This is a genomic window from Saccharopolyspora sp. NPDC045839 (assembly GCF_056431645.1).
Map to the genome: position 1 here is coordinate 1 of NZ_JBWKKH010000044.1, position 55,823 is coordinate 55,823.

Sequence of the window (55,823 nt, forward strand, 5' to 3'; positions counted from 1 at the left end):
GGACGGCCCCTCCGCCGTGTATTGGACATACATCAGGAGGGGCACCCACAGTCCAGGGAGCCTCTGAGGTTCCGCTACCCGCACCGCCACGCAAATTGAGGTTGGAAAAACCTCAATGGAAATTGCGGCCGTCCCGTGGTTGGTCGGCCAGGCCGGACTCGTAGCCGGCGATCACCAGCTGGGCCCGGTCCCGCGCGGCCAGCTTGGTCATCAGCCGTCCGATGTGGGTCTTGACCGTGCTGCGGCTGAGGTGCAGGTGCTGCTCGATCTCGGTGTTGGACAGCCCGCGCGTGATCAGCGCCAGCACCTCCATCTCCCGCTGCGTGATCCCGCTGAGCTCGCGGCGGGGCCGGGCCTGCGGTGCCGGACCGCTGGCGAACTCGGCGATCAGCCGCCGGGTGACGCTCGGGGCGAGCAGCGCTTCGCCGGCGGCGATCACCCGGATCGCGTCGAGCAGCTGGTTGGGCCGGATGTCCTTGAGCAGGAAGCCGCCGGCGCCGGCGTGCAGCGCCCGGTACACGTAGTCGTCGAGGTCGAACGTGGTGAGGACCAGCACTTTCGGTACCTGCGGCAGCGCGGTGATCCGAGTGGTGGCGTCGATCCCGTCCAGCTCGGGCATCCGGACGTCCATCACGACGACGTCGGCCGCCCGCTCCGCCGCCAGTTCCACGGCGGCGGCTCCGGTGGCCGCCTCGCCCACCACGGCCATCCCCGGGGTGGCGTCGATCAGCAGGCGGAGGGTGCTCCGGAAGAGCGCTTCGTCGTCCGCCAGGAGCACGCGCAGTTGCTCACCCATCGGCCACCTCGAACGGAAGTCGGGCGCGCACCGCGAACCCGCCGCCGGGCTCGGGGCCGATGTCGATCGTCCCGCCGTGCAAGGCGACTCGTTCGCGCATCCCCAGCAGGCCCTGGCCGGGCGGCCCCGGCGGCTCGGGCGGCTTCCCGTCGTCGACGACGGACACGGTCAGGACACCGGCTTCGGTGCTGAGGCCGAGCCGGCAGCTGGCCGCCCCGGCGTGGCGAAGCACGTTCGTGAGCGCTTCCTGTGCGATGCGGTACGCCGACGCCCGCACCGCCATCGGCACGTCCGCCAGGCCGGACTCGCCGAACTCGACCGCGACACCGGCGGCCCGGACGTTGGCGACCAGGCCGTCGAATCCGGAATCCGGCGATGCCTCGGCCGGATCGCGCAGCGCGCCGAGGACGGCGCGGACGTCGGCCAGCGCACCGCGGCTGACCCGCTCGATGGTCGCGAGCGCGGCCCGGCCCTCTTCGGGATGGCTGTCCACCAGGTGGTTGGCGACCGCCGCTTTCATCGCGATCAGGCTGAGGTTGTGCCCGACGACGTCGTGCACGTCCCTGGCGATTCGCAGCCTTTCCTCGACCGCCGCCTGCCGGGCGCGGAGCTCGGCGAGCTGGGCGGCTTGGCGGCGACGCGCTCGAACGGTCCGCGAGAGCACCCAGGTGCCGGTCAGAACGACCGCGCTGTAACCGGACACGCTCACCGGAGTGGTCGCGAAGGACTCCGCGTTCTCCGGCACCGCGACGAGCGGCAGGCCCGGAACCAGGACCACCGCCAGCCCGGCGACCGAGACCCCGGCCAGCGCAACCGCCAGGGACAGCGACGAGGAGAGTGCCGGGCTGGACAGCCCGACCAGGTAGAGAGCGAAGGCGATCGCCAAGAGCACGACGTCGTTCGCGGCCTCGGTGGCGATCGCGGTCATGCCCGCCACGAGCACGACGCCGAGAACCGCTCGCGGCCAGCGCCTGCGCACCACCAGTGGCGCGCACAACACGACCGCCAGTGCCCATTCGAAGGGCGCGGCACCGGGCGCGCGCAGCACCGCCACGAGCAGGAGCGCGGCCGCCACCACGGCGTCGAGTGCGACCAGTCGTCGCGATGCGGCGGTCCCAGGAGCGATCACGAGACGACCATATCCGCAGGAGAACGCCCCCACATCGGACCACGGTCCGATCCCGCAATTCGGCCCCTGGTCCGATGTGGACACGACGATCCGCGGCCGACACTGCTCGGCGTGATCATCAAAGCACTCATCGCATCCGGCGCCTTCGCCGTCGCCGCCGCGTTCGCCCCGCCGGTCGGCGCCGCCGACATCGACTCCGTCGTCGAGGAATACCTCCGGGACAGCGGCCTGCCGGGCGCGGCGGTCGCCGTCACCCGAGGCGACGAAGTGGTGCGGGCCGCCGGGTACGGCCGCACCCCGGTGGGCGAGCCGATCACGGAGCACACGGCGATGGCCGTGGCCTCGGTGAGCAAGTCGATCACCGCGCTGGCCGTGGTGCAGCTGGCGGAGGCGGGCCGGGTGGACCTCGATGAGCCGGTGCGCAAGTACCTGCCGGAGTTCACCACGGCCGACCCGCGCGCGGGCCGCATCACCGTGCGCCAACTGCTGGACCAGACCTCGGGGCTCTCCGACTCGACCTATCCGCCCTTCAGCCGGCCGCAACCGGATTCGCTGCGCGCGGCGGTGGCCGGGATGAACACGGCGGAGCTGGCCGCCGAGCCCGGAACCCGGTGGGAGTACCACAACCCCAACTTCCAGGTCGCCGCCCGGCTGGTCGAGGTGGTCGCCGGGCAGCCCTTCGACGGCTACCTCCAGGAGCACGTCTTCGCGCCGCTGGGCATGACCGACAGTCGCACGATCGACACGGCCGACGAGCTGCCGCCGAGCGCGCACGGTCATCTGAAGGTGCTCGGTTCGCCCGTCGCGGCGCCGGAACCGCCCGCTTTCGGCAACGGTTCCGGCGGCGTGCTCAGCTCCGCGCACGACATGTCCGCATGGCTGATCGCGCAGAACAACGGGGGCCGCGGGCCTGGCGGGGCGACCATCGCCACGGCCTCGGCCATCGCCGCCACGCACACCCCGTCGTCGGAGGTCTCCGGCGACTACGCCCTCGGCTGGTCGGTGGGCACGACCGACTCGGGAGCGCCGGTCATCGCGCACAGCGGCGACCTGTTCACCGCCACCGCCTACCAGGCGTTGCTGCCGGCTTCCGGGTACGGGATCGCGGTCATGGCCAACACCGGCCTCGCCCACGGCGACGCCAAGGCGATCGCGGATCGGCTCATCGCCCTGGTGGAGGGCACCGCCGCGCCGGTGACCAGCGATCCGCTCGTGGCGGCCGACATCGTGTTCCTGGTGCTGACCGCGGGTGCCGCGTTGCTCGCGACCTGCGGCGTGCTGCGTGCGCGGCGGTGGGCGGCGAAGCGGGCGAACGCGGTTCGTGCCGCGCTCCGCCTGCTGCCGCTGGCGATTCCGCTGCTGGTCTTCGCGTTCGTCGACCGGGTCGTCAGCGCGCTCTACCGCGGCCGGGACGTCGCCTGGATCCAGGTGCCGTACCTGTACCCGACGTTCATGCTGCTGCTCGCGACCGCGGCCGCCGGAAGCCTCGTGGTGCTCTCGGTGCGGATCACGCGCTTCGCGCAGGTCGCTCGCGGCAGGTGAGTTCGGACGTCCCTTGTGGACACTTGTAGGGACGGCCCGACCCGCCGTCCAGAGCGGATGCCCACCTGGATCGTCGGTTCGCAGTTTCAATTGAGGTTTTTCCAACCTCGTTTTGCGTGGCGGTGCGGGTAGCGGAACCTCAGAGGCTCCCTGGTCTGTGGGTGCCCTGACTGATGTATGTTCAATACACGGCGTCAGGGCCGTCCTCGCCGGGAGAACCCCGGAGGGGTGGGCACGGTGAACCCGCGGCGGTGCGAGTGTCGTAGGTGGGCTATGCGCCTGCGGCGCATGCGACATCCCATCGACGTGCGGCTTTGCGGCCCGCGGCTGCGGGTCGACCAGGATGAAAAAGGCTCATTGAAACTGCCGTCCCGCGAGGCGGGGTCGGATCCTATTGGTCGGGAGATTTCCGGTCGCCTGTTGACTTTCCCTTTTTCTTCTCCTTAGCATTCCTCGTTCCCCCGGTCCCGAGGATGTGGTGATGCGGTCGAATCCGGCCGAAAAGCGCGTGGTCGGGGGCTTTTCGGGGAACTTTGTTTCTGTTGCGGGAGATTGTTTCCGGCGCGGGAGTTCCTTTTGTCTCGTCCCGCTTTTCGTGGAGGAAGAATGCGGAAGTATCCGGCGATCGCTGCCGCGGTCGCGGTGTTCGCCTTCGGTTCAGGAGCGGTCGCGGACGCCGTGCCGCGCCCGGCCGACCCGGTCGAACTCGACGTGCTGTTCATCGGCGCGCACCCCGACGACGAGGCAGGCACGCTGTCCTCGCTCGGCCAGTGGAGCGAGCAGCACGGGGTCGAGGCCGGCGTCATCACGACGACCCGGGGAGAGGGCGGGGGCAATGCCGTCGGCTTCGAAGAAGGCCCGCCGCTGGGCCTGATCCGGGAGGGCGAAGAGCGGCGCGCGGTCGGCAAGGCCGGCGTCGGACACGTCTACAACCTGGACAAGCTCGACTTCTTCTACACGGTCAGCGCGCCGCTGACCGAGCAGGTCTGGGGTCACGAGGACACCCTCTCCCGGATCGTTCGGGTCGTTCGCGCGACCAAGCCCAAGGTGATCGTCACCATGGACCCGTCGCCGACGCCGGGGAACCACGGCAACCACCAGCAGGCGGCGCGGCTGGCCGTCGAGGCGTACCTGAAAGCCGGTGACCCGGCGGCGTTCCCGGAGCAGATCTCGGGCGAGGACCTGAACCCCTGGCGGGTGGGGCGGATCTTCCAGGCGGGAGCGCGGGGCACCGCGGACCCCGGGCCGGACTGCGAGGCGACCGGCTACCGCCCGGCCGAGCCCACCGACCGGGTGCTCGGCGTGTGGGCGGGGCATCCTTCCGCCGCCAACGGCGGAAAACCCTGGTCCACAGTGGAGCGCGAAGCGGAGTGGGAGTACCGCACCCAGGGCTGGGCGAGCAACCCGCCCGCGCCGACGGATCCCGCGAAGATCGGCTGCGACTGGTTCACCGAGATCGACAGCCGCGCCCCCTACGGCCCGGACGCCGCCGGGGTCACCGCCGCGCTGGACGGCGCCGCGCTGGACGGCTCGGGTGGGCTGCCGGCGGGCACGGAGCTCGCGGTCGAGACCGACCGCTTCGACGTCGTGCCGGGGGCGCCGTTCGAGGTGACGGTCCGCGTCAAGGCCGCAGGCCGCGCCATCCCGCAGGGCCGGGTGCGGCTGGACGTGCCGGACGGATGGCAGGTCACCGGCTCGGGCGAGCTCGGCACGGTGCCGCCGGGTCGCGAGAGGGCGGTCCGCTTCACCGTGACGCCGCCGGTGGACGCCGCGCCGAACACCCGTTCCAGGCTGGCGGCGAGGCTGGACACCGCCGACCACACCAGCGGGGTTTCCTCGCGCGTGGTGCGGGTCGTGCCCGCCGTTCGCGGCACCATCGAGCCGCTGGCGCAGGTCGGCCAGTTCCGGGACTGGGCCGGAAACATCGGCGCGCCGCAGCTGGACAGCCTGAACAAGCCGGTGCTGACGCTGGGCAGCGGGCAGTCCCGCTCGGTGCGGGTCGACCTCGTCAACCGCGGCGAGACCCCGGAAAGCGGCACGGTGCGGCTGAACCTGCCCGACGGTTTCCGCGCGGACGCCGCGGCGAAGGAGTACTCGGCCCTGGCGCCCGCCGCCGCCGGTTCGGTGACCTTCGAGGTGACCAACACCGACCCGAGCCTGCCCACGTCCAACCGCGCGCCCAACGACGGCGACTACCCGATCACCATCGACACCACCTCGACGCATGGGGCCGGAACCGAGGCGGCGGCGCTGGAGCTGGTCCCGGTGACCACGATCCCGAAGGCGCAGTCCGCCCCGGCCGTCGACGGCGTGGCGGGCGATGACGAGTACACCGGCCCGGAGCTGGACCTGTCCTCGCTGTGGGAAGGAACCCCGGCCCCGGCGGACGACATCTCCGGGACCGCGAAGGTGACCTTCACCGACGACGCGCTGTACGTGCTGGTGCACGTGACCGACGACGTCCTCGGCACCGTCATCGAGCCGAACGACTGCAAGCGGCACCGCCGCACGGATTCGGTGGAGATCACCATCGACCCGGCGGGCAGGTCGGAGAACACCGCCACCGCGTTCAAGTCCGGGATCTTCCCGATCACCAACGATCCCGAGCACGGCAACCCGCCGTGCTTCGAGCGGGACGCGGACAACCACCAGGGCCCGGGGCAGGAGACCGCGCCCGGCATGCAGGTGGCGTCGAAGCTCACCGAGCCCTACGGCGGCTACTCGGTCGAGGCGAAGATCCCGTTCTCGGTGCTGCCGGACGCCGTCGACCCGGCGCGCATGGGCCTGAACGTGCTGATCTACGACTCGGACACCCAGGACAAGACCACGCAGACCCGGGTCGGCTGGTCGACCTGGAAGGGCGTGCGCGGCGACCCGTACCGATGGGGCCTGGCCGAGCTGCCCGGCTACCAGCCGCCGGCCGCCCGGCCGAAGGAGCCGGTGCTGCCGGACACCGCGGCCCGGAGCGTGGATTCGCCGCTGAGCATCCTGCAGTCCAGTGTGGACGGAATTCCGCTGTCCGGGGCGCCGGGTCTGGCAGCGGACGCGGCGCAGATCCGCTCGGTGCGCCGGGTGGACGCGACGACAGTGGACGTCGAGCTCACCGCGAACGTCGCGGGCATGGTCCGGCTGTTCGGCTGGGACGGCGAGCAGGTCACCGGGCAGGTGAGCCGCGAGCTGCCGAAGGGCGCGACCACGGTGCGGCTGCCCGTCGGTGCGGCTGATCGCGTGCTGCTGTCCTACGAGTCGGGTGGCGCCACGCTCGCCCGCACCGCGCCCGTCGAGGGCTGATGCGGCGGCCCTGCCGGTCCGTCCGGCAGGGCCGCTCGCCAGGTCCGTGTGCACTTTGTGTCGCCATGGCAACTGTCATGGCAACAGAAAGTGCACACGGGCGCCCTGTCGGCCTGTGTGGCCTTGGATCCGGCGGTGTCGCGGGCTAGACTTTCATTTCGACAGAAAGAAAGTCGAGGCGGCCCGTGACCAGAACGCTCGCCGAGGATCGGCGGACCTCACCAGGCAAGACCCCGCGCGGGCGGCGGGACGGCCGCGCGGCGGTGCTCCGGCAGCTGCGCGAGCGCCCGCTGTCCCGCACCGACCTGGCCGAGCTGACCGGGATCAGTCAGCCGGTGATCACCAGGCTGGTCCGGGACCTGCTGGCGGACGAAGCGGTGCACGAGATCGGCGCGGCCGGCTCCACCGGCGGCCGCCGCCCGGTGCTGCTGGCGATCCGGCCGCGAAGCCGCTGGGTGCTGCTGGCCCGGCTCGCCCGCGGCCGGGCGGAGCTGGCGCTGGCCGACCTCACCGGCACCGTGGTGGCGCACCGGCACGCCGGCTACGAGGGCGACCGGATGGAGCCGGAATGGCTGGTCGACGAGCTGGTCGCGCTGTGCCGCGCGAACGGTTTGGCCGCCTCCGACGTGTGCGGCGTGGCGGTCGCGGTGCCGGGCGTGGTGGCGCCGGGCACCGGGGTCGTCGGCACCGCGCCGGACCTGGGCTGGACCGGCCCGGAGGCGCTGGGCGAAGTGCTCGAGGGCGGGTTCGGCGACTGCGTGCTGGTGGACAACGACGTCAACCTGATGCTCACCGGCGAACGGGTGCACGGCGCGGCCCGCGGCGCCGACGATGTGGTGTTGCTCTACATCGGACGGTTCATCGGGGCGAGCATCATGCTCGGCGGGCGAGTGCTGCCGGGCGCGCACGGCGCCAGCGGCGAGATCGGCCTCCTGCCTCTGCGCGAGCGGGCCGGGGACTCCACAGTGGAGCAGCGCTACGGGCTGGGCGGGCTGGCCGACGAGATCGGCACCGCGGAACCGGTGCGGGCGCTCGCCGACCGGGGCAGGCTGACCGAGGTGGTCGCGGCGTGGACCCACCTGGCGGTGGTGCTGTCGCTGACCGTGGACCCGGCGCTGGTGCTGGTCGGCGGCGCGGCCACCGAACTCGGCGAGCCCGGCCTGGTCGGCATCCGGTCCGAGCTGGCCCGGCGCGTGCCGGCCTGCCCGGACGTCCGCTTCGCGGAACTCGGCGACCGCGCGGTCACCCAAGGAGCGCTGGAACGAATCCGGGACCTGGTGATCGACACCGGAGCCCTCCGCGACTGACCGCCCGCGAGCCGAAACCCGCGGAACCCTTCGCCGGGCCTCACATCCGCAGAGCACAGCGATGGGTGAACGGCCCGTTCGCATCGTCTATTGACGTGAACGGTCCGTTCACCTCGTGTTGGTGGTGTGCGTTGGTGCGGGGCAGGTGAGGGTGAACGGCCCGTTCGTGTCGTCTATTGACGTGAACGGTCCGTTCACCTCACCCTGGGCTGCTGTCGCGCCTCGGAGTGGCGGCTCAGGACTTCGCGGGGCCGTAGGTCAGGTGGACCACGCCGTTCTCGAAGACCTCCTGGCCGGTCAGGCTCAGCGGGAGGCGCGCGGTGCCTTCCGGGAACAGCTTCTGCCCGGAACCGAGGACGAGCGGGTAGACCAGCAGGTGCAGACCGTCGACCAGGCCGTCGGCCAGCAGGGCGCGCACCAGTCGGCCGCTTCCGCTGATGTAGATGTTGCCGTCGACGTCGTCCTTCAGCTTCTGGATCGCCTGCGCGTCGTAGGCCCCGAACACCGTCGAGTTGTTCCAGATGTCGGCCGTGGTCAGGGTGGACGACACCACGTGCTTCGGGGTGTCGTTGAAGAACGGCGCACCCGGGTCGTCTTCGGCGGTCCGCCCGGACCAGGCCGGGGCGAACATCTCGAAAGTGTTGCGACCCAACAGGATCGCGCCGCTGGCCTCCGTCAGGCCGCCGATCGCGCGGGCCATGCCCTCGGTGAAGCCGTATTCGGCGGTCCAGCTCGGGCTCTCGAACACGCCGTCCAGGCTGACGAACTCGTGCACGTGGATCTCGCCCATGTCGGTCTCTTTCCATCTCGGTGGTGGCATGCGGTCCGGACCCGCGACCTGCCGGTGGCCCAACCGTACAGACTCCACCCGCCCGAGAAACTCATCTCCGGGCCGGCGACGTCATGTATTCGCCGAGCACCTATTCGTAGGTCGGAGCCTGGCCGAGCGGTTCGTCGGCCTCCTGGTCGGTTACCCCGTGGACCGGGGTGATCTGGTGGATGTGCACGACGGCGTCGAAGGCTTGCTCGGGGTCGAGGTCGATCAGCTGGGCTTGTCCGGACATCGCTGTGGCTCCGGCAAGGAGTTCCGGTGGCGCGTGACGCAGATCCACGAGGTGGTGCGGGAGGCCGACGGCGTCCAGCAGTGCATCGAGGGAGTGGGCGGGGGCGCTGAATTCACCAGCCGGGGTGGCGTAGCGCCGGGCGGGGGTGGCGTCGAGGTCGAGGCCGGGCACGATCCCGGCGCCGCGGGTGGTCCCGATTACGACGAGCTCTTGGCCCAGAACGGGGGCTAACAGGCTTCCGATGGGTTCGGTGCCGTCGAAGGAGGGGGTGCGTTGCAGGTGCACGTTGTGGGCGCCGACGATCACCCGCTCCTCGCGGCCGAGGATCCAGTGGAGATTGTCGGACATGACCTCGTTGCGCAGGTTGCGCCCTGGCTCCGGGTAGAGCCCGTGCTGGAGGAACTCGACCACGCGCTGGGCTCCGTGGGCGCACCGGAGTGCGATCTCGTCGTCTGCTGCGGCCGCTCGTGCCACGAGCTCGGTGATGCCGCGAGAGAGCTCTGCAGGAACGTCGGGCGTGTCCGACCCGTCTGCGGAGGCCGCGCGTGTGGGGTCACCGAGATCGGCGGCGGCCAGCAGCTCCCGGTCCCCGGGCTGTGGGGCCAGCCGGTCCAGGCACGCGGCCACCCCGGATGCTGGATTGGCGCACCAGCCGGGCACGTCCATGCCATAGAACCTCACTTGATGGCTGTGCGTGGCGTTCCAGTCGCGCATCCACTGCAGCTGGGCATGCATTTCCTCGCACCGGCCGAAGGCATAGGTGATCCCACGGCGGGCGATCGTCGCGAGACTGCGTGACCCGCCGCGCACCCACTCGTCGACCGCCAGGCCTTCCGGCAGGCCGGACTCCAGCACGAACGCGGAGAACCCGAGTTCGCGAACCAGGTAACGCGCGATTCGGTCGCGTAGCCGGACGAACTCGGAGGCGAAGTGCGCACTTTCCCCGAGGCAGACCACACGGGCCTCGCCGACGAGATCGCGCAAGATCTCGAGGTCGGAGTTGTCGCTCGTGTCGGGATCGAGGGTGAGCAGGGGGTTCACGATGTCGCGGATGGACTGTGCGGGCACGGTCGGTGACCTCCGGATGATCCGTGAGTTCTTCGACAACGAATTGACAGTGACCTCAGCGAGGATGACAGGGAATGCGGCGCCGGCAATCCCGTTTCTTGATGTGGTCGCCGGGTGCAGCGCCTTCATGCCGCTCCGGCGGCTGCGCGATCCGGATCGGACGGTCGCGCGACCGATGAGTTCCGGCTGCTCCGGTCGTCTACCTACTCAGACCTCACGAGCAGAAGGTGGACGATGCCAGACCTGCACGACATCCTGCGGAAGCACGTCGACGACGGATCGGTGCCGGGGGCGGTGGGCCTCGTGGCTCACGGCGACCGGGTCGAGGTGGCCGCCGTCGGCTCCCTCGCCGTCGGCGGCGCACCGATGGCGCGGGACTCGATCTTCCGCATCGCCTCGGTCACCAAGACCGTCGTCGCCGCGGCTGTGCTGATGCTGGTCGAGGAGGGGCGGATCGGGTTGCACGACCCGGTCCGGGAGTGGCTGCCGGAACTGGCGGAGCCGTCCGTCGTCCGGACGCCCGGCAGCGAGGTGGACGACGTGGTGCCGGCGGCCCGGCCGATCACGGTGTCCGACCTGCTCAGCTCCACGGCGGGCTATGGCTTCGCGTCCGACTTCGAGCTGCCTGCGGTCCAGCGCCTGTTCTCGGTGCAGCGGGACGGTCGCGAGCCGCAGAGCTTCCCGGCGACGGACGAGTGGATGGCCGAGCTGTCCCGGGTTCCGCTGCTGCACCAGCCGGGCGAGGCATGGCTGTACGACACCTGCTCGGCCCTGCAGGGCGTGCTGATCGCCCGCGTCTCCGGCCGCTCGCTGCCGGACTTCCTGGCGGAGCGGGTGTTCGCGCCGCTGGGCATGGCCGACTCCGGGTTCGTGGTGCCTGCCGAGAAGCGGGCGCGGTTCACCAGCTACTACCGAAGCGACCCCGCCGGGCTGGAGCTCGCCGACGGCCCCGACGGGCAGTGGAGCACCCCGCCCGCTTTCCCGCTGGGTTCCGGCGGGCTGGTCGGGACCGTCGACGACTGGCTCGCCTTCGGCCGGATGCTGCTGGCCGGCGGCACCACCGCCGACGGTCGCAGACTGCTGTCGGCCGATTCGGTGCGCATGATGACCACCGACCACACCACCGCGGCCCAGCGCGAGACCGGCGAGGTGTTCCTGGAAGGCCAGGGCTGGGGCTTCGGCGGCGCGGTCGACATCGCGGCCATCGACCCGTGGAACGTGCCGGGGCGCTACGGCTGGGTCGGCGGGACCGGGACCTCGGCGCACATCGTCCCGTCCACCGGCGCGGTGGCCGTCCTGTACGCCCAGGTCGCGATGGACGGCCCGGTCCCGCCCGAGTGGATGCGGGACTTCTGGCGGTACGCGTGCTGATGCCGCCGGACGGTCAGGGTTTGCGACCGATGCCGCCGAGCGTGGACAGGTCGGCCGGGGAATCGGCCGGTGGCTCGTCGGGGCGCCAGCGGGTGCAGGGCACCAGCCCCGGTTCGAGGAGCTCCAGGCCGTCGAAGTACGCGGCGATCTGCTCGGGGCTCCGGCTGTGGTAGGGGATCGCTCCGGCATCGGCCTGCTTGCGCCGGGCGGCCAGCAGCGCCGGATCGGTGTCCGGGCTGTCGAACAGCGCGAGGTAGCTGCCCGGCGGCAGCGCCCCCAGCAGCCGGTGGACCAGGGACCATGGATCGTCCTCGTCCGGGACCAGGCCCAGGATGCCGAACAGCACCAGCGCGACCGGGCGGTCCAGGTCCAGCGTGTCGGCGGCGCACGCCAGGATGATCTCCGGGTCGCGGATGTCGGCGTGGACGTAGTCGGTGGCGCCCTCGCGGGTGCCGGTCAGCAGCGCCCGGGCGTGGGCCAGCACCAGCGGATCGTTGTCGACGTAGACGATCCGGCACTCGGGGGCGTGCCGCTGCGCGACCTCGTGGGTGTTGTCGGCGGTGGGCAGGCCGGTGCCGATGTCGAGGAACTGGCGCACCCCGGCCTCGACGACCAGGTGCCGCACGGCGCGCGCCAGGAACGCCCGCCCGGCGCGCGCCGCGAAGTCGATTCCGGGGAACAGGGCCCGGAAATCGTCGCCGGCCGCGCGGTCGACGGCGTAGTTGTCCTTGCCGCCGAGCCAGTAGTTCCACATCCGCGCCGAGTGCGGCACGGATGTGTCGATCTCGACGGACTCGTGTGCCATTCCGCAGTACTCCCTGTTGCAGATCGCGGGGAAAATACCACGGTCCACTCGCCGGGAGGGCCCGTTTGGGCTTCCCGCTGCCTGGGAAACCGCAAGGAGCAGACATGACCGAGAAGACATCGCGAGTAGTGGCGGTCAACCGGGGTGAGGAGCACGCCGACGGGCCGGGGCGAACGCGCGGCCCGCAGCACGACGCGCTCGGCGCCTGGGTGGGCAGGTGGATCAACGAAGGCCACGTGATCAACGACGACGGAACCCCCGGGCCGGCGATCACGACCTCCGACGTGTACGAGTGGGCTCCCGGCGGCTTCTTCCTCCTCCACACGGCGTACGGGCGCATCGGCGAGACCGGCGTCGGCGGCACCGAGATCATCGGCTACGACGAAACGAGCGGGACCTACACCTCGCACTTCTTCGACAGCCAGGGGAACGTGGTCGTCAGCGGCCTGGTCGCGCGCGGCGACACGTGGACCTACCAGGGCGAAACCACCCGTGCCACGGTGGAGTTCAGCGTCGGCCACCGCGTCCAGACCGTCCTGCACGAACGCACCGACGACGGAACGACCTACCGGCCGTCCATGAAGGTCACCCTCATCAAGGTCGACTGAGGTTGCGGCCGTACGGCTCTTCGGGGACGGCGTGCGCGAGGACGAGCTTCAGCAGCAGCATCGCCGGGAGCCAGGCGAATCCGTCCGGGCTGGGCAACGTCGGGGCGACCATCACGCCGATGAGCACGACGAACAGCCCGAGCGGACGCGCCAGGTAGATCTGCGCGCGGGCGACCAGCACGACTCCCGCCAGGGCCCAGACGTACCAAAGCGGTCCCCACCACCACGGGCCGCCGAACAGCACGCCGATCAGGATCGGCTGGTCCAGCGGCCCATGCCCTCGGCCGTCATCCCGCAATTTCAATGGAAATCGGACCTTCGATTTCCATTGAAATTGCGGGACTACCGGCGGACGGCTGCCGGAACGTGGGTTGGCCAGGGGGTTCAGCCGACCGCGTCGCGGATCGTGTTGTAGAGGTCCAGGACCGCTGCCGCCGTGGGGATCAGCGCGATCAGCACCAGGTATTCGAGGATGTCCAGCCAGCGGGCGCGGAGCGGGGACGGCGGGCTCGCCGGGTTGCGCGCGGCGTAGTGCAGGCAGCCCGCTCCCGCCACGACGGCGAACGCGGCGACCGCGAGCGTCCAGTAGTAGTCCAGTGTGGACAGCAGTCGCGCGCTCAGGCCGATCAGCAGGAACAGGCCGATGACGATCACTGCCGCTCGCTCAGCGGTGCCCGCGTAGGAGCGCGAGCGCAGCAGCCACGCGGTGGCCGCGAGCCCCACCAGCACCGCCGCCCACGGCGACGGGTCGCCGAGCAGCACGAGGCAGCCTCCGGCCGTCACCAGGCCGAGCGCCGTGACCAGGCCGGTGAGGACGTCGGTCGCGGTCGTCGTCGGGCCGAGCACGGACGAGTCGAGCGTGGGTTGTTCGTCGGCGCGGAACGAGTCCATGTCAGCGGGCACCCGGGGCATCGGCAGCTTGGCCAGGCGCAGTGCGATCATCGGTGCGGCGGCGGTGAGCGCCGCCGTCAGCGCAACCGAGACCGCCGCGACCGAGGTGCCCGGCAGGTCGAACAGCGGCACGCTCGCGGTGATCAGCGCGCCGAGCGCCGAGGCCGCGACGATCGGCGCGAACACGGTGAACCGGTGGACCAGCATCGCCGCCGCCGTCGCGTACAGCGCCACCGCGCCCAGACCCGCGGCGAACGACCCCACCTCGACCGGCCAGGGCAGGTGCGGCGGAAGGGCCGTGATCCCCGCCAGCAGCGCCGCGACCACGCCCGCACCCGCGGTCGCGCTGCCGGAATCCAGGTCGCCCCGGGCCCGGGACAGGGCGCCGCCCGCGACCGCCAGCGCCACGGCGATCACCGCGCACCCGATCGGCGCCGCCGGGCCGCCGGCCAGCGCCGCGGCCGCGAAAACGGTGGCACCGACGAACAACGCCGCGGCGGCGAAGAGGCTCAGGTTCCGCCCGGCCCTCGGCCGCCACGGCCCGGAGCGGGTCTGCGCGGCACCGGCGATCGCGTCGATGGTGTCGTCGAAGACCAGCGGGATCTCCTGCCTCGGGCGGGGATTCAGGCAGAGGATCTCGCCGTCCTGCACCAGGGTCGCCGACACCGTGAGGCCGGGTGCCAGCGCCGAGCCGCCGATGCGGGCGAGCACCCAGCCGGGGTGCTGCTCCGGGCGGCTCGGCACCCCGGTGAGCCGGACGAGCTGCGGGATCAGCTCCGCCACCGTGCACTCCAACGGCAGCGCGACATCGATCCTGGAGCCCGGGGCCACCACGGTCACCCGGCGCGGAGTGGACATCACGTCCACTCGTCGGCGGCGTCGAGCGCCGGCGCGAGCCGCCGCGCCGCGTGCTGCGCCAGCCGGTCCAGCGCGTCGTTGGCGGCTTCCACCACGATCGCGCCGATATCGCGGACGTCGTACCGGCGCAGTGCCTCGGGGTCGATCGAGACCTCGGTGAACCTGCCGGTGCCCCGCACGGTGACGGTCACCTCGTTGTCCCGGGAGCAGCCGGAGACGAGGGTGGCGTCGACGTCCTGCCGGGCCCGGTCGATCTCCGCCTGCTGGTCCTGCAACCGCCGCATCAGCTCGGCGAGCTCCGGCGGGCCGTCCTGGTCCTGGTGGGCGTGCAGCGCGTTCATCGGCGATGTCCCGTTCGGTTCAGGCGGCCACCGCGGCGGGTGCGCCGCTGTCGGCGAACAAGGTGGACAGTGTCTGGCTGAGCTCGTTCCTGGTCTGCTCGGCATCCGCCTCGGCCTGGGACTTCGCCTGGAGCGCCTGCACGACCGCGTTCATGATGGCCAGCGCGATGGCCGCCTCGCGCCACGGCGAGGACATCGAATGCGCCGCCCTGATGGCGTCCATCATCCGCTGCACGATGTCCATCGCCGTCTCGAAGAAGCCCTTCTTCTGCGCCTGCGCGGTGTTGCGCGCCTTCACCAGCGCGTCCGAGGCGGCGGTGAGCCGCTGGCTTTCCCTCTCCAGCGCCACTTTCAGGGCGTTGTTGAGCTGGTCGACGAAGTTGTCGGACGTCTGCCGGCAGGCGTCGTAGCCCCGGCCGTTCCAGGTCTCGCCCAGCTGGGTCACGATCCGCCCGGTCGCCGACGCGGCGGCCCCCACCTGCTCGGCGCACACCGCGCAGTCCCGCGCCTTGGACCGCAGCTCTCCCGGGTCGCCGGTGACGTCGCTGATCGTCTGGGCCAGCAACGACAGCCCCGCCCTGATGATCGCGGTGACCTGACTGGTGTCCATCCCGCACCTCCATTCCCCGCGAGCGTAGGTCCGCCGGGATCTCAGGTGGACGGCAAAAGTACCCACCTGCGCAGCGGCGGAGATGACCACACTCGGGACCGGCACGCGTTCCGAGCCCGGGGAGTAGAACCGATGCGGACCCAACCAGCGCTGCGCCCCGGGCGCGCGCCGGAGCAGCACGGCGGCGAGATCGTGCTGCAGGCGCCGCCCAGCCTGGTCAAGGGCGGCCAGTCCTGGATGCAGCTGCTGTTCATGGTGCCGATGATGCTGGGCATGGGCGCCATGTCGTTCGTCTACATCGGACGATCCGGCGGCCCGATGACCTACCTCTTCGGCGGCCTGTTCCTGGTCGTGATGATCGGCATGATCACGATGTCGCTGGCCGGCGGGCGGCAGTCCACCAAGGCGAAGATCAACGAGGAGCGCCGCGACTACCAGCGCTACCTCGCCGGGCTGCGCAAGCAGGTGCGCGAGACCGCCGAGGCGCAGCGCGCCGCGCTGCTGTTCGCCCAGCCCGAACCGGAAGACCTGTGGACCCTCGTGCCGACCCCGCGGCGCTGGGAGCGGCGCAGGCGCGACCCGCACTTCGGGCAGGTGCGCATCGGCCGCGGGCCCCAGCAGCTGGCCACCCCGCTGCGCGCCCCGCAGACCGCGCCGCTGGAGGACCTCGACCCGGTTTCCTCCACCGCGCTGCGGCATTTCATCCGCACCTACTCGACGGTGGCCGACCTGCCGGTGGCCATCGCGCTGCGCGGCTACGCCCGGATCGGCGTCAGCGGGCAGCGCGACGAGGTCATCGAGCTGGTGCGCGCGGTGCTCGCCCAGGCCGTCACCTTCCAGTCCCCGAACGACCTGCGGATCGCGCTGTGCCTGGGGCCGCGGCGGTGGGCCGACTGGGACTGGGTGAAGTGGCTGCCGCACGCCCAGGACGACACCGATCCCGACGCGGCGGGGCCGGCCCGGCTGGCGGCCGGTGACATGGGCGCGCTCGCGGAGCTGCTCGGCGACGACTTCGGCGAGCGCGCGGCCTTCGGCAGGCAGGCGGACGCCGACCGGCCGCACGTCGTGGTGATCGCCGACGGCGGCCGGGTGCCGCCGGATGCCGAGCGGCAGGGCGTCACCGTGATCGAGCTGTCCGGGCTGCCGCCCGCCGAATCGCGGGCGAACGCCCTGTTCCTGCACGTCTCCGGCGGTTTCATGGGCATGCTGGTCGGCCGCGACGACGAGGTCGGCTTCCGATACATCGGCGAGCCGGACCGGTTGAGCACCACCGCCGCCGAGACGCTGGCCAGGACGATGGCCCCGTGGCACTCCCCGGGCACCGCCGGCGCCGAGACGCCGCTGTCCACCACCTTCGGGCTGGCCGACCTGCTCGGCATCGGCGATCCGCGGGACACCGACCCGGCGGTCACCTGGCGTCCTCGTGCCGCCCGCGAGCGGCTGCGCGTCCCGCTCGGGCTCGATCCCGACGGGCTGCCGGTGGAACTGGACATCAAGGAGTCCGCCGAGGGCGGGATGGGACCGCACGGGCTGGTGATCGGCGCGACCGGCTCCGGCAAGAGCGAGCTGCTGCGCACCCTGGTCACCGGGCTCGCCGTGACGCACTCGTCGGAGGCGGTGAACCTGGCGCTGATCGACTTCAAGGGCGGGGCGACGTTCGCCGGGATGAGCGAGCTGCCGCACACCTGCGCGGTGATCACCAACCTCTCCGACGACCTCGCCCTCGTCGACCGGATGGCCGACGCGATCAACGGGGAACTGGTGCGCCGCCAGGAGTTGCTGCGCGCCGCGGGGAACTACGCGTCGGTGCGGGATTACGAGCAGGCCCGCGAATCGGGCGCCGACCTCGCGCCGCTGCCCGCGCTGCTGGTGATCATCGACGAGTTCAGCGAGCTGCTGTCCAGCAGGCCGGAGTTCATCGACCTGTTCGTGATGATCGGCAGGCTTGGCCGGAGCCTGTCGGTGCACCTGCTGCTGGCGTCACAGCGGCTGGAGGAGGGCCGCCTGCGCGGGCTGGACGCGCACCTGTCCTACCGGATCGGGCTGCGCACGTTCTCGGCGTCGGAGAGCCGGACCGTGCTCGGCGTGCCCGACGCCTACCACCTGCCCGCCGTGCCGGGCTCGGGCTACCTGAAGAGCGACACCGACACGCTGCGGCGGCTCAAGGCCGCCTACGTCTCCGGGGAACTCGCGCCCCGGGCCGCCGGTTCGGCCCCGGCGCCGGCCCCGGGACGACGGGTGATCCCGTTCGGGCTGAACAAGATCGTGGACCCGGAACCGGTGCCCGAGCGGCCCGCGGCGCCGGAGCAGGGGGAGAGCACCGGCGAGACGATCATGGGCGCGATGGTGTCCAGGCTCATCGGCAAGGGCCCGGCCGCGCACCCGATCTGGCTCCCGCCGCTGGACGAGCCGCCGACCCTCGACCAGCTCCTGCCGCCGCTGGAGCCCGACCCGGAGCACGGCCTGCGCCCGCAGGGCTGGAACGCGAACCTGGCCTTCCCGGTGGCCACAGTGGACAAACCCTTCGAGCAGCGCCGAGACCAGCTGTGGGTGGACTTCTCCGGCGCGGCGGGCAACCTCCTGCTCATCGGCGCGCCGCAGAGCGGCAAGAGCACCTTCCTGCGCGGCGTCATCTCCTCGCTAGCCCTCACCCACACACCGGCGGAGGTGCAGTTCTTCCTGCTGGACATGGGCGGCGGCGCGCTCGGCTCGATCGCCGGGCTGCCGCACGTCAGCGGCCACGCCCTGCGGCGGGACGAGGAGCGCTGCCGGCGCATCGTCGCGGAGGCCACGACCCTGCTGGAGCAGCGAGAGGCGTTCTTCGCCGAGAACGGCATCGATTCCATCCAGACCTTCCGGCAGCGCCGTGCGGAGTTCACCGAAAGCACCGGGGGACAACGCGAATTCGGCGACGTCTTCGTCGTCGTCGACGACTGGGCGACGGTGCGCCAGGAGTTCTCCTCCTTGGAGGACTCGCTGGTCAAGCTCGCCACCCGCGGGCTCGGCTTCGGCATCCACGTGATCATCTCCACCACCTGGTGGCTGAGCATGCCGACGCCGCTGCGCGACAGCATGGGCACCCGCGTCGAACTGCGGCTCGGCGACCCGAGCGACTCGATGATCGATCGCCGCGCCGCGCAGAACGTGCCCGCCGGAGCGCCCGGCCGGGGCATCACGCCGGAACGCCTCCACATGCTGGGCGCACTGCCCAGAGTGGACGGTGACCAGCGCGCCGAAACGCTGGGCACGGGCACCGCCGATCTCGTCGCCCGAGTCTCCCGGGCCTGGCCGGGCCCGCCCGCACCGCGCGTGCGGCTGCTGCCGCGCGAGATCACCGTCGACCGGCTCGGCGCGCCGCCCGGCCGCGCGATCCCGCTGGGCGTGGCGGAATCCGACCTCGGGCCGGTGTTCCTCGACTTCGGCAAGGAACCGCACTTCATCGCGTTCGCCGACGTGGAGAGCGGGAAAACCGCGTTGCTGCGCACCATCGCGCACGGAATCGCCGACCGCTACACGCGGGCCGAGGCGCGGATCATCGCGGTGGACTACCGGCGCGGTCTCCTCGGCGCGGTCGCCGAGGAACACCTGCTCAGCTACGCCGGTTCCGAGCCGGTGCTCGACGACGTCGTCGCCCAGGTCGCCCAGGCCATGCGAGAACGCCTGCCGGGACCGGACATCACGCCCGAACAGCTCCGCCGCCGCGACTGGTGGCAGGGCCGCGAACTGTTCCTGCTCATCGACGACTACGAGCTCGTCGCCTCGCCGGGCAAGGTCTCGCACCCGCTGCTGCCGCTGCTGGATCTCCTGCCGCACGCCCGCGACATCGGCCTGCACCTAGTACTCGCGCGCGGCAGCGGCGGCGCGGCGCGCGCCATGTTCGACCCGGTGATCCAGCGCATCAGGGAGCTCGGCTCGCCAGGCCTGGTGATGTCGGGCAGCCGGGACGAAGGCGCCCTGCTCGGCGACGTCCGGCCGCGCAAGCAGCCGCCCGGGCGCGGGGTCCTGGTGCGCCGCCGCGCCGGGCACGAACTGGTCCAGGTGGCCTGGACTCCGTTCGATGCGGGCAAAAGTGCCGTCGGTGACGACGTGAGTTCTGCCGTGGGCGACCGCGCCGAACGCAATTAATGTCTGGTGGCGAAAGGAGGCGATGCACATGAGCACACCCCAGGGTGTCGTCGTCGATCGGGCGATCATGACCAAGGCGGCCGGCGACTTCGACGACACGGCTACGCGGATCCGCGAGATGATGGCCAAGCTCAACGCGGAGGTGGAGGGTCTGGTCGGCGCGACGCAGAACTTCAACGGCGCGGCCCGGCTGGCCTTCGACCAGAACAAGATGCTGCTCAACGACAAGATCCAGCTGGCGCAGAACGCGTTGACGGTCATCGCGACGAAGTTCAACGAGGTCATGAACCAGCACGCGGGCTTCTCCGAGCAGCAGAGCGCGCAGATCAACCAGACGACCGCGGCCGTGCACTCGGGCGGCATCATCGCCGGCCTCAACGGCTGACGCGCACGGACCAGTCCGGGAAGGAGCAGACATGATCTACGCGGGTGGACCGTCGAGTGACACCGTCGCGATGAACTTCGGCGCGGTGGACAACGCGGGCGGCGCGCTGGTCCGGTACTCCGGCGCGATCGGCAACGCGCTCGGGGAGCTGGACACGGCGCTGGGCCCGGTGCGGGAAACGTGGTACCAGTCCGGCAGCCAGTCGGGTTCCGACGCGCGGACCGCCGAGGCCAACCTCCGCGGTGCGCTGGGCGAGATGACGCAGATCATCAACAACCTCGGCTCGCTGCTGAGCCGTTCGGCGATGGACGGCGCGGCCCTGGACTCGGCCCTGGCCGGCAAGTTCCAGCAGGGCGGGTAGCAGCGTTTCTGAAATGGTGCGCAGGCACGCGTGGGACGTCGCTGTCCGGGACGGAGGGTGGCGATTTCGCGCGAAATCGCCCGGTGGCAGGCACCGGGCGCCTTCGGCTGAGCCTGACGGAGCCGTTCTGGAACGACCTCTTGAGCAGCGGTTGCAGAGTCGGTTTGCGCGGCGGTGCGAGCTAGTCCCGCACCGCAGGCGGCTACGCCGCTTGTAGAACAGCTTTCGGGCGGGCAGGGCCCCGCTCCGGGGTCGTGGGAGAGGCGAGTGCGCGATCCCGGAGCGGGGCGACGTCGGCAGTGCGCGGTCGCATCGACGTGCGGAAAGGGATGTCCATGTCCAGCAACGAGTCGTTCGCGGTCCACCTGCGGTCGCTGGTGGAGTTCGCCGGTGAACTCGCCACCCAGCTGTCCGGGATGGACCGGCCGGCCGGGCAGCTCGACTCGCTCACCGAGCGCGAGCTGCGGCTCGGCGAGTTCGGCGAGGCCCATTCGTTGTGGGAGAACCACTTCCTGGCGATGGCGGAGATGCGCAGCCTGGTGAGCCGGGCCCGGGAGGCGATCGACTTCGCCGAGAAGATCACCGGCACGGTGCTCTCCGCGTACGAGCAGCACGACGACCAGGTCACCGCATCGCTGTCCGGGCTCGGTGCGGCCGTGCAGTCGGTCGGCCTGCCCGGCGTGGGGAAGGCGTGAGCGGGATGCGGGAACCGACGGACTTCTCCGCCTACAGCCATGCGCAGCTCTACGCGATGCTGCAACGCGGCGACGACTCATCGGTGCGTCCGGCCGCGGACTCCTGGGACAGCGTCGGCGCCGCGCTGCACGAGCAGGCCGGCAACCTGGATGCCAAGCTCGCGAAGTTCCAGGACCAGTGGCGGGGCGGCGCCTCCGAGCAGTACCGGGTGATGATCAACGACCTCTCCGGCGGGCTCCGCCGGATCGGCGACGCGGCGTTCGCCATCCGCGACCGGGTGCACGACTCGGCCGACGCGCTGGCGAAGGCCCGCACCGAGATGCCGCCCGCTGTCGAGGTCGCGGAGCTGCCCGCGGAGACCGCGCAGCTGGCCACCACTCCGCTGGAGGTCGACCGGTCGGCCTCGCCGGCGGCCGTGGCCCAGCTGCGCCGGCGGCAGGCCGATGCGGCGAAGGCGGTGCAGGAGCACCAGCAGGCGACGGCGGCCGCGGATGCCGCGCACGCCAAGGCGATCGCCGTGATGACCGAGCTCGGCGGCCAGTACCGCGCGGCGGACCAGGGGATGCCGCTGGCGGACCAGACCGAGGTGCCGGACGCGCCGGCGCCCGGCGAAGGGGACGGCGGCGGGGCGGACGGCGGCACCGGCGGCCACGACGGATCCGGCGACGGGGCAGGGGAACCCGAGCCCGGGCAGCAGCCGGAGCCCGGCGCGGAACCGCGCACGCCGCTGTTCGGCAACATGTTCACCGCCGGGCTGGCCGCGGCGTCGGCCGCCGGCATGGGACGGCTCGGCGGCTTCCGGCCGCCGAAGGTCCCGGAGTGGGGGAAGCCGAAAGACCCCGCGGACGAGGAGAAGGACGAAGCCAAGCCGGTCGGCATGCCGCGCGGCGCGATGCCCGGACTCGGCGGCGGGGCATCGCTCGGCGGCGGAGCGGCCGTGCCCGCCCCGACGGCGGCGGCCGGGCTCAGCGGCGTCGCTGCGGTGCCGAACGCGATGGGAGCCGCGGGGGTGCTGGGTGCCGCGGCGGGAGCGGTCAACGCGGCGGGCAGCGGCGCCGGCGGCATGCCGATGATGCCGATGATGCCGTTCGCGCCGGGAGGACAGGACATGTCCGGAGCGCGCCGCATCCCGCCGTGGCTGGTGGAGACCGAGGAGGTCTGGGGCGAGTCCTCGGTCATCACCCCCTCCGTACTCGGCGCCGAACCACCCGGCCAACGCTCCTCGTAGGGGCGTTCCAGACGGGCTCCGGCCAAGCCCGTCCCGAAGGTGTCCGGCGCCTGGCGGGCTGGCGTTTTCGCGCGAAAACGTCACCCGCCCCTCATGCGGAGCGCCGGTTTCGCGCGAAAACGGCGCCCAGCGCACCAGGCGGACACCTCTCGCACGTGCCCGCACCCCATTGTGAAACGACTCCGGCGAGGAGACCGATGCCAACGCTCACCGACCAGCAGATCGCGGAGCACGCCGCGAACGCCGGCTTCAGCGGCGAGGACCTGCGGATCGCGGTCGCCGTCGCGCTCGCGGAGTCGCGCGGGAACCCCGGGGCGATCGGCGACGTGTCCCTGCAGAACGAGGTGTACGGCCCGTCGGTCGGGCTGTGGCAGATCCGGTCGGTGAATCCCGGTCACGGCAACGCATTCGACCAGCGGCACCGCAACGAGGCGGCGAACGCCGACCCGGCGACGAACGCGCGCAACGCCCACGCGATCTTCGAGGCGCACGGGTGGGGCCAGTGGTCGACCTACACCGGCGGCCAGTACCGGGAGTTCCTCGGCCGGGCGCGGGATGCGGTCCGGCAACGCGGCGCGCAGAACTCGGCCAGCACCGGCGCATCCGCCAGCAACCCGGACGGTTTCCGCGCCGAGGTCCCGAAGTTCTTCGACGCGGTGGCGAAACTCGTCGAGGGGACCAGGAATCCGCTGCTGAACACCTCGCAGGCGCTGCGGCACGGCGCCGCGTCGCAGAACGCCTTCGGCCGGGTGCAGGCGTCGGCCGCGGCGGCGGGCGCGCACCGGTCGAACATCACCAGCAGCTGCGAGGCCACCAGCAAGGCCCTGGACCGCGACCAGAAGTTCCGCGACGACCTCGATTGGGCGGCGCGGATGATCCGGCAGCACGACGAGCGCGCCACCCGCGCCCAGCAGGCGCAGCACGCCCTGCTCGACGACATCACCCCGCCGGCCCTCAGGATCTGAGCGGTCGTCCGGATTTCCCGTGAGGAGCCAGGAGAATGGACCGTTCCGAGCAGACCTCGGTGGCGCGGTTCGCGGTGAACCACGCCGCGCTCGACACCGCTGCGCAGGCGTTGCCCGACCAGGTGGCGGTGCTCGGTGAAGCCCGCCGCAACCTCACCGCGCGCACGCTGGTGACGTCCGCGTTCGCGAACGTGTCCGGCTCGCAGGCGGCCCAGACCGGCCATTCCGGCAACATCCAGCTGAACGAGCGCGGCCTGCAAGCCGCCTCCAGCAGGCTGACCGGGATCATCGACGGGATCACGGCGTCGAACGTCGCGGTGCGCCGCTGGGACGCCGAGCAGGCCGCCAAGATCCGGCGGCTGAACCCGGACCTGGTCGTCCCGGAGCTGGCGGACGGCCCGTCCGGTGGCTCGGTCGCCGACCTGAACGCCGCCAACCGGGCCCAGATCGAGGCCGCGCGGACGGTGGCCGGCGCGGAGCTGAAGGAGTTGGAGGCCAGGCCGGGCCCGGGGGACCGCGAGGCGGAGATCCGGCACCTCCGGGAGAAGATCGCGGCGTACGACGAGATCCTCAACAGCAACACGCAGATCATCGAGTTCGACCCGGCGGGGGACGGGCGGATCGTGGGCCTGATCGGCCGGCTCGACTCCGACACCCGGTCGGTGGCCGTCCTGGTTCCCGGCATGAACACCGGGCTGGAGGACTTCCCGCGCTACGCGGACCGGGTGGGCAGCTACGCCGGCGCCGACCCGACCGGCCGGACGGCTTCGGTGCTGTGGATGAACGGCGACTTCCCGCAGGGCCTGCCCGAGGCGAGCTCCGCGGGCCCGTCGCGGGAGATGGCGCCGCGGCTGGCGGAGTTCGTCAACAACGACCTGCGCCCCAGGCTGGGGGAGGACGCCCAGGTCACCGTGATCGGGCACAGCTACGGCGGGGCGATCGTCGGCCTGGCCGACGCGGCGGGCATGCGCGCGGACAACGTGATCCACGTGGCCTCGGCGGGGATGGGCGAGGGCGTGACGGAGCTGACCAACCCGTACCCGACGGCCCGGTACTCGGTCACGCTGGAGCACGACCCGATCCAGTGGGCGCAGAGCCGTGCCCACGGGCCCGACCCGGACGACTTCCCCGGCGTCACGCCGCTGCCGTCCAGCCACGACTCGGACGGCTGGTTCGTCCCGGACGTGTCCTCGCACAGCAGCGTCCTGGACCCGGGCTCGCCGTCCTGGCGGGACATCAACGACGTCGTCCACGGCGCGATCGGGGAAAGGCGGTCCGCGCTGTGACCGTCTGACCACTGTGGACCGACCCGCGAACCCGGCCGCTGAGCGCAAATCCCCCGTCGCTCAGCGGCCGTTCCACTCCCCATCGGGGTCGTGAGCGGCAGTGGTCGTTCGGGCGACCACTGCCACTCACGACTCCGCTACGCCTCCGCCCAGACGCCGAGTTCGTTCCCACTCGGGTCGGTGAAGTGGAACCGGCGCCCGCCGGGGAACTCGTACGGCCCGTTCACCACCCGGCCGCCGGCGTTCCGGACCGCCTCCGCGGACCGGTCCAGGTCGGTCGAGTAGAGCAGCACCAGCGGCCCACCCGCTCGCGCCTCCTGGTCGGTGCGCAGGCCGCCGACCTCGGGTGCGGATTCGTCCTGCGAGGCCCGGATGCCGGCGTAAGCCGGGCCGTAGTCGTTGAACCGCCAGCCGAACGCTTCGGAGTAGAAGCGCTTGGCGGCTTCGAGATCGGTGACCGTGAGCTCCACGTAGTCGATGGCGTGGTGCCGGTGCGGAGATGACTGGGACATGCCCCGCATTCTGCCCCGGGGCAACGACATCGCGCCTGAAGTGCTCGGCAGCTGTGCACGACGGGGGCGAGTTGGGGGTGCATCACTCCGGCCCTGGGGGCGTTCGCCGCGGGCTCGGTCAAGCGGCCCCGGCGCTCCCCAGGCGAAGGACTCTACTGCGCGACCGTCGCGACGCATAGCGTGAAGCCGTACGAGCAGGGGAGCGGCACGCCGTGAACGGGACAGTCATCCGCTGGGGGGCGGGGCACGAACTTCTGATGCAGATCGAACGGACCCCCACCGGCACCTGGCGAGTCACCTTCCGCGTGCCTGGGCGTCCCGAGGTGAGCGTCGCGTACGACACCGAGAAGGAACTGCGCCGCGACCTCGCCGCCTTGCTCGATGGGACTGCGGAACCGCCATTCCGCGGGTGGCCCTTACCCCGCGAAGAGGCGGGCCAAGATCAAGACGAGTGAGCACCCACTCGATCACGAACGTTCGCGGCGCTCGCCGTCGCCAGGTCGTAGGGCGACAAATAGGTCTTCGCCATGGCAGCCCAAAAGACTCACGGCCCCGTGACCAGCGGAAACAGCGAGCCGGTCGGCTCCTTGGAGGCCGAGTCGGCGCAACTCGGCTCAGGGGGAGCGTCGGGATCCCGGGCGCCAGCCGCGGGCCTTGCCGAGCCGGATGGTCGTTCGCGCGACGACGGCGAGAGCGGCGGCGGCAACGCCCAGCAGCGCGAGCCAACCCGGTAGTGGCTCGTGGTCGGGCAGCGGCGCCGGGCCCGTGGCCGGACGCACGGTCGCCACCGGCGGCGGCGGGGCGTTCGGGAGCTGAAGTGCGGAAGGATCGTCGGGCAGCTCCGCGACCACGGCGGCCCCGACGTTCAGCACGCCCCATCCCAGCCGGGGGTCGTGCCCGTTCGGCGGGTGGCTGGCGGTGCGGGCGAGCCGCTCGGCGACCTGCTCGGCGCTCAGCCCCGGCCGGTAGGAGCGCACCAGCACCGCCGCGCCCGCGACGTACGCCGCCGAGAACGCCGGGCCGTCCACGCCCCAGCGGTGCCCGAGCCCGCCGCGGGCCCCGGCAGAGAGGCCGGTCAGGTCCGCGCCCGGGGCGGCGATCGAGAGGTGCGGGCCCGATTCGCCCTGCACCGCCGCGCCGGACGGGTCGAGCGCACCGACCGCCACGACGCCGGGCAGGCCGGTCGGATAGGACAGCGTCCCGGGCTCGTCGCCCACCGCAGGCGACACGACCAGCGCGTTGCCGGCCAGGGCATCCCGCACCGCGTCCGCCAGCGCCGGGCTCGTGCGCGGCGCCGGCACGGCGACCAGGATCACCGTGGCGCCCGCGTCCGCGGCCCGCCGGATCGCGCCGGCCAGCGCGTCCGGGTCGGGATCGCCGCCACCGGAGCGGGTTTCGGTGTACCGGATCCCGAGCAGGCGGGCGCCCGGCGCCATGCCCACGAAGGCCGTCGCCGGATCGGGCCGCGCCCCGACGATGCCCGCGGCGAAGGTGCCGCGCCCGTCGCAGTCCCCGAGATCGGAGCCCGGCACCACCTGTCCCGGCCCGAACTGGTCGTTGTCCGCGTCGATCCCGGTGCCGACGACCGCGAGCAGCTGCCCGGTTCCGTCGGCGACCGGCCAGGTCCCCGATGCGTCGGTGAGCCGCTGCTCCCACCCCATCGCCTCCCGGTACACGCCGGCGGGAGCGGCGCACTGCGCGGAGGCGGGCGGCGCGCCGATGAGCAGGCCGGCCCCGAGCGCCACGCAGACCGCCGCGGCCAGCGGCGCTCCGCGGGTCATGACTGCGGAACCCACAGCGTGACCTGGGTTCCCCAGCCGGGGCGGGATTCGACGCGGGCGGAGCCGCCGACCTCCGCCATCCTGGCCGAAATCGACTCCCTGATGCCGAATCCGGCGTCCCTGCCCGCCATGTCGAAGCCGGACCCGTGATCGCGGACGACCACCGCGATCCCGCGGTCGCGCTCCTCGACGCGCACGACTGCGCGATCGGTTCCGCTGTGCTTCTGCGCGTTCCGCAGCGCTTCCCGGACGGCGTCGCGCATCGCGGTGCGCCGATGGGCCGGGAGCGTGTCGTCCACGTCCCCCCGGACCAGTTCGGCGTGCAGCCGGTGGCGCGCCAGATCCGCCGCCAGCGCCACCAGGTCGGGTTCGAGCCGCGCGCGCCCCGCCTCGGCGCGGGCCATCATGTCCCGCCGCACCAACGCGGCCTGCTCCTTGGCGGCCTGGCGCAGCTCGGCGAGCCTGACCGGCGCGGCGGCCGCGTCCGACGGGGCGGCCAGCGCCAGCGCCTCCAGCGTCGGCAGAACGGTGTCGTGCAGGTACCGGTTCATGACGGCCCGCTCCCGCCTTCGCCCGCGCCGGTACCCGGCGTGGTGCGCGAGGCGGACGCTGACGGCCAGCATCGCCATCAAGCAGATCGTGGACGCGAGGATCATCACGCGCTTCTCCCGACATCAGGGCCTGTTTCCAGGCTCGCCTTGCGTGGCGGTGCGGACTCCGTCCTCCGCAATTTCCATTGAGCGTTTTTCATCCTGGTCGGTCCGCAGCCGCGGGTCGCAACGCCGCACGTCCATGGGGTGTCGCATGCGCCGTAGGCGCATAGCCCACCTACGACACTGGCACCGCCGCGGGTTCACGGTGCCCACCCCTCCGGGGTTCCCTCGGCGAGGACGGCCCCTCCGCCGTGTATTGGCATACATCAGGAGGGGCACCCACAGACCAGGCGGGCGCTGTAACTCCCGCAGGGGGCCGCTACCCGCACCGCCACGCACAACGAGGTTGGAAAAACCTCATGGAAATCGAACCTTCGATTTCAATGGGAATTGCGGATCCGCGCGACGCACCGCGGCATTCCCCTCTCAGGCCGGCATCCGGTCGGGCGCCGGGCAGGTGACGAAGCCGTTCTCGATCGCGTAGGCGGTGAGCGCGGGACGCCGCCGCAGTCCCGTCTTGTCCCTGATCCGGTCCAAGTAGGACCGGACCGTGCGGATGCTGATGCGCAGGCCCATCGCGATGTCCTGGTCGCGTTCGCCGGCGGCGAGCCTGCTGAGCACCTCGGCCTCGCGGTGCGAGAGCTCGATGCGCGCGCCGGCGTTGCGCTCCCGCGAGGTGTCCAGCACGACCGCCGCCAGCTTCGGGGCGACGTGGCTGCGCCCGGCCGCGATCTCCCGGATCGCCGACAGGATCTCCTCGCCCTCGGCGTCCTTGCCGAGGAAGCCCCGGGCCCCGGCCAGCATCGCGCCGACCACCTCGGTGCGGTCGGCCATCGCCGAGACGACCAGCACCGGGTGGCCGCGACGCACGAGTTCCATCACCGCCGCCGCGCCCCGCACACCGGGCAACCCGAGGTCCAGCACGACGATGCTCCCAGCGCACCGGCTGCGGGCCGCGAACTGCGCGACCGATTCGGCGACCGCGTCCACTTCGACGTCCGGCGCGTCGGCGAGCATCCGGGCCACCGCCGCGCGGTACAGCGGGTGGTCCTCCACCACCCCGACTCGAATCCGCTTGGTCTCCACCGATTCCTCCCGATTGGATCTCCGCGGAGGACGTTAGCGAGGTCCGCTCGCGCGCGGTGGGGGCCGTTCGTACCCCATTTCCGGCCGGCTGCGGCTGGGTCCTGATCCAGTGCCGGCCGATCATGTTGGCGATCTGGACGTCGGGTGCCTACCTCGCCGTCATCAGCCAGCGGCCAGCTCATGAGCGCATCCGACCGGCAGGTTTCATGGCGGTGCGGCCGGTGGTTGTCGGTGTCGGCTGGTAGCAAGGGGCTCATGCGGTTTGGCATCGAAGGGCGGCGGGCCCGGCTGGTCGCCCGGCATCACCTCGGCGGCACGGCGACCGATCCGGAGCGGGCGGCGGCCGACGTCGTGGTTCTGCACGCGACCGACCCAGCGACCGTCTTCCTGTCGGTGCTCGCCCGCTGCCCGTCGGCGTCGGTCAAGGACGTGGCCAGGGTGATGTACGACGACCGCAAGCTGGTCCGGATGCTGGCGATGCGCCGGACGCTGTTCGTGGTGCCTGCCGATCTGGTTCCGGTCGTGCACCATGCCGCGTCGCTGGACATCGCCGGCCAGCAACGCAAACGGCTGGTCCGGCAGCTCACCACCATCTCCACCGAGCCGGAACTGCCCGCCGATGTCGACGGGTGGCTGCGGTCGCTGGAGTCGTCCGTCGAACGGGCGCTGGCGAAACGCGGTACGGCTACCGCAGCCCAGCTGTCGGCCGACGAGCCCCGGCTACGGACCGCGCTGCTGCCGACGTCCGGCAACAAGTGGGACGTGAAACGAAACATCACGACGAACGTGCTGGTGTTGATGGCGGCCGAAGGGCGGATGGTCCGCTGCGAGCCGCGCGGATCGTGGACGTCCCGGGCGCACACCTGGGAACCGGCGTCGAACTGGTGGCCGCAGGGGATCCCCGAGCCGCCGGATGCCAAGGCCCGACTGGTCGAGCAGTACCTGCGGCGGTTCGGCCCGGCCACCGTCGCCGACGTCCAGTGGTGGACCGGCTGGACGCTCGGTGTCACCAGGAAGGCCCTCGCCGCGTTGGACACTGGGGACGTCGGCTGTGGGCTGGTCCTGGCCGACGACGCCGTGGCCGACGAGCCTGCCGCCCCGTCCGCTGCGCTGCTGCCCGCCCTCGACCCGACGCCGATGGGCTGGAAGGAACGCGACTGGTACCTGCCTGCGGACTCCCGGCCCCTGTTCGACCGGAACGGCAACATCGGGCCGACGATCTGGTGGGGTGGCGAGGTCGTCGGCGGCTGGGCTGTGCGGCCGGACGGGGAGATCTCTACCAGACTGCTGGTCGACCGCGGTGTGGCGGCAGCCCGTGCGGTCCAGGACGCCGCCGACAGGCTGCAGCCCCGGCTGGACGGCACTCGGGTGGTCCCGTCCTTCCCGACGCCGCTGGAGAAGGAACTCCGCACGACGTAATCCGGGACAGGCCACGGAATCAGCCGGGAACGCCGGCGAGCCGGTATCGCGACCCGAACTTCCTGTCCGGGGGATCATGCCGCGCTGAACGCGCCGCTGCACCTTCGCTCGGAGGGCTTCGATCTCAGAGCTCGACGGGAACCGCCGGTCGCGGGCCTGCGTGACGGGGGTCAGAGTTCGTCGGCGCGCACCAGGCCGTCCTGGATCGCGCGGGCGACCAGCGCGGCCTTGGTCGGGGCCTCCCGGCCGACGTTGGCGTACTTGATCCGCACCCGCTCCAGGCAGGAGTTGACCCGGTGCACCGTCAGGTTGAGCCGCCGCGCCACCATTTCCTTCGACTCGCAGTGGAACCACTCCAGCAGCACCTCGGTCTCCCGGGGCGACAGCCGGGGCCGGTTCGGCCGGTCGTCGGTGCCGAACGCGCCGGACAGCGACGGCGGCAGGTACGGCGTGTTGGTCGCCGCGGCCTGCACGGCGGCGACCAGGTGGTCCTCGCCCTCCGCCTTCGTCAGGTACGTGAAGGCGCCGATGTCCAGGCAGGTCAACACGGTTTCCCGGTCGGCCCGCATGCTGTAGATCACCACCGGGCGGCCGGCGTCCACCAGCCGCTTGAGGTCGCCGTAGGCGGGGCCGGTGATGTCCAGCTGCAGGTCGAAGATCACCACGTCGGCGGTGGCACCGGGATCCAGCCACGCGACCGACACCGCCGGGCCCGAATCGAGCACCTTGATCGGCGGGTCGGCCAGCGAGCACCAGGCCCGCACGCCGGCGACCACCGCGGGATGATCGTCTACCACCACGACCGTGATCAACTCCAACCTCCGCTGCTCGATGTCGTGCCATTCCAGGGAATCCCGCCTCGGCGGGCGGGGGAGGACGTCATGTCGGGAGGCTCCACTTCGCCTCGATCCAGATCCGGCCGCCGTCCACCACCGTCGAGGTGACCACGTCGCCGTCGGACCGGGGTTCGGCGAGTACCGGTTCGACGGCCGCGGCCACGAGGCTGACCGTGACGGCGTCGCCGGAGCCGGCCACCGTCACCCGCACCGTGCCGGTGGCGGTGGCCAGGGCGGTGACCGCCGGCTCGGTGAGCTTGCGCCGCACTTCCTTGGGGATCGCCGGGCGCTTGCCGTACTCGGCGAAGCGCACCGAAACCCCTTGCCGCTCGGCCAGTTCTATGCAGGCCCGGAGCTCGTGCAGCAGCGGATCCGGGGTGGAGGCGTCCTCGGCGAACAGGCGGCGCATCTTCGCCGCCTCCACTGAGCACCGCCGGCGGACCGACACCTCGCCCGGGTCGAGGGCACCCGAGCCCAGGCCGTCGAGCAGCGGAACGGTCGTGCCTTCCAGGTCGGCGTAGCGGTTCTTGCGGTCCTGGTGCAGCTGCCGCGCCACTTCCTCGGCGGTCCGCAGCTGCTCCTCCTCCCTGGCCGCCCGGGCCGAGGACACCGCGAGCGCGCGCAGCACCGCGGCGATCAAACCCACCGCGGTCTGGTAGCTGAGGATCAGCACGGTCGCGTTCACCGCGTCGGAGAACGAGGTCGCGGCGTTCCCGGCGAGCCCGACCTGCACGAAGGTCATCACGTACTGGGCGACGAGCGTCAGGGTGAAGGTCGGGATCCGGCAGTCGAGCAGGAGCAGCGCCACCGTCCAGCCGGCGTCCCCTTCGGACCAGTGCGCGAAGCCGAGCAGGTGCTCGGGCTGCACCGACGCGGTCCCGGCCGCGGACAACGCGAACACCAGCGCCAGCAGCGGCCAGCGCCACCGGCCGATCGGCCGCTGCCTGCGCAGGCTGACCAGCACGACCAGGGTCACCGCGAGGAACCCGGCGAAGGCGAGGAACTGGGTGGGCGCGGAGCGGTAGCCGTCCAGGTTCGCCAGCAGCTTCGGCAGGTCGAGCAGGCACAGGATGACGAGGTTCATCACCACCACGGCCCACTGCATGCCCTGCTGGAACTTGGTGGCGATGATCTCGGCGTCGCCCCCGGCGTCCTCCGCGGCCCCGAGCGGGCACGTCATCCGCACCCGGGTTCCGCCGCCTGGGCTGCTGATCACCTGCGCGCTCCCGCCCGTCCGGCGCATCCGCTCCACGAGCGAGCCGGTCACGCCGTAGCGGTGGCCGGAGATCCGGCCCGGGTCGAATCCGCGCCCGGCGTCCACGACCTCCACGACGACGCTGTCGCCGTGCTGCGCGACGGCCACGTCGGCCCGGTCGACCCCGGCGTGCCGGACGACGTTGGTCAGCGCTTCCCGCATGCCGTGGCAGAGCGCGGCCGCTTCCACCGCGGGCACCACCAGCTCGTCGGGCGCGGTCAGCCGGACCCGCAGCGGCGTCCTGGTGATGGTTTCCCGCAGCATGCCGACGAGATCGACCTCGCCGTCGGACACCTCGGAGCGGCCGCGGAGCACCTCCAGGTCCCGTTTCGCCTGTTCCGCAAGCCAGATCTGCCGTTCGGCCACCACCCCGGCGCCGACCATCAGCAGCGTGGCCGACGCGGTGTCGTGCAGGGCCGCGAGGTGTTCGCGCTCGTCGGTGCGCCGCGCCTCGGCGACCGCCGACCGGCGGCGCACCCGCTCGCCGCGGGCGACGATCTGGTCGGCGGTCCGGGCGCCGCGCCGGACCAGCAGGTAGAGCCCCCAGGACAGGCCGGCTTCCATGAACATCCACAGGTGGATCGGCGCGGCCGTCAGCCAGTGCTCGGGCAGCGAGAGCGCCGTCCCGGCCAGGTGTGCGGCGGTGATCACGGCGGTCGCCGCGCCCAACGCCCCCGCGCCGAGCTGCCAGGGGTAGGCGACCACGGTGATCGCCGCGGCGACCCGGACCCAGCTGGTGCCCTCCGGGCTGGGCGCGGTGGGCGTCGTCCAGGCCTGGGTGAGGCAGATCGCGCACATCACCAGCACGTCGACGGCGACCGGCCAGCGCGCGGCGGAGCGGGACATCCGGGCGGCGTACCACGCGTTCCACGCGTTGAGCGCCAGCACGATGAAGATGGCCCAGCCGGGGTTCCGCTCGTTCTCCAGCACCAGCGAGGCCCCGCTCGCCACGGCGATCACGACGAAGCGCAGCCACACGGCGTAGCGGAGTCCCAGCCGGACGAGCCCGCGTTCCGCCGATCCCATCAGCCCGGGAACACCTGCCCGGCCAGTGCCGGGTCGAGCACGGCGCCGGTCGGGAACAGCGCGAGCACCGACGCGGGCACGCCGTGGGCCGGCCGGCTTCCGTAGCCGAGCGCGGAAACCGCCTCGTCGCCCGGGATCGGGTACTTCATCCCCGCGTCGGTGATCAGGTACACCGCCCCGGCGGGCACGCCCGGGGCCGGTTCCCCGGCGACGACCGCGCCGGACCCGCCCGGCACGTACACCTCCGCGGCGGTGCCCGGGGTGGGTGCGGTCACCGGGACGACTTTTTCCCCGCCCCGCAGGGGAAGCGCCTGGCCGATCGTGACGCGCTCGCCGGTGGCGCACACCGTCGGCGCGCGGCCGGGCTTGACGGGTTCCGGGCGCCGCTCGGGGTAGCCGTCCTGGCGTTCCGGTGATCGCGGCACGCCGCCGATGTCGGCGGTGGCGACCTCCACCCGGTGCGGGCGCCCGCTGGGGTAGGCGGCGGTGTTCTCCGGCGCGCCGAGCAGCAGGTCCGCCTCGGTCTCGGTGATCACGGCCAGGCCGTCGCGCCGCACCAGGTAGTACTCGCCGACCTCGGACACCAGCACCTGCCCGACCGGACGGGTCTCGGACCCGACCCGGATGCCGGGCTTGCCCGCGTCCGGCACGGCGATGGTGGCCAGATCCCGGCCCGCCGGAAGGGTGTTCAGCCACGCGGGCGCCACCGGGACCTCCTCGGCCGCCGCGTAGCCGAGCGCGACCACGGCGCGCTCACCGCCCAGCCGGTACCGGTGCCCGCCGGTCACCAGGAAGCGCTCGCCGGAGGGCAGGCGGGCCAGCAGCGCCTGCCCCTCGCGGAGTTCCGCGCCCGCGCCGCTCGGTCCTAACAGGACGGTGGTGATCGGGGCCTCGCCGCTCGGCCGGTCGGGCGCGACGCGGGTGCAGGCCGTCCAGGCGCCGGTCAGCAGGCGATCGCCGCCCGGCAGCGAATCCGGCGCGCCCGCGATGCCGACCGCGGCGCCGCGGGGCGCGCCGGTCAGCGATTTTGCGGACACCGTCACGGTTTTGCCGCCGTCGCCGCCCGCGAGCAGCCGGGCCGAGGCGTAGTTGAGCGCCGGGTGCAGCAGGCCGTCCTGCCCGAGGACGAACCGCGTTCCGGTCTCCTTCTCGATGATCACCTGGCCGCCCTGGCGCCACGCCTCCGCGCGCGCCGGGGCGAGCAGGCCGATGACGCCGAACACGGCACCCACCAGGAGCGCGACCGCCAGGCCGAGCGTGGTGCCGAGGACGACCCGCTTGGCGGGCGCGACCGGATGGTTGGCGTCGGCTGAGACGAGCGCGGATACCAGTCGTCGGCGGAGGAACCGGTATGCCTGGATCTGATCCCGCTGCGTCCACACCGTGCGACCCCCGCATGGAATTCCCGACGAGCCAAATTTGTCGGGGTGGATCTTACGCAGCGGCACGATCTTTTGTGTACGAACTGGGTAACACTCGCCAAGATCCGGGCGACGTACCGAAAAGGCTCCTGCCCGGAAATGGCGGCGATCAGGCCCCGCGCGCCGCCGCGACCTGTTCGAGGATCCGGTCGAAGACCTGGCGCAGCAGATCCGGGTGCGGGCGCGGCAGGCCGGACAGCGCGCTCAGGTAGAGGCCGTCGCCGACCAGGCGCACGGTCTCGGCGAGCACCGGGTCGCCGATGTAGTCGGTGAGCAGCTCCGACCAGCGGTTGAAGACCCTGGCCAGCACCTCGGTGCCGTCGTCGGTGAGACCTTCGCCGCTGCGCAGGGCCGCGATGACCGACCAGTAGAGCGCCGCCTCCTCGTCCGACTCGGGCAGCGAGGTCTGCAGGAAGTACCGGACGACGTCCACGCCTTCCCGGGTGGCCTGGGCGAATTCGGCCTCGGCGTCCTCGTCGATCCGCCGCGTCAGCCCCTGGAGCATCGCCTGCTTGGAGCGGAAGTGGTAGAGCAGGCCGCCCTTGGACACGCCCGCCTCGGCGGCGACCGATTCGAGGGTCACCGCCGCGGTGCCCTGGCGGATCAGGATCCGCTGGAGCGCGTCGAGGATGCGGTCTCGGGTGCTGGTGGCTGCCATGGGTGGCACTGTACCGTCCGGACGGTTACTATACCGTCCAGACGGTACAGTCGAAACGAGTAGAGAATGTTAAAGCTGAATTCGCCTCAGATTTCCCGCAAGCAGTGGACGGCGCTGGGCGCCCTCCTCCTCCCGGTGTTGTTGATCTCGGTCGACAACACGGTGCTGAGCTTCGCCCTCCCGCACATCAGCGAGGAGCTGCGGCCCACCGGCGGTCAACTGCTGTGGATCGTCGACATCTACTCGCTGATGCTGGCCGGCCTGCTGGTGACGATGGGCACGCTCGGCGACCGGATCGGCCGCCGCAGGCTGCTGCTGATCGGCGCGACCGGCTTCGGCCTCGCCTCCGCGCTGGCGGCCTTCGCGCCCACCGCCGAGCTGCTCATCGCGGCCCGCGCGCTGCTGGGCATCGCCGGCGCGACACTGATGCCCTCGACGCTGTCGCTGATCCGCAACATCTTCACCGACCCCCGCGCCAGGACCACCGCGATCGCGGCCTGGACCGCGACCTTCGCCGGCGGCTCCGCCTTCGGACCGCTGCTCGGCGGGCTGCTGCTGGAGCACTTCTGGTGGGGCTCGGTGTTCCTGATCAACCTGCCGGTCATGGCCCTGCTGCTGATCGTCGGCCCGCTGGTGATCCCGGAGTCGCGCAACCCGGCGCCCGGCCACTACGACCTGGCCAGCGCGGGCCTGTCGCTGCTGACGATGCTGGCGCTGGTCCTCGGCATCAAGGAGTTCGCCGGCGGCGGCGCCCTGGCGCTGCCCGCGGTGGCGGTCGCGGTGATCGCCGGTTACGCGTTCGTGCGCAGGCAGCGCAGGCTGGACGCCCCGATGCTGGACCTGGCCCTGTTCCGCAACCCGCGGTTCAGCGTCGCGGTCACCAGCAACCTGCTGGCGGTGTTCGTGATGGTCGGCGGGCTGTTCTTCATGACCCAGTACCTGCAACTCGTGCTGGGCATGAGCCCGCTGCGCGCGGGTCTCGCGCTGCTGCCGGGCATCGCGCTGTCGGTGCTCGGGTCGCTGGTGGCGGTCCGGCTGATCCGCCGGGTCCGGCTGGCCGAGCTGCTGGGCGCGGCGATTCTGGCGACCGCGTTCGGCTACCTGTTGATGGTGCTGCTGCCCGCGGAGGGCGGGACCTGGCTGGTGGTCGTGGCGTTCATGGTGGTCGGCCTCGGCGCGGGCATCACCGAGACGGCGACCAACGACACCATCATGAACAGCGTCGCCCCCGAGAACGCGGGCGCGGCCTCGGCGATCTCGGAGACCGGCTACGAGCTGGGCGCCGCGATGGGCACGGCGATCCTCGGCAGCGTCCTGACCGCGGCCTACCGCGGCCGCGTCGACGTCGCGGGCGTCCCGGAATCCATAGTGGACACGGTCCGGGACACGCTGGGCGGCGCGCTGTCGGCGGCGGCCGAGCTGCCGGTGGAGCAGGGCGTCGCGCTGCGCGAGTCGGCGGCGCACGCCTTCACCTTCGGCGTGCACATCACCAGCGCGGTCGGCGCGGTGATCCTCGCCTACGCGGCGGTCCAAGCGTGGTGGGTCCTCACCCGCCGCTGAGGACGACCGGAAGTTCAACGGTTCCGCCGGCGACGGGCCGTGAGCGTTTTGGGTCGCTATGACAACCCAAAGCACTCACGGCCTCAAAGCGGCGCTCCAAAAAGGCTCCGCACCAGCTCCTCCCGAAGGCGAGCCGGTGCCTGACACGGGTGGCGGTTTCGCGCGAAAACGACGTCCGGCTGTCGCCGGGAACGGGAAAGCCCGGCACCGGGCCGTCAGGCGGCCAGGCCGTCGATCGTCACCGGCAGGTGGCGGGGACCGCGCAGGATCGGGCTCGGCCGGTACGGCGGCGGGTCTTCGACCAGCTGCGGGTCGCGCAGCCTGCGGGCGAGTTCGGTCAGCGCGATCTGGGTTTCCAGCCGGGCGAGCGGCGCGCCGAAGCAGGCGTGCACGCCGAAGCCGAAGCCGAGGTGCTGGTTGTCCCCGCGCTTCGGGTCGAAGCGGTCCGGATCGGGGAAGCGCGCCGGATCACGGTTGCCCGAGGCCAGCAGCAGCCACACCGGCGCCCCCTTGGGGATGACGCTGCCCGCGACCTCGACGTCGGTCAACGTGGTGCGCTGGGGCAGTATCTGCACCGGGGGCTCGTAGCGCAGCAGCTCCTCCACGGCGTGGGCCGCCGCCATCGGCTCGGTCCGCAGCAGGTCCAGCACGGCCGGTTCCCGCAGCATCGTGAGCATCCCGTTGGCGATCAGGTTGACGGTGGTCTCGTGGCCGGCGATCAGCAGCAGCACCGCGTTGGTGATCACCTCCAGCAGGGACATCCGCCCCTCCGGCCCCTCGTCGGTGATCCACGCGGACAGCATGTCGTCGCCCGGGTGGCGGCGGTGCTCCTCGATCAGCGCCGCCAGGTACTGCCCGAGCTCGAGGCGGCCCTGGCGCACCGCGTGCCGCTGCGCCTCCTGGTCCTCGGCCGGGCTGAGCCCCGCGACCACCACGTCGACCAGCCGCCGGAAGTGCGGCTCGTCCTCCCGCGGCACGCCCAGGAGCTGGCAGATCACCGCGACGGGGAAGGGGTAGGCGAAGTCGTCGACCACGTCGAAGCGGTCCCGGCCGTCGAGCCCGTCGATCAGCCCGGTCACGGTCCCGGCGAGGTCGCCGCGCATGTCGTGGATGCGTCGCGGGCTGTGCGGGGGACCGAACGGGCGCATCGCCAGGCGGCGCAGCCGGTCGTGCTCGGGCGGGTCGAGCCGGATGAAGCTGGGCGGAAGCATCCCCTCGTCGTCCGGCGTCGTGCCGACCAGCGGATCGGCGCCGGGGGCGAGGTTGCGGGCGTCGGAGCTGATCCGGGGGTCCTGCAGCAGGTTCCGGATCTCCCAGTAGGTGGTGACGAGGTGGATGCCGCTGTCGTCGCGCACCACCGGCGTGCCGCGGAGCTCGGCGTAGACCGGGTACGGGTCGGCGCGGACCGCTTGGTCGGTGATCCGCCGCACCAGGCTGGTCGTGTGCATGGACGCGCTCCTCGGAGTCAGGCGCGGGCCGGTGTGAAGACGACCCGCCGTTCACTGGGCGAGTGACCGGTCAGGGTGACGGTGGGGCTGTGGGTGGGCAGCGCCGGATCCGGGAACCTGGCCGGCACCGGTCGCAGCGCGGCCGAGCGCTGGTCGACGCCGGGGAAGTCCGGCGGGAACGGCGCGGCCTGCTCGATCAGCCGCTTGTAGAAGCCCATCCACTTCCCGTGGTCGAAGCCGACCGCGGCGATGACGCGCCCCTGGTAGCCGTAGGCGGCGGCGAAGCAGTGCGCCTCCAGCGCGCCCTGCCGCACGATCAGCTCGTCCGCCATCGACGGCACGCCGACGGACTTGATGTTCACCCCGAACTGGGCCGACCAGAACGACGGCATCCAGAGGTGCGGGCGCCGCTGCGAACCGGTGCTGATCATGTTGTGCGCGGCGATCTCGGCCTGCGCCACGGCGTTGCCCCAGTGCTCCAGCGCGAGGAACTGGTAGCCGAACAGCGGATGCGGGGTGCGCGCCACGTCGCCCGCGGCGAACACGTCGTCGGTGACGATGCCGTGGACGTCGAAGGCCCGGCAGCCGGCGTCGCAGGCGATGCCGCGGGGACCGGCGGCCAGGCCCGAACCCGCCAGCCAGTCGGTGTTGCGCACCGCGCCCAGCGCGACCACGGCCACTTCCGCATCCACCACGGTGCCGTCGGACAGGTGCGCGCGCTTGAGGCGGCCACCGGCATCGCCTTCCAACGCGGTCACCATGACCCCGCAGCGGAGGTCGACACCGTGCTCGCGCTGCAACTGCGCGGCGACGTCGCCGACCACGCCGCCGAGCGCGCCCACCAGCGGAGCCTCGCCGCGCTCGGCGACGGTGACCTGCAGGCCCCGCTCCCGGCACGCCGAGGCGACCTCCGAGCCGGTGAAGCCGGCGCCGATGACCAGCACCCGGTGCGGCCGCCTGGCCAGCCGCCGCGCGAGCCCGGCGGTGTCCTCCCTGGTGCGCACCACGCACACGCCGTCGAGCGCGGCCTCGGTCTCGTGCGGCCACGGGCGGGAGCGCCCGCCGGTGGCGATCAGCAGGCGGTCGAACCCGACCTCCCCGCCGTCGGCCAGCAGGACCCGGCGGCCGTCCCGGTCGAGCCCGGTGGCGGCGACCCCGAGCCGCCACTGCGCGTTGATCGCGCGCCGGCGGGGGAGACCGGTGTCCTCCGGCGGCGACCGGCCGAGCAGCACCTGCTTGGAAAGCGGCGGCCGGTCGTAGGGCTCGTGGGGCTCGTCCCCGATCAAGGTGAGCGAGCCCGCGAAGCCTTCCTCGCGCAGCTGCTCCGCCGCCCGCAGACCGGCGAGCGAAGCGCCGACGATCACGATGCGGCCGTCCTCGCGCAGCGCCGCCAGCTGGCTGTCAGCGGACATCGCCGCCAGCTCTCCGGCGGTCGACCAGGATGGCCTGGACCGGACAGGCCGCGGCGGCGCGCAACACGTCGTCGCGGTGCGCCTCGTCGACGCGCGGCTGGTAGAGCAGGGCCTCTTCACCGTGCAGCGAGAAAACTCCCGGCGCCAGGAACACGCACTGCGCGAATGCCTGGCAGCGGTTCAGGTCGACGACGATCCTCATCCCGACTCGCCCCCTCGACGTCGCAAGGCGCGTCGGCCGCATCGAGACACCCGCGCCCCGCCTCATGCTGGCAGCGGGCGGAAGACCCCGCATGACCACCTTCCCCGCGGGCCTGGGTGAGGTCGACCTGCTCTGGTGCTGGTTCGGTGTGGATTCAGCGATATGATCGATGGATGGAATTCCGGCAGGTCGAGCACTTCCTCGCCGTGGTGCGCAGCGGCAGCTTCACCGCCGCCGCGCGGGAGATCCACATCGTCCAGTCGGCGCTGAGCGCTTCGATCCGCAAGCTCGAAACCGAGCTGGGCGCACCGCTTTTCGAACGGACCACCCGCCGCGTGGCGCTGACCGAGGCGGGCCGTGCCCTGCTCCCGGTCGCCCACCGGCTCGTCTCCGACGTGGTCGCGGCGCGCGGTGAGGTGTCCGCGGTCGTCGGCCTTTCCCGGGGCCGGGTTTCCATCGGCATGATCCAGATGCTGACGGTCGTCGACCTGCCGCGCGAACTCGGGGTGTTCCAGTCGCGCTATCCCGGGATCCGGATCCACGTCCGCGACGGTGCCGTGCCCGAACTTTCGGCGGCCGTCGCCGACGGCGAGCTCGACCTGGCCTACCTGGCCGCCGATGGGCCGCTGCCGGGCGAGCTGACCAGCTTCGCGCAGTGGACGCAGCGCATCGTCCTGGTCACCTATCCGGGACATCGGCTCGAACACCGGCGCCGGGTCCGGCTGGCGGAGATCGACGACGAGCCGTTCGTGGACTTCAGCGGGAGCGTGATGCAGGCGATGGTTCGCCGCCGGTTCGCCGATGCCGGGCTCCGGCACAACCCGGTGTGCGAGGCCACCAACGTTCCGCTGCTGATGGAGCTCGTGGCGACGAGGCTGGGCGTCACGATCGTCCCGCAGGCCGTCGCCGAGCGGGCGGGGCTGCCCTTCGCCCGTATCGAAGGCACCGACTTCACCAGGACGATCTACCTGGCCGGGCGGCTGCCGGAACCGACGAACCCGGCGGCACGGGCCCTGCTGGAACACCTCACCGGCTGACGCCATGCCGGCGCGCGGTTTCCACCGGGGCGAGGAGGAGTCCCAGCCCGACGAGCGCGAGGACCATCGCCAGCGTCGTCCCGCCCGTGATGCCGGCGATGAACGCGAGAACCAGGGCGCGCACGGCGAAGATCCGCAGCAGCCGGGCCACGTCGGAGGACGACGTGTCCATTTTCCCTCCCAGGAACCGAAATCCACCGAATCCGCATCAAGTGTTCCCGCCGGTGAACCATCGCGTCCAACACTTCTATTCGCTGCGATCCAGCTGTGAAATCGATCGATGACCGGGCTGTCGAGACCGCTCGGGAGGCGGCGACGGCGCGTACGGGTGGGGTTGGCGTTTTCGCGCGAAACCGTCATTCAGCACGCCTGGGAAACGCCGGTTTCGCGCGAAAACGGCGCGCCGCTGCATAGCGCCGCGACATGCACCGGCATGTAGGACGAGGTCGGGAACAGGCTCTAGAGCCAATACCGCTTACTTAGGTGGTTTTCGTTGGGTCGGGTGAGGCCTGGTGGCGGGGACGATAGTGATCAGTTTGCGGGGTGGTTGTGGCGGCGCCTGGTGGTGTGCTCGTTCGAGTGGCCAGGTGGACATTTTTCGTTTGATCACTCGAGGGTTCGATCGTCGGCGTCGTGGCGGCAGGAGGTGGCGCAGGATCTCGTCACGGTTGTCTGTAGTGATCGTTTCAGGCGTGTCGGGGGAAAAAGCCGCCTGGTCGGTGACCTGACGGCGGATGACGCGCAGGGTGCGGGTGAAGGAGAGCCGGTCGGGATCGGTCTCGGCGACCGTGGCGGTGTCGTGCATCAGCGACCGCAGGGCGTGGTGGGTGAGCAGGAATCCGTAGATCTCTTGCTCCACGCCGGAGGGATGTCGGGAGCGCACGACGAAGTTGTTTCCGCCTTGGTGGGTTTCGATCTCCCACCGTTGGGCATACAGCGCAGCCAGCTCGGTGGCCGGGGCCGCAGCGGGGTCCAGGATGGTGGTCACCAGCCGGTAGACGGCCGGATCGGTGCCGAGGGTGTACTCCACGACCAGGACCGTGACCGGATCAGCGCGTCGATAGTGGTCGCGGGAGGCGACGATCTCCGACAGATACGAGCCGTCATCGAACTGGCGGGTCACGGGCAGGACCGCGGGGCGTGTCAGATGGGTTGTGTATGAGATCACTTTGTGGTTGGAGTGCGAGGTTCAGGAGGGCGGGGCATGCCCTGCCGTATTCTGCGAGCCGTGACGCGCTACGTGGTCGATGCCGGGACCTTGCTGCACATCGTGTCGACCGGTGTGCAGATCAGTCCCGATCACCAGCTTGTCGCACCAAACCCGGTGCGGTCGCAGGCACTGTCGCTGCTGTTCGAGCAGGTCAGATGCGGTGAGCTCGACGAGGTCGAGGCATTGCGAATGCATGAGCGCCTAACTGAGGTAAAGATGCGGCTGCTGGGCGACCGGGTCTCCCGTCGCACAGCCTGGCGGATCGCCCGGGAGCAGGGGTGGGACACTATCGGGGACGCCGAATACCTTGCCGTGACGTGGCTTCAGGCCGATGCGCTGGTCACGATCGATGAGGCATTGGCTCGTCGGGCGGATGGCATCGTTCCCGTGGCGTCGCTGGACGCTCTGAGTTCCTCGTAAGGCGTTCGCAAGCGATCACTCCGGCGATCGCCGGAGCGGCCTACCCGAGCTGAGGGTCGACCATTCTTCGGGATCTGCCCTCAAGGATTTGGATCAAAGGCATCACGGGGCGACTCGTTGATCACGACTCGATACGCGCTCTAGAGCCAGCCGCGCTCGCGGGCGGTGTTGGCCGCCTCGATGCGGTTGCGGGCGCCGAGCTTGGCCATCGCCGTCGACAGGTAGTTGCGGACCGTGCCCTCGGCGAGGCTCAGGCGGCGCGCCAGCTCGGCGTTGCTCGCGCCGGTGGTGGCTTCGCGCAGGAGTTCCCGTTCCCGGTCGGTGAGCGGATCCGCGTGATCCCACGCCGCGATCGCCAATTCCGGTGCCACGACGCGTTCTCCGGCGTGCACGCGGCGCAGCGCCGCCACCAGTTCCGCGATCGGCGCGTCCTTGAGCACGTATCCCGCGACGCCGCTGTCCATCGCGCGCCGCAGGTAGCCGCTGCGGGCGAAGGTCGTGACGATGAGGACCCGCACCGGATCGCCGGCCCGGTGGAGCTCCGCGGCCACCTCGAGTCCCGTTCGCCCCGGCATTTCGATGTCGGTGAGCAGGATGTCGGGCCGGTGCCGCTCGACGGCCGCGAGCGCTTCGTCGCCGTTGCCCGCCGTCGCCACCACGCTGACGTCCGGCTGCAGGTCCAGCAGCGCGGCGAACGCGTCGAGGACCATGCCCTGGTCTTCCGCGAGCACGACCCGGATCTCCTCGCCCATCTAGGTCGCCACCCGCAACGGAACCGCGACGGTGAGCGTGGTCCCCGACGAACCGGTGCGCTGCACCCGGCCGCCCAGCGCGGCGATCCGCTCGCGCATGCCGGACAGGCCGTTGCCCTCCGGCGCGTCGCCGCCGACGCCGTCGTCGGCGATCACCAGCTGGAGCTCGCCGTCCTGGGCCTTCAGCCCGATGTGGCAGGTCGTCGCGGCGGCGTGCCGGACGACGTTGGTCACCGCCTCGCGCAGCGCCAACGCCATTTCGTGCTCGGTGGAACCCACGATCGCCAGTTTCTCATCGCGCCGCACGACGACGTCGACGCCGAGGCTCGACAGCGCGTGGTGCGCCGCCTCCAGCTCGGAGTCGAGGCTGGCCTGCCGCCAGCCCGTGACGGCGTCGCGGATCTCGGTGAGCGCCGCCCGGGCGGTGCTCTCGATCTCGGCGGCTTCGCGTCGTGCCCGTTCGGGATCGCGGCCGATGAGCTCGTTGGTGAGCGCCGCCCGCACCACGATCGCCGTCAGCGAATGGCCGAGGAGGTCGTGCAGATCGCGCGCGATGCGCTCGCGCTCCGCCAGGGTGGCCAGGTGCTCGATGCGCGCGTTCTGGCTGCGCAGTTCCGCCGCGGCGCGGTCCCGCTCGACCCAGTTGATCTGCATCGTCCCGATGGCCCACAGGAGCACCAGCGACGGGATGAGGCCGTAGAGCCGCCAGGGCATCGGCACGATGGAGACCACGGAGAACAGGCTGACCAGCACCGACAGGCCGACGAACCAGCGCAGCGCGGTCCGCCGCGATTCGGAGACGCCCGCGAACGCCGCGGCGTAGACGAACAGCACCGCGGCGCCGGAGTTGACCGGCGTCATGGCCGCGCCGAGCACAGCGGTCGGCACGGTGCACCACCAGCGCGCGCGGGCCGGGCGGTGCCACGCCAGCAGGTACATCGGCACGACCGCGGCCATCACGGCGAACGCCAGCGCCCAGTCCACCCAGGTCGATCTCGGGTCGAACGCCGGGCCCCAGAGCAGGTTCGCCAGGTAGACGAGGTGGATCCAGCGGGCGAGGCGTGCGCAGCTTCTCATGATCGGGCATGACGGTACGACATCGCGGCGAGCGCCGCGGTCACCGCGGTCGCGCCGAGCACGACGAGCGCATGCACTGCGGCCGCCTCGCCGGAGAGCTGCGCGAGCGCCAGCTGGGACAGGTGGTACGTCGGCAGGAATTGCGCGATGTGACCGAAGAACGCGGGCAGGATCTCCAGCGGCATCCACAGGCCGGAGAGCACCGCCGACGGGAACAGGAACGCGTTGAGGATCGCGGCGGTGGCGTTCGATCCGGCCTGGAAACCCACCGCGAGGCCCAGCAGTGCGAACGGCAGCGCGCCGAGGATCAGCACGGCGAAGACGCGCAACAGCTCGACGACCGAGACGTTCAGCGAGCCGGTGAGCGCGGCGGTGGCGGTCATGGCCAGCAGAACCCCGGCCGAGTAGGGCAGCACCGCGACCAGCTTCGCGGCCAGCGTCACACCGATCGGCACGGCGGACACCCGCTTCGCCCGCAGCCAGCCGCGCTCGCGGTCTCCCGCGACGGTGATCCCGGGGTTGGTCAACGACACCGACAGCACGGCGAAGGTCCCGAATGTCGCCAGCATGCCGGTCCCCGCCGGGACCGGGCCGGCCGGGATCCTCCCGTACAGCGAGACGAACAGGGCGAAGAACCCGACCGGCATCACGATGGAGAAGAACAGCGCGGTGGGCTCCCGGAAGATGGCCCGCAGCTCGTCCGCCACCTCGACGCCGAAGATCCTGGCGTTCATGCGGCGCTCCGTCCGGTCAGGCCGACCACGGCTTCCTCCAGGCCGGCTCCCTCGACGCGGAGATCGCTCAGCTGCGGGTCTTCGGCGAGGAGCACGCGCAGCAGCGCCTCCGGGCTGCGGGTGCCCAGGCGGACGTGGTCGCCGTCGCGGCTGATCGACACGACGTCGGGCAGTTCGCGCAGCCGTGCTTGGTCGAGCGCGGTCCTCGCGGTGACCGTGCGGTCGGGCAGCCGGGACATCAGCTCCTCGGGCCGCCCGGCGGCCACGATGCGGCCGCGGTCCAGCACCACCACGCGGTCGGCGACGGCGCCGGACTCCTCGATCAGGTGCGTGGTGACCAGCACGCCGGTGCCGCGCGCGCGGCGCTCGGCCAGCACCTGCCAGAACCGCCTCCGCGCCGGCACGTCGAGGCCGGTGGTCGGCTCGTCGAGCACGAGCAGCGCCGGTTCGGTCACCAGCGCCATGGCCAGCTGCAGCCGCTGCCGCTGCCCACCGGAGAGCTTGGCCGCCCGGCGACCGGCCAGCCCGGTCAGGTCCAGCTCGGCCAGCACCGGGCCCGCCGCGGCGCGGGGGAAACCGCCACGCACGGCGGCGCCGGTGACCAGCTCGCCGACCTTCAGCGTGTTCGGGAACCCGAGCGACTGCTGCACGACGCCCAGGCGCCGCCGGGTCGCGGCGATCCGCGGATCACCGCCGCCGACCCGGATCCGGCCGCCGTCCTGCGGGTGGAGCAGGCCGGTCACCAGGTTCACCAGCGTCGTCTTCCCGGCACCGTTCGGCCCGAGCAGCGCCACGCACTCCCCGGCACCGACGTCCAGGTCCACCCCGTCCAGGGCGCGCATGCCGCCGTACCGGTGGCGCACCGCGCGGACCTCCAACACGTTCTCCATGGCCGATCATGTTCGGCTCACCGCGGTGTTCCGGGTAGTGAGCGGGCGTCACCGGCCAGGAGTGACAAAAGTCAGGTGTGCCGGTTCCGGCCTGGGGCGAGTCGCTCGGTGCTCGGCCGATTACTCCATGCTGTCACAGAGAGTGAGCGTATCCACATATAACGGTTTGATCTCATCCAAATGGGGTAGCTTGCGACGACATGAAACCCCCGAATCTGCGACGCTCCGTAATCACCCTGACTGCCCTGATGATCGGCACCGGTGCCGCCGCCGCCTTCGCTCCCATGGCGGGTGCGGCCACCTCGGTGGAGGACCAGGTCGTCGCCCTGGTCAACAAGGAACGGGCCGGTGCCGGCTGCGGCGCCGTCAAGGTGGACTTCCGGCTCACCAAGGCGGCCCAGGAGCACAGCGCCGACATGGCCAAGCGCACCTACCTCGATCACACCACCCCCGACGGTGTGACCTTCTCGCAGCGCATCTCGAAGGCAGGCCACCCGTCGCCGGGCGCGGAGAACATCGCCCAGGGCTACCAGGACGCCGCCGAGGTCATGTCCGGCTGGATGAAGTCCGACGGGCACAAGGCGAACATCCTGAACTGCTCCAACAAGACCATCGGCGTCGGCCTCGACACCAACGGCGACTACTGGACCCAGGACTTCGGAAGCTGAGCGCCGAGATCCCTTCGGTCGGCACGTTCGTCCGGTGATGTTGCCGCCACCGGACGGATCGACCACGCCCTCGTTCGACAGCACTGCCCGGAAGGCAGCGAACCGCTGGCCCTACTGGCCACGGGACACCCGCGCGACCAGTAACCCCACGCGGCCGCCCCGAAGCGGTCCCCGTGCGGAGGTCCGCAATTTCAATGGAAATCAGACCTTCGATTTCAATGGAAATTGCGGGAAGTCTAACCTGGAAGGGTCATGGCCTCGTCGCGTCAGGCGGTCGTGCCCTTCTTCGCGGTGCGGCCGAACAGCAGTGCCGTCAGTGCGGCACCGGCGACCAGGCGGCAGATGATTGTCCACATGGGACGTGTGAGCTAGCGGGTCGCGGCGATCGGCTCGTACTGGTGCTCGGGCCGGCCGCTGGCGCCGTACCGCAACGTCATGACGGCCCTGCCGTCCTGGGCCAGCGCCGCCAGGTAGCGCTGCGCGGTGGCGCGGGCGATGCCCAGTTCTTCGGCGATCTCCGCCGCGGAGCGGGCGCCGCCGCCGTTGCGCAGCGCGTCGATCACGAGCTGCGACGTCAGGGTGGACTGGCCCTTCGGCGCCGCGGGCCGGTCTCCCTCGTGCAGCAGCCGCACCGCCCGGTCGATCTCCTCCTGGTCGACCGCGCCGCCGGTCACCGGCAGCCGCGAGTGGTAGCGGGCGTAGGCCGTGAGCCGGTCGGCGAGCTGTTCCGCGGTGAACGGCTTGATGAGGTAGTTCAGCGCGCCCGCCGCGAACGCGGCGCGGACGGTGGCGGGATCGGTCGCCGCGGTGAGCATGATCGTGTCGACGTCGAGCTCGGCGAGCAGCGAGACCCCGGCGCAGTCGGGCAGGTAGTTGTCCAGCAGCACGAGGTCCGGGCTGTGCGCGTCGATCAGCTCCCGCGCCTGCGCCGCGGTGTGCGCGGTGCCCAGGACGCGGAATCCGGACACCCGCTCGGTGAACTCCGCGTGCACCTGCGCGACCCGGAAATCGTCCTCCACCACGACAACCCCGATCACACCGTCACCTCCTGAGTGGTTTCGAGAACCTTCGGCAGCACCGCCACGAACACCGTCCCATGCGCCTCGCCGGCATCGGCCAGCCGCACGTCGCCGCCGAGGCTGCGCGCCGCCTGCCGGCACAGTGCGAGACCCAGCCCGTTGCCGTCGTCGCCCTTCGTCGACACGCCTTCGGTGAAGATCTTCTCCCGCAACGGTTCCGGCACGCCGTCGCCGGTGTCCACAACGGACAGGTGCAGCGTCGTGCCGTCGGCGAGCAGGTCCACTTCGACGCGGGCCGGGCGGGCCGATCCCAGCCGCGCCGCGTCGATCGCGTTGTCGACCAGGTTCCCGACGACGGTCATGACCTCGACCGGGGCGATCACCGCCGACGGCACCCAGCTAGTCTCGCCGAGCTCCAGCTCGACGCCGCGTTCCGCCGCGCCCGCCTTCTTGGCAGACAGGAACGCCACCAGGTAGGGATCGCGCACCGCTTCGGTCGCGGGACCGAGCCGGGCGACCGACCCGGAGGAAAGCGCCTGCACGTATTCGACCGCTTCTTGGTGCCGCCCGGTCTGGAGCAGCCCGGAGAGGGTGTGCAGCCGGTTGGTGAACTCGTGCCGCTGGGCGCGCAGCGTGTCGGTCATGCTGCGCACCGATTCCAGTTCCCGGCTGAGCGCCGCGAGATCGGTCTGGTCGCGGAGGGTCAGCACGCTGCCGAGTTCGGTGCCGGCGCGGACCACGGGGCGGTGGTTGACCACCAGCATCCGGTCGCCGGTCACGGTGATCAGGTCGTCGGCGGGCCGGCGTTCGGCGAGGACGTCCCGGAGCCGCTGCGGGATGGCCAGCTCCGCGGCCGGGGTGCCGACCTCGATGGGCGTGTCCAGCAGCCGCTCGGCCTCGCGGTTGCGCACCGAGACACGGCCGTCGGCGTCGACGGCGAGCACGCCTTCGCGGATCCCGAAGAGCACCGCTTCGCGCTGGCGCACCAACTCCGCCAGCTCCTGCGGCTCCAGCCCCAGGGTGCGCCGCTTGAGCATGCGGGTGAGCCACGCCGCCCCGGCCACGCCGACCAGCAGCGCCCCGCCGGTGAACGCCGCGGTGTTCCCGATCAGGCGCAGGAACGCGTCGCTGATGTCCTCGGCGTCGAAGCCGACGCTCACCTGCCCGACGATCGCGCCGTCCGGGGTGCGCAGCGGAACCTTGCCCCGCGCGGAGAGGCCCAGCGTGCCCCGCTGCACGTCGATGACCTCGTGGCCGGTGAGCACCCAGCTCGGGTCGGTGCTGACCGGCTCGCCGATCTTGGCGGCGTCCGGGTGCGCCAGCCGGATGCCGTTGCGGTCGGTGACGACGACGAACAGCGCGCCGGTGGCGGCGCGGGCCCGCTCGGCCTGATCGCGCACCTGCGGCAGGTCGCGGCGCGCGACCGCGCCGCCCAGGTCGCTGTCGGCGGCCACCGAGTGGGCGACGGCGAGGGCGCGCTGGCCGTACTGGTCGACGAGGTTGCGGTCGAGCAGGGAGGCGACGAGGACGAAACCGATCGCGGTGACCAGGGCGATCAAGCAGATCTGAAGGGCCAGGGCCTGCCGCGCGAACCGCATCGGGCGGCGTGACATCCCTCGACTGTACCCGGCGAGCAAAACGCGCAAAACGCGGCGAACGCGGGATAGGCGGACAACGTCGACAACCCTCCCCAAGGTGAACGGGGTCACCTACGGTTCCGCACAACGAAACGCCGTTGTAACGAGGACCACCGTCGGTCCGCGGGGAGGAGGAGCGTTGATCGCGCTGCTCGGCTTGTGCATGGTTACCGTTTTCCTCTACCTGGTGATGAGCAAACGGCTCTCCCCGATGGTGTCGCTGATCGTGGTCCCGGCGGCGTTCGCGGTGCTCGGCGGCTTCGCGCCGGAACTCGGCGACATGATCACCGACGGCATCAAGTCGGTCGCCCCGACGGCCGCCATGCTGCTGTTCGCGATCCTCTACTTCGGCATCATGATCGACGCCGGGCTGTTCGACCCGATCGCCCGCTCGGTGGTCCGGCTGACCCGCAACGACCCGCTGCGGCTGATCATGGGCACGGTCGCCCTGGTGGCGGTGGTGTCGCTGGACGGCGACGGCACGACCACGTTCATGATCACGGTCTCGGCGCTGCTGCCGATCTACCGCAAGCTGGGCGTCAGCCCGGTGCTGATGACCGGCCTGGCCTGCATGACCAACGCGATCCTCAACGTCGTGCCCTGGGGCGGCCCGGCGGCGCGGGCGGCCAGCGCGCTGAAGCTGGACCCGCAGGAGCTGTTCGTCCCGATGATCCCCGCGCTGGTCGCCGGGCTGGCCACCGTGTTCGTCATCGCCTACGCCATCGGCCTGCGCGAGCGCGCCCGGCTGCGCACCGCCGCGCCCGTGCTCGTCGGGGCGGGCGGGCCCGACACCTACCACGGGGGCTCGGCGGACTTCGACGTCCTCGCCCCCGACCGCGAGTCGCTGCGCCCGAAGCTGTTCTGGTTCAACGCCGCGCTGACGATCGCGCTGCTCACCGCGCTCATCATCGGCGTCCTGCCGATCGCGGTGCTGTTCATGATCGGCTGCGGGCTCGCGCTGATCGTCAACTACCCGCGGCTGGAGCAGCAGCGCGCCCGCATCGCCTCGCACGCGGACAGCGTGGTCGCGGTGGTCGCGATGGTGTTCGCGGCGGCGGTGTTCACCGGCGTGCTCTCGGGCACCGGGATGATCGAGCAGATGGCGCACTACCTGCTGACCGCGATGCCGGACGCGCTGTTCCCGTTCTTCAGCATCATCGTCGCGGTGCTGAGCGTGCCGTTCACGTTCTTCATGAGCAACGATGCCTTCTACTTCGGCGTCATGCCGATCCTGGCGGAGGCGGGCGCCCAGCACGGCATCGGCGCGATGGAGATCGCCCGCGCCTCCCTGCTCGGCCAGCCGATCCACATGCTCAGCCCGCTGGTGCCCGCGATGTACGTCCTCATCGGACTGGCGAAGGTGGACCTGGGCGACCACCACCGCTTCGCGATCAAGTGGGCGCTCGTGGTCTGCGCCGTCGTCATCACCGCCGGCCTCGGGCTCGGGCTGATCGCGATTCACTGACCCCGCAAGGGAAATCGACCGGCCGCGGGCCTCACCGGGGAGGCCCGCGGCCGGTGCGGCGCTCGAAATCGGCGTGCGCCGCGGGCCGTGCGCGTGGTGGGATCGAGCCTCGTGCGACCGACGACGAATCCGGTTCCTGAGGGCGACCTGCCGGCTCGGATGGACCAGAACCTGGCCGAGCACGCGTGCCACCTGCACCGGCGTTTGAGCGGCGCGACCGTGGTGGACACCGGCGACCTCGTCGTCGCCGACAGCGGGCTCGACGACGACACCTTCAACATCGTCGCGGCGGCCCGTTTCGCCCCGGAAGCCGCGCCGGCCCGGATCGCCGAGACGATCCGGGCGCTGGCCGCCACCGGCCGTCCGTTCTCCTGGTGGGTGGGCCCGGCCGCCGAGCCGGCGGACCTGAGCGCCCTCCTGGCGGATGCCGGTCTGCCGGCTGCCGAGCGCGAGACGGCGATGTGGGCGGAACTCGGCGATTCCCTGCCGCAGCCGCGTGCGGAGCGGCTGGAGATCCGCCCGGTCACCACGCCCGAGCAGCTCGCCGACTACGCGACGGTGCTCGCCGCGAACTGGGATCCGCCCGCCGACACGGTGCGTCGCTTCTTCGTCCTGGCGGCCCCGCAGGCGCTGGCCGCCGATTGCCCGGCTCGCTACCTGGTCGGCTACGTGGCGGGCCGGCCGGTCTGCTCGGCCGAGGTGTTCTGCCACGCGGGAGTCGCCGGGATCTACAACATCTGCACCCTGGCCGACCACCGGCGGCGCGGCTACGGCGGGGCCATGACGCTGGCGACGCTCCACGCGGCCCGCGCTGCAGGCCACCGCATCGCGGTCCTGCAGGCGTCGGCGGACGGCGAGCCCGTCTACCGCCGCCTCGGGTTCCGCTCCTGTGGGCAGTACACCGAGCACGCCATCACCGGCTGACGCCCGTGAGTCTTTTGGGCTGCTCTGGCGACCCAAAAGACTCACGGCCGCTATCTCGTCACTTCCGCGGCGTGCGCCGGCAGGCCGCCAGCGCGGTGGCGGTGACTTCGACGGCCACTTCGCCGAACGCTCCGCGCCGCCGGAGCCCGGCCCTGGCGGCGGGCACGAGCCGGTGGCAGCAGAGGTGCACGGCGGCGGCCAGGTTCCCGTGCACCTGTCCGCGCTGGAAAGTCCGTTGTAGACGGATGAGGGTGCGCATCGATCGTCCTTCCGCGGCGAGGCCCGGGGTGCTCCCGCAGAGCAGGGGCCATGGATGTTTCGGAGTGCTGAAGAGGTCGTTGGTGGGGCTCCGTCACCCGAAGTGGCGAACCCGCGTGCTGGCTGCGCGGGGTGGCGTTTTCGCGCGAAACCGTCGCCCGGCAGGCGTGGGGGACGCCGGTTTCGCGCGAAAACGGCGTCCACGACCCCCGGCTCGCCGGAACGCTGCTCGGAAGTGGTGGCCCTGCGTCACCCGGAAAGCGGATGAGCGGTCCCGGCCGGACCGGAACCGCTCATCGGTGTGCCCGCTTGCGGTCAGCCGCGGAGGGCGGCCGCCGGAACCGCTTCGCGCTCGGTCGCGCCGGGCAGCGGTTCCTCGGTGATGGTGCTGCGGAAGCGGCGCAGCCGGAGGCTGTTGCCGACCACGAACACCGAGCTGAACGCCATCGCCGCCCCGGCGATCATCGGGTTGAGCAGCCCGGTCGCGGCCAGCGGCAGGGCCGCGACGTTGTAGGCGAAGGCCCAGAACAGGTTGCCCTTGATCGTGCCGAGCGTGCGGCGGGAGAGCCGGATGGCGTCCACCGCGGCGCGTAGGTCGCCGCGCACCAGGGTCAGGTCGCTGGCCTCGATGGCGACGTCGGTGCCGGTGCCCATGGCCAACCCGAGGTCGGCCTGGGCGAGCGCGGCGGCGTCGTTGACGCCGTCACCGGCCATGGCCACCACGCGGCCCTCGGCCTGCAGCCGCTTGACCACGTCGACCTTGTCCTGCGGCAGGACCTCGGCGATCACCTCGTCGATGCCCACCTCGGCCGCGACGGTGCGCGCCACGGTCTCGTTGTCGCCGGTGAGCAGCACCGGCTTCAGCCCGAGCTTGCGCAGTCCGGCAATGGCCTCGGCGGACGTCGGCTTGACGGTGTCGGCGACCTCCAGCACCGCCCGGGCGGCACGGTCCCACGCCACGGCGACGGCGGTGCGGCCCTGCCGTTCGGCGTCGGCCTGCGCCGCCGCCAGCTCCGCGGTCAGCGACTGGCTCCACTGCTCCAGCAGCGCCGGCCGCCCGACGAGCACGGCGTGACCGTCGATGACCGCCTGCACGCCCAGACCCTCGACGTTGCTGAACTCCTCGACGGCGGGCAGCTCGCCCACGCGCTCGGTCGCGCCCCGGACGATCGCCTTGGCGATCGGGTGCTCCGACGCGTTCTCCGCCGCACCGGCCAGCCGCAGCACCACGTCCTCGTCGATCCCGTCGGCGGCGTGCACCGCGACGAGCGACATCTGTCCACTGGTGACGGTGCCGGTCTTGTCGAGCACGATGGTGTCGATGCGCCGGGTCGATTCCAGCACTTCCGGGCCCTTGATGAGGATGCCCATCTGCGCGCCGCGCCCGGTGCCGACCAGCAGCGCGGTCGGGGTGGCCAGGCCCAGGGCGCACGGGCAGGCGATGATCAGCACCGCGACGGCGGCGGTGAAGGCCGCCGCGGCACCGGCACCGGTGCCGAGCCAGAACCCGAGCGTCACCACGGCCAGCCCGATGACGATGGGCACGAACACCGCGGAGATCCGGTCCGCCAGCCGCTGCACCGCGGCCTTGCCGTTCTGCGCGTCCTCGACGAGCTTGGCCATCTGGGCCAGCTGGGTGTCGGAGCCGACGCGGGTGGCGCGGACGACCAGCCGGCCGCCGGCGTTGACGGTGGCGCCCACGACGGTGTCGCCGGCCCCGACCTCCACGGGCACGGACTCGCCGGTGAGCATGCTCGCGTCGACCGCCGAGCTGCCCTCCTCGACGACGCCGTCGGTGGCGATCTTCTCGCCGGGCCGGACGACGAACCGGTCGCCGACGGCGAGCTGATCGGTCGGGATGCGGACCTCGCGGTCGCCGCGCAGCACCGCGACGTCCTTGGCGCCGAGTTCCAGCAGCGCCCGCAGCGCGGCACCGGCCCGGCGCTTGGAGCGGGCCTCGAAGTAGCGCCCGGCGAGGATGAACGTCGTGACCCCGGCGGCGACCTCGAGGTAGATGTTGCCGTCGCCGCTCATGCGCTGGATGGTCAGCTCGAACGGGTGGGTCATGCCGGGGACACCGGCCGTGCCGAGCAGCAGGGCGTAGAGCGACCACAGGAAGGCGGCCAGCGTGCCCATGGAGATCAGCGTGTCCATGGTGGCCGCGCCGTGGCGCAGGTTCGTCCACGCGGCCTTGTGGAACGGCCACGCGCCCCACACCACGACGGGTGCGGCGAGGGTGAGCGAGATCCACTGCCAGTAGGTGAACTGCAGGGCAGGCACCATCGCCAGCACGATCACCGGAACCGACAGCACGGCCGAGGCGATCAGCCGGTCCCGCAGGGACTTCGTCGGGTCCGCGGGCTCGGTCTCGTCCACTTCGGACTGGTGGGGTGGCAGCGGCAGTTCGGCGGAGTAGCCGGCGGCCTCGACCTGCTCGACCAGTTGATTCGGGTCGAGTCCCTCGGGGTAGCTGATCTTGGCCTTCTCGGTGGCGTAGTTGACCGTCGCGGTGACGCCGTCGAGCTTGCCGAGCCGCCGCTCGATCCGGGCGGCGCAGGAGGCGCACGTCATGCCGCCGATGGCCAGTTCGATCTCCGCGGTGGGACTTGTCTCAGTGCTCATCGGAGTTCTCCCGTTCACCCGTGACCGCCGTGGCCGTCCCCGGTGGGGGCGGGGTTGTGCTGCCCGTCCGCCGGTTCCTGCGCGTTGACTGTGAATTCCGCGGTGCGGACGGTACCGCCGTGCTGGAAGTCCAAGAACAGCCGGTAGGTGCCACCGGAGGGCACCTCGGCCTGGAAGGCGATGCCCGGCCCGGCCGGGGTGCGTCCGTCGCCGGGCGAGCCGGTCGGATGCACGTGCAGGTAGGCGAGGTCGCCGGTGCGCAGCGCGACGAGGTGGCCGTAGGCCGCAAGGTAGGGCTGCAGGTCGGTGACCGGGATCCCGTCCTCGCTCACCGTCAGGGTGACCGGCGAGGACCGGCCGGCGACCAGTTCGCCGTCGAGGCGGACCTGGTAGCCGTCGACCTCGGCGAGCCGGGACGGGGCGGTGGTGATGGGGGAGAAGGCGCCCGGCGCGGACACGTCGACGCCCAGCGTCCGGCCCTCGCCGCCGGTCGGTGTGAAGTCGGCGAACACCCGGTAGGTCCCGGCGCCGGGCAGGCGCATCGGCACGTGCCAGGTCCCGTCCGGGGACATCTCGGGGTGGAGGTGCTGGTATCCGGCGGTGTCCCGGCGGACGACGATCAGGTGCATCCGCTTGTCGTGCTCGACGTCGAACCGGGTGACCGGTCGTCCGTCGGCGCCGGTGATGCGGAAGGAGAACTCGTCGGTGGTCTCCGGCGCGAGCAACGTCGTGGTGGGCGCGAGGGTGTAGCCGCCCCTGGTCGACGTCAGTCCGGCTGGAGTCTGGTCCTGCGTGGCTTCCGCGACGGTGCCGCTGTGGTTGCCCGCTTCCCCGGCGTTCCCATCGCCGGGGTGTCCGGCGTGCGCTTGCGCGGTGCCGGGCGTGAGCGGGCCGACAGCGGTTCCGGTGATCCACGCCCCGCCGAAGCCGAGCGCGACCACCGCACCGTAGGCGGCGAGCTTCGCTGCTGTGTTCATCACGACCCTTTCGTGCTGGATCCGCGCGGCGGCGGATCCGTTCGGCGCCTCAGCCGGCGGCCAGTTCGTATCCGGCTTCCTCGACCGCTTCGCGCACGTCCGCGTCGCTCACCGGTTCGCCGCTGCGCACGGTCACG

At 71.8% G+C, this 55,823-nt stretch carries 51 protein-coding genes and 1 pseudogene (1 of these 52 running past the window's edge); 20 read left to right on the top strand and 32 right to left on the bottom strand.

Annotated elements, in window-relative coordinates; genetic code table 11:
* Positions 1-112 precede the first annotated feature (112 nt).
* The gene (locus tag AC07EQ_RS38250) at positions 113-796 is read right to left on the bottom strand and encodes a response regulator (protein WP_478392702.1); all 684 of its coding nucleotides are present in this window, start codon (positions 794-796) and stop codon (positions 113-115) included.
* Entirely contained in the window at positions 789-1,925 is a 1,137-nt protein-coding gene (locus AC07EQ_RS38255) for a sensor histidine kinase (RefSeq protein ID WP_478392703.1), read from the bottom strand. Before AC07EQ_RS38255 ends, AC07EQ_RS38250 begins: the two co-directional genes overlap by 8 nt.
* Positions 1,926-2,036: 111 nt before the next feature.
* Here AC07EQ_RS38255 and AC07EQ_RS38260 point away from each other — a divergent pair, with 111 nt between their 5' ends.
* The 3 genes from AC07EQ_RS38260 to AC07EQ_RS38270 all read left to right on the top strand — a co-directional run bounded on the left by AC07EQ_RS38260 (position 2,037) and on the right by AC07EQ_RS38270 (position 8,065).
* Positions 2,037-3,467 carry a serine hydrolase domain-containing protein gene (locus tag AC07EQ_RS38260; RefSeq protein WP_478392704.1) on the top strand — a complete coding sequence of 477 codons (1,431 nt, stop codon included), beginning with the start codon at positions 2,037-2,039 and terminating at the stop codon, positions 3,465-3,467.
* Between the two features lie 606 nt (positions 3,468-4,073).
* Complete coding sequence (locus AC07EQ_RS38265) at positions 4,074-6,758, top strand: sugar-binding protein (protein WP_478392705.1); 2,685 nt, start codon at positions 4,074-4,076, stop codon at positions 6,756-6,758.
* A 185-nt stretch (positions 6,759-6,943) separates the two neighbouring features.
* Positions 6,944-8,065 (top strand): ROK family protein, encoded by a 1,122-nt coding sequence (locus tag AC07EQ_RS38270; protein ID WP_478392706.1) that lies wholly within the window; start codon positions 6,944-6,946, stop codon positions 8,063-8,065.
* A gap of 235 nt (positions 8,066-8,300) precedes the next feature.
* On the opposite strand, the gene AC07EQ_RS38275 is transcribed toward AC07EQ_RS38270, so the two are convergent.
* Both AC07EQ_RS38275 and AC07EQ_RS38280 read right to left on the bottom strand, forming a co-directional pair.
* Entirely contained in the window at positions 8,301-8,855 is a 555-nt protein-coding gene (locus tag AC07EQ_RS38275) for a dihydrofolate reductase family protein (protein ID WP_478392707.1), read from the bottom strand.
* Between the two features lie 130 nt (positions 8,856-8,985).
* A complete protein-coding gene (locus tag AC07EQ_RS38280) occupies positions 8,986-10,326 on the bottom strand; it encodes an erythromycin esterase family protein (RefSeq protein ID WP_478392708.1) in 1,341 nt (446 codons plus the stop codon).
* Positions 10,327-10,431: 105 nt separating this feature from the next.
* Here AC07EQ_RS38280 and AC07EQ_RS38285 point away from each other — a divergent pair, with 105 nt between their 5' ends.
* On the top strand, positions 10,432-11,568 hold the full coding sequence (locus tag AC07EQ_RS38285) for a serine hydrolase domain-containing protein (RefSeq protein ID WP_478392709.1): 1,137 nt from the start codon (positions 10,432-10,434) through the stop codon (positions 11,566-11,568).
* Positions 11,569-11,581: 13 nt separating this feature from the next.
* Here AC07EQ_RS38285 and AC07EQ_RS38290 read toward each other — a convergent pair whose 3' ends face one another.
* Positions 11,582-12,373, bottom strand: coding sequence for an SAM-dependent methyltransferase (locus AC07EQ_RS38290; RefSeq protein WP_478392710.1), 792 nt, complete (start codon positions 12,371-12,373; stop codon positions 11,582-11,584).
* Positions 12,374-12,477: 104 nt separating this feature from the next.
* Here AC07EQ_RS38290 and AC07EQ_RS38295 point away from each other — a divergent pair, with 104 nt between their 5' ends.
* Positions 12,478-12,981 carry a DUF1579 family protein gene (locus AC07EQ_RS38295; RefSeq protein ID WP_478392711.1) on the top strand — a complete coding sequence of 168 codons (504 nt, stop codon included), beginning with the start codon at positions 12,478-12,480 and terminating at the stop codon, positions 12,979-12,981.
* Here the strand turns inward: AC07EQ_RS38295 and AC07EQ_RS38300 are convergent.
* From AC07EQ_RS38300 to AC07EQ_RS38315, 4 genes are all read right to left on the bottom strand, one after another.
* Positions 12,968-13,285, bottom strand: coding sequence for a hypothetical protein (locus AC07EQ_RS38300; RefSeq protein ID WP_478392712.1), 318 nt, complete (start codon positions 13,283-13,285; stop codon positions 12,968-12,970). The genes AC07EQ_RS38295 and AC07EQ_RS38300 overlap by 14 nt on opposite strands.
* Before the next feature lie 80 nt (positions 13,286-13,365).
* Positions 13,366-14,730, bottom strand: a complete 1,365-nt coding sequence (eccD, locus tag AC07EQ_RS38305) for a type VII secretion integral membrane protein EccD (protein ID WP_478392713.1) — start codon at positions 14,728-14,730, stop codon at positions 13,366-13,368.
* Positions 14,730-15,071: a YbaB/EbfC family nucleoid-associated protein gene (locus AC07EQ_RS38310; protein WP_478392714.1), complete on the bottom strand. Its 342-nt coding sequence runs from the start codon at positions 15,069-15,071 to the stop codon at positions 14,730-14,732. The genes eccD and AC07EQ_RS38310 overlap by 1 nt, the downstream gene beginning before the upstream one ends.
* 19 nt (positions 15,072-15,090) lie before the next feature.
* On the bottom strand, positions 15,091-15,681 hold the full coding sequence (locus tag AC07EQ_RS38315) for a hypothetical protein (RefSeq protein ID WP_478392715.1): 591 nt from the start codon (positions 15,679-15,681) through the stop codon (positions 15,091-15,093).
* Positions 15,682-15,813: 132 nt separating this feature from the next.
* Between AC07EQ_RS38315 and eccCa the strand changes: the two genes are divergently transcribed.
* From eccCa to AC07EQ_RS38350, 7 genes are all read left to right on the top strand, one after another.
* Positions 15,814-19,806 (top strand): type VII secretion protein EccCa, encoded by a 3,993-nt coding sequence (eccCa, locus tag AC07EQ_RS38320; protein WP_478392716.1) that lies wholly within the window; start codon positions 15,814-15,816, stop codon positions 19,804-19,806.
* 28 nt (positions 19,807-19,834) lie between these two features.
* Positions 19,835-20,191 carry a WXG100 family type VII secretion target gene (locus AC07EQ_RS38325; RefSeq protein ID WP_478392717.1) on the top strand — a complete coding sequence of 119 codons (357 nt, stop codon included), beginning with the start codon at positions 19,835-19,837 and terminating at the stop codon, positions 20,189-20,191.
* 31 nt (positions 20,192-20,222) lie between these two features.
* Entirely contained in the window at positions 20,223-20,552 is a 330-nt protein-coding gene (locus AC07EQ_RS38330; RefSeq protein ID WP_358566117.1) for a hypothetical protein, read from the top strand.
* Between the two features lie 335 nt (positions 20,553-20,887).
* Positions 20,888-21,247, top strand: a complete 360-nt coding sequence (locus AC07EQ_RS38335) for a hypothetical protein (RefSeq protein WP_132483902.1) — start codon at positions 20,888-20,890, stop codon at positions 21,245-21,247.
* 5 nt (positions 21,248-21,252) lie between these two features.
* Positions 21,253-22,476 (top strand): WXG100 family type VII secretion target, encoded by a 1,224-nt coding sequence (locus AC07EQ_RS38340; RefSeq protein WP_478392718.1) that lies wholly within the window; start codon positions 21,253-21,255, stop codon positions 22,474-22,476.
* A 197-nt stretch (positions 22,477-22,673) separates the two neighbouring features.
* On the top strand, positions 22,674-23,441 hold the full coding sequence (locus tag AC07EQ_RS38345) for a transglycosylase SLT domain-containing protein (RefSeq protein WP_478392719.1): 768 nt from the start codon (positions 22,674-22,676) through the stop codon (positions 23,439-23,441).
* A 35-nt stretch (positions 23,442-23,476) separates the two neighbouring features.
* Positions 23,477-24,727 (top strand): alpha/beta hydrolase, encoded by a 1,251-nt coding sequence (locus AC07EQ_RS38350; RefSeq protein WP_478392720.1) that lies wholly within the window; start codon positions 23,477-23,479, stop codon positions 24,725-24,727.
* A gap of 137 nt (positions 24,728-24,864) precedes the next feature.
* Here AC07EQ_RS38350 and AC07EQ_RS38355 read toward each other — a convergent pair whose 3' ends face one another.
* Entirely contained in the window at positions 24,865-25,239 is a 375-nt protein-coding gene (locus AC07EQ_RS38355; RefSeq protein ID WP_478392721.1) for a VOC family protein, read from the bottom strand.
* A gap of 257 nt (positions 25,240-25,496) precedes the next feature.
* On the opposite strand from AC07EQ_RS38355, the gene AC07EQ_RS38360 reads away from it, so the two are divergent.
* Positions 25,497-25,694, top strand: coding sequence for a hypothetical protein (locus tag AC07EQ_RS38360; protein WP_478392722.1), 198 nt, complete (start codon positions 25,497-25,499; stop codon positions 25,692-25,694).
* Between the two features lie 159 nt (positions 25,695-25,853).
* On the opposite strand, the gene AC07EQ_RS38365 is transcribed toward AC07EQ_RS38360, so the two are convergent.
* The 3 genes from AC07EQ_RS38365 to AC07EQ_RS38375 all read right to left on the bottom strand — a co-directional run bounded on the left by AC07EQ_RS38365 (position 25,854) and on the right by AC07EQ_RS38375 (position 28,759).
* Positions 25,854-27,020, bottom strand: a complete 1,167-nt coding sequence (locus tag AC07EQ_RS38365; protein WP_478392723.1) for a S8 family serine peptidase — start codon at positions 27,018-27,020, stop codon at positions 25,854-25,856.
* Positions 27,017-27,676, bottom strand: coding sequence for a sensor histidine kinase (locus AC07EQ_RS38370; protein ID WP_478392758.1), 660 nt, complete (start codon positions 27,674-27,676; stop codon positions 27,017-27,019). Before AC07EQ_RS38370 ends, AC07EQ_RS38365 begins: the two co-directional genes overlap by 4 nt.
* 423 nt (positions 27,677-28,099) lie before the next feature.
* Complete coding sequence (locus AC07EQ_RS38375; RefSeq protein WP_478392724.1) at positions 28,100-28,759, bottom strand: response regulator transcription factor; 660 nt, start codon at positions 28,757-28,759, stop codon at positions 28,100-28,102.
* Positions 28,760-29,014: 255 nt separating this feature from the next.
* On the opposite strand from AC07EQ_RS38375, the gene AC07EQ_RS38380 reads away from it, so the two are divergent.
* Positions 29,015-30,178, top strand: a complete 1,164-nt coding sequence (locus AC07EQ_RS38380) for a winged helix DNA-binding domain-containing protein (RefSeq protein WP_478392725.1) — start codon at positions 29,015-29,017, stop codon at positions 30,176-30,178.
* A 170-nt stretch (positions 30,179-30,348) separates the two neighbouring features.
* On the opposite strand, the gene AC07EQ_RS38385 is transcribed toward AC07EQ_RS38380, so the two are convergent.
* The 4 genes from AC07EQ_RS38385 to AC07EQ_RS38400 form a co-directional block, all read right to left on the bottom strand.
* Positions 30,349-30,987, bottom strand: coding sequence for a DNA-binding response regulator (locus AC07EQ_RS38385; RefSeq protein WP_093264868.1), 639 nt, complete (start codon positions 30,985-30,987; stop codon positions 30,349-30,351).
* 70 nt (positions 30,988-31,057) lie between these two features.
* The gene (locus AC07EQ_RS38390) at positions 31,058-33,295 is read right to left on the bottom strand and encodes a sensor histidine kinase (RefSeq protein ID WP_478392726.1); all 2,238 of its coding nucleotides are present in this window, start codon (positions 33,293-33,295) and stop codon (positions 31,058-31,060) included.
* Positions 33,295-34,677 carry a type VII secretion protein EccB gene (gene eccB, locus AC07EQ_RS38395; RefSeq protein ID WP_478392727.1) on the bottom strand — a complete coding sequence of 461 codons (1,383 nt, stop codon included), beginning with the start codon at positions 34,675-34,677 and terminating at the stop codon, positions 33,295-33,297. The genes AC07EQ_RS38390 and eccB overlap by 1 nt, the downstream gene beginning before the upstream one ends.
* Positions 34,678-34,825: 148 nt before the next feature.
* A complete protein-coding gene (locus AC07EQ_RS38400) occupies positions 34,826-35,374 on the bottom strand; it encodes a TetR/AcrR family transcriptional regulator (protein ID WP_478392728.1) in 549 nt (182 codons plus the stop codon).
* Between the two features lie 66 nt (positions 35,375-35,440).
* Here AC07EQ_RS38400 and AC07EQ_RS38405 point away from each other — a divergent pair, with 66 nt between their 5' ends.
* Complete coding sequence (locus AC07EQ_RS38405; protein WP_478392729.1) at positions 35,441-36,934, top strand: MFS transporter; 1,494 nt, start codon at positions 35,441-35,443, stop codon at positions 36,932-36,934.
* A gap of 215 nt (positions 36,935-37,149) precedes the next feature.
* Here AC07EQ_RS38405 and AC07EQ_RS38410 read toward each other — a convergent pair whose 3' ends face one another.
* The 3 genes from AC07EQ_RS38410 to AC07EQ_RS38420 are packed head-to-tail and all read right to left on the bottom strand — an operon-like array spanning position 37,150 to position 39,996.
* A complete protein-coding gene (locus AC07EQ_RS38410) occupies positions 37,150-38,382 on the bottom strand; it encodes a cytochrome P450 (protein ID WP_478392730.1) in 1,233 nt (410 codons plus the stop codon).
* Between the two features lie 17 nt (positions 38,383-38,399).
* Positions 38,400-39,794: an NAD(P)/FAD-dependent oxidoreductase gene (locus AC07EQ_RS38415; RefSeq protein ID WP_478392731.1), complete on the bottom strand. Its 1,395-nt coding sequence runs from the start codon at positions 39,792-39,794 to the stop codon at positions 38,400-38,402.
* Positions 39,784-39,996 carry a ferredoxin gene (locus tag AC07EQ_RS38420; protein WP_397529278.1) on the bottom strand — a complete coding sequence of 71 codons (213 nt, stop codon included), beginning with the start codon at positions 39,994-39,996 and terminating at the stop codon, positions 39,784-39,786. The genes AC07EQ_RS38415 and AC07EQ_RS38420 overlap by 11 nt, the downstream gene beginning before the upstream one ends.
* A gap of 173 nt (positions 39,997-40,169) precedes the next feature.
* Here AC07EQ_RS38420 and AC07EQ_RS38425 point away from each other — a divergent pair, with 173 nt between their 5' ends.
* Complete coding sequence (locus AC07EQ_RS38425) at positions 40,170-41,033, top strand: LysR family transcriptional regulator (protein WP_478392732.1); 864 nt, start codon at positions 40,170-40,172, stop codon at positions 41,031-41,033.
* Here AC07EQ_RS38425 and AC07EQ_RS38430 read toward each other — a convergent pair.
* Positions 41,023-41,205 (bottom strand): hypothetical protein, encoded by a 183-nt coding sequence (locus AC07EQ_RS38430; RefSeq protein WP_132485159.1) that lies wholly within the window; start codon positions 41,203-41,205, stop codon positions 41,023-41,025. The genes AC07EQ_RS38425 and AC07EQ_RS38430 overlap by 11 nt on opposite strands.
* 525 nt (positions 41,206-41,730) lie before the next feature.
* Positions 41,731-42,162 (bottom strand): annotated as a pseudogene (locus tag AC07EQ_RS38435) (IS4 family transposase); the annotation flags it as partial.
* A 99-nt stretch (positions 42,163-42,261) separates the two neighbouring features.
* Here AC07EQ_RS38435 and AC07EQ_RS38440 point away from each other — a divergent pair.
* A complete protein-coding gene (locus tag AC07EQ_RS38440) occupies positions 42,262-42,663 on the top strand; it encodes a hypothetical protein (RefSeq protein ID WP_478392733.1) in 402 nt (133 codons plus the stop codon).
* Between the two features lie 140 nt (positions 42,664-42,803).
* On the opposite strand, the gene AC07EQ_RS38445 is transcribed toward AC07EQ_RS38440, so the two are convergent.
* From AC07EQ_RS38445 to AC07EQ_RS38460, 4 genes are read right to left on the bottom strand one after another with little or no spacing between them, the layout of a single operon-like run.
* Positions 42,804-43,415, bottom strand: a complete 612-nt coding sequence (locus AC07EQ_RS38445) for a response regulator (RefSeq protein ID WP_478392734.1) — start codon at positions 43,413-43,415, stop codon at positions 42,804-42,806.
* Positions 43,416-44,492 carry a sensor histidine kinase gene (locus AC07EQ_RS38450; RefSeq protein ID WP_478392735.1) on the bottom strand — a complete coding sequence of 359 codons (1,077 nt, stop codon included), beginning with the start codon at positions 44,490-44,492 and terminating at the stop codon, positions 43,416-43,418.
* Positions 44,489-45,226, bottom strand: coding sequence for an ABC transporter permease (locus AC07EQ_RS38455; protein WP_478392736.1), 738 nt, complete (start codon positions 45,224-45,226; stop codon positions 44,489-44,491). Before AC07EQ_RS38455 ends, AC07EQ_RS38450 begins: the two co-directional genes overlap by 4 nt.
* Entirely contained in the window at positions 45,223-46,116 is an 894-nt protein-coding gene (locus AC07EQ_RS38460; protein WP_478392737.1) for an ABC transporter ATP-binding protein, read from the bottom strand. The genes AC07EQ_RS38455 and AC07EQ_RS38460 overlap by 4 nt, the downstream gene beginning before the upstream one ends.
* Positions 46,117-46,364: 248 nt before the next feature.
* On the opposite strand from AC07EQ_RS38460, the gene AC07EQ_RS38465 reads away from it, so the two are divergent.
* Positions 46,365-46,784, top strand: a complete 420-nt coding sequence (locus AC07EQ_RS38465) for a CAP domain-containing protein (RefSeq protein ID WP_478392738.1) — start codon at positions 46,365-46,367, stop codon at positions 46,782-46,784.
* A gap of 368 nt (positions 46,785-47,152) precedes the next feature.
* Here the strand turns inward: AC07EQ_RS38465 and AC07EQ_RS38470 are convergent, their stop codons facing one another.
* Positions 47,153-47,821 carry a response regulator gene (locus tag AC07EQ_RS38470; RefSeq protein WP_132485147.1) on the bottom strand — a complete coding sequence of 223 codons (669 nt, stop codon included), beginning with the start codon at positions 47,819-47,821 and terminating at the stop codon, positions 47,153-47,155.
* Positions 47,818-49,416: a sensor histidine kinase gene (locus tag AC07EQ_RS38475; RefSeq protein WP_478392739.1), complete on the bottom strand. Its 1,599-nt coding sequence runs from the start codon at positions 49,414-49,416 to the stop codon at positions 47,818-47,820. Before AC07EQ_RS38475 ends, AC07EQ_RS38470 begins: the two co-directional genes overlap by 4 nt.
* A gap of 163 nt (positions 49,417-49,579) precedes the next feature.
* On the opposite strand from AC07EQ_RS38475, the gene AC07EQ_RS38480 reads away from it, so the two are divergent.
* Complete coding sequence (locus AC07EQ_RS38480; RefSeq protein ID WP_478392740.1) at positions 49,580-50,905, top strand: CitMHS family transporter; 1,326 nt, start codon at positions 49,580-49,582, stop codon at positions 50,903-50,905.
* A 111-nt stretch (positions 50,906-51,016) separates the two neighbouring features.
* Entirely contained in the window at positions 51,017-51,829 is an 813-nt protein-coding gene (locus AC07EQ_RS38485; protein WP_478392741.1) for a GNAT family N-acetyltransferase, read from the top strand.
* 58 nt (positions 51,830-51,887) lie between these two features.
* Here the strand turns inward: AC07EQ_RS38485 and AC07EQ_RS38490 are convergent, their stop codons facing one another.
* The 4 genes from AC07EQ_RS38490 to AC07EQ_RS38505 all read right to left on the bottom strand — a co-directional run.
* Complete coding sequence (locus AC07EQ_RS38490) at positions 51,888-52,088, bottom strand: hypothetical protein (protein WP_478392742.1); 201 nt, start codon at positions 52,086-52,088, stop codon at positions 51,888-51,890.
* A 314-nt stretch (positions 52,089-52,402) separates the two neighbouring features.
* Positions 52,403-54,709 carry a heavy metal translocating P-type ATPase gene (locus tag AC07EQ_RS38495; RefSeq protein WP_478392743.1) on the bottom strand — a complete coding sequence of 769 codons (2,307 nt, stop codon included), beginning with the start codon at positions 54,707-54,709 and terminating at the stop codon, positions 52,403-52,405.
* Between the two features lie 14 nt (positions 54,710-54,723).
* The gene (locus AC07EQ_RS38500) at positions 54,724-55,686 is read right to left on the bottom strand and encodes a hypothetical protein (RefSeq protein ID WP_478392759.1); all 963 of its coding nucleotides are present in this window, start codon (positions 55,684-55,686) and stop codon (positions 54,724-54,726) included.
* Positions 55,687-55,735: 49 nt separating this feature from the next.
* Positions 55,736-55,823: the 3' end of a heavy-metal-associated domain-containing protein gene (locus AC07EQ_RS38505; RefSeq protein ID WP_132485135.1), read on the bottom strand. 122 nt of this gene lie beyond the right edge of the window; 88 of the gene's 210 nt are visible here — the last part of the coding sequence; its start codon lies beyond the right edge, outside the window — the gene reads right to left on this strand; it ends in the stop codon at positions 55,736-55,738.

What these genes read in the sequence shown, in the direction of transcription:
- AC07EQ_RS38455 (WP_478392736.1), bottom strand. Translation starts at nt 45,226, where the DNA reads ATGAACGCCAGGATCTTCGGCGTCGAGGTGGCGGACGAGCTGCGGGCC.
- eccCa (WP_478392716.1), top strand. Translation starts at nt 15,814, where the DNA reads ATGCGGACCCAACCAGCGCTGCGCCCCGGGCGCGCGCCGGAGCAGCAC.
- AC07EQ_RS38275 (WP_478392707.1), bottom strand. Translation starts at nt 8,855, where the DNA reads ATGGGCGAGATCCACGTGCACGAGTTCGTCAGCCTGGACGGCGTGTTC.
- AC07EQ_RS38400 (WP_478392728.1), bottom strand. Translation starts at nt 35,374, where the DNA reads ATGGCAGCCACCAGCACCCGAGACCGCATCCTCGACGCGCTCCAGCGG.
- AC07EQ_RS38460 (WP_478392737.1), bottom strand. Translation starts at nt 46,116, where the DNA reads ATGGAGAACGTGTTGGAGGTCCGCGCGGTGCGCCACCGGTACGGCGGC.
- AC07EQ_RS38410 (WP_478392730.1), bottom strand. Translation starts at nt 38,382, where the DNA reads ATGCACACGACCAGCCTGGTGCGGCGGATCACCGACCAAGCGGTCCGC.
- AC07EQ_RS38325 (WP_478392717.1), top strand. Translation starts at nt 19,835, where the DNA reads ATGAGCACACCCCAGGGTGTCGTCGTCGATCGGGCGATCATGACCAAG.
- AC07EQ_RS38425 (WP_478392732.1), top strand. Translation starts at nt 40,170, where the DNA reads ATGGAATTCCGGCAGGTCGAGCACTTCCTCGCCGTGGTGCGCAGCGGC.
- AC07EQ_RS38345 (WP_478392719.1), top strand. Translation starts at nt 22,674, where the DNA reads ATGCCAACGCTCACCGACCAGCAGATCGCGGAGCACGCCGCGAACGCC.
- AC07EQ_RS38280 (WP_478392708.1), bottom strand. Translation starts at nt 10,326, where the DNA reads ATGAAGGCGCTGCACCCGGCGACCACATCAAGAAACGGGATTGCCGGC.
- AC07EQ_RS38370 (WP_478392758.1), bottom strand. Translation starts at nt 27,676, where the DNA reads ATGATCCTCGCGTCCACGATCTGCTTGATGGCGATGCTGGCCGTCAGC.
- AC07EQ_RS38415 (WP_478392731.1), bottom strand. Translation starts at nt 39,794, where the DNA reads ATGTCCGCTGACAGCCAGCTGGCGGCGCTGCGCGAGGACGGCCGCATC.
- AC07EQ_RS38330 (WP_358566117.1), top strand. Translation starts at nt 20,223, where the DNA reads ATGATCTACGCGGGTGGACCGTCGAGTGACACCGTCGCGATGAACTTC.
- AC07EQ_RS38350 (WP_478392720.1), top strand. Translation starts at nt 23,477, where the DNA reads ATGGACCGTTCCGAGCAGACCTCGGTGGCGCGGTTCGCGGTGAACCAC.
- AC07EQ_RS38490 (WP_478392742.1), bottom strand. Translation starts at nt 52,088, where the DNA reads ATGCGCACCCTCATCCGTCTACAACGGACTTTCCAGCGCGGACAGGTG.
- AC07EQ_RS38500 (WP_478392759.1), bottom strand. Translation starts at nt 55,686, where the DNA reads ATGAACACAGCAGCGAAGCTCGCCGCCTACGGTGCGGTGGTCGCGCTC.
- AC07EQ_RS38355 (WP_478392721.1), bottom strand. Translation starts at nt 25,239, where the DNA reads ATGTCCCAGTCATCTCCGCACCGGCACCACGCCATCGACTACGTGGAG.
- AC07EQ_RS38475 (WP_478392739.1), bottom strand. Translation starts at nt 49,416, where the DNA reads ATGTCACGCCGCCCGATGCGGTTCGCGCGGCAGGCCCTGGCCCTTCAG.
- AC07EQ_RS38285 (WP_478392709.1), top strand. Translation starts at nt 10,432, where the DNA reads ATGCCAGACCTGCACGACATCCTGCGGAAGCACGTCGACGACGGATCG.
- AC07EQ_RS38405 (WP_478392729.1), top strand. Translation starts at nt 35,441, where the DNA reads ATGTTAAAGCTGAATTCGCCTCAGATTTCCCGCAAGCAGTGGACGGCG.
- AC07EQ_RS38420 (WP_397529278.1), bottom strand. Translation starts at nt 39,996, where the DNA reads ATGAGGATCGTCGTCGACCTGAACCGCTGCCAGGCATTCGCGCAGTGC.
- AC07EQ_RS38390 (WP_478392726.1), bottom strand. Translation starts at nt 33,295, where the DNA reads ATGGGATCGGCGGAACGCGGGCTCGTCCGGCTGGGACTCCGCTACGCC.
- AC07EQ_RS38290 (WP_478392710.1), bottom strand. Translation starts at nt 12,373, where the DNA reads ATGGCACACGAGTCCGTCGAGATCGACACATCCGTGCCGCACTCGGCG.
- AC07EQ_RS38445 (WP_478392734.1), bottom strand. Translation starts at nt 43,415, where the DNA reads ATGGGCGAGGAGATCCGGGTCGTGCTCGCGGAAGACCAGGGCATGGTC.
- AC07EQ_RS38380 (WP_478392725.1), top strand. Translation starts at nt 29,015, where the DNA reads ATGCGGTTTGGCATCGAAGGGCGGCGGGCCCGGCTGGTCGCCCGGCAT.
- AC07EQ_RS38495 (WP_478392743.1), bottom strand. Translation starts at nt 54,709, where the DNA reads ATGAGCACTGAGACAAGTCCCACCGCGGAGATCGAACTGGCCATCGGC.
- AC07EQ_RS38310 (WP_478392714.1), bottom strand. Translation starts at nt 15,071, where the DNA reads ATGAACGCGCTGCACGCCCACCAGGACCAGGACGGCCCGCCGGAGCTC.
- AC07EQ_RS38360 (WP_478392722.1), top strand. Translation starts at nt 25,497, where the DNA reads ATGCAGATCGAACGGACCCCCACCGGCACCTGGCGAGTCACCTTCCGC.
- AC07EQ_RS38250 (WP_478392702.1), bottom strand. Translation starts at nt 796, where the DNA reads ATGGGTGAGCAACTGCGCGTGCTCCTGGCGGACGACGAAGCGCTCTTC.
- AC07EQ_RS38295 (WP_478392711.1), top strand. Translation starts at nt 12,478, where the DNA reads ATGACCGAGAAGACATCGCGAGTAGTGGCGGTCAACCGGGGTGAGGAG.
- AC07EQ_RS38465 (WP_478392738.1), top strand. Translation starts at nt 46,365, where the DNA reads ATGATCGGCACCGGTGCCGCCGCCGCCTTCGCTCCCATGGCGGGTGCG.
- AC07EQ_RS38335 (WP_132483902.1), top strand. Translation starts at nt 20,888, where the DNA reads ATGTCCAGCAACGAGTCGTTCGCGGTCCACCTGCGGTCGCTGGTGGAG.
- AC07EQ_RS38265 (WP_478392705.1), top strand. Translation starts at nt 4,074, where the DNA reads ATGCGGAAGTATCCGGCGATCGCTGCCGCGGTCGCGGTGTTCGCCTTC.
- AC07EQ_RS38315 (WP_478392715.1), bottom strand. Translation starts at nt 15,681, where the DNA reads ATGGACACCAGTCAGGTCACCGCGATCATCAGGGCGGGGCTGTCGTTG.
- eccD (WP_478392713.1), bottom strand. Translation starts at nt 14,730, where the DNA reads ATGTCCACTCCGCGCCGGGTGACCGTGGTGGCCCCGGGCTCCAGGATC.
- AC07EQ_RS38430 (WP_132485159.1), bottom strand. Translation starts at nt 41,205, where the DNA reads ATGGACACGTCGTCCTCCGACGTGGCCCGGCTGCTGCGGATCTTCGCC.
- AC07EQ_RS38340 (WP_478392718.1), top strand. Translation starts at nt 21,253, where the DNA reads ATGCGGGAACCGACGGACTTCTCCGCCTACAGCCATGCGCAGCTCTAC.
- AC07EQ_RS38450 (WP_478392735.1), bottom strand. Translation starts at nt 44,492, where the DNA reads ATGAGAAGCTGCGCACGCCTCGCCCGCTGGATCCACCTCGTCTACCTG.
- AC07EQ_RS38365 (WP_478392723.1), bottom strand. Translation starts at nt 27,020, where the DNA reads ATGACCCGCGGAGCGCCGCTGGCCGCGGCGGTCTGCGTGGCGCTCGGG.